Origin of the sequence: Embleya sp. NPDC008237 (assembly GCF_042956465.1) — a bacterium.
In the GTDB taxonomy this organism is placed as follows: Bacteria; Actinomycetota; Actinomycetes; order Streptomycetales; family Streptomycetaceae; genus Embleya.
This window is the reverse complement of sequence record NZ_JBIBGL010000028.1, coordinates 1-57671: the sequence shown is the minus strand read 5'-3', so window position 1 is coordinate 57671 and position 57671 is coordinate 1. Positions and strand designations below refer to the sequence as shown.

Sequence of the window (57671 nt, the reverse complement as noted above, 5' to 3'; positions counted from 1 at the left end):
CCTCCCGTCTCGAGGGCGTCCGGAGGAAAGGATTCCGTTTGGTGTGTTTCCGGGGTGGGGGCGGGTGTCGGGGTGGTTGGCTTCAACAAGCTGTTGACGGTGGGGATTCGGGGCGCCTAGCGTGCCGGCCATCGTCGGATCGGGGTATCCGCTCGGGTGCGGCGTTCGGCTCCGGACGGTCCGGCCGCCGAGTGAGGAGGTTCCCGGGATGTCGTCGGTGCCAGGACTCGACAGGCTCAACCACGCGTCCGACGACGAGGCGATCCGGCTGCTCGGTGGGGTCTGTGCGAGTGGTGCCTGGATCGGTGCGGTGCTCGCGGCGCGGCCCTACGGCGATCCGGACGAGTTGTACGCGAGTTCCGACGAGGCGGTCGCGGCGCTCACCGCCGAGGATCTCCGGGAGGCGATCGACGGCCACGCCGTGATCGGCCGCGCGCGTCCCGACGATCCGCGGTCCGCGCGCGAACAGTCGGGGGTCCACCGGGCGGGTGACGCGGTGTTGGCCGACCTGCGGGCCGGGAACATCGCGTACGAGAACCGGTTCGGCCGGGTCTTCCTGATCTGCGCGAGTGGTCGCAGCGCCGCGGAGATGCTCGCCGAGCTGCGGCACCGACTCGACAACGACCCGGCGTCCGAGTGGGAGGTCACCCGCGAGGAGCTGCGGAAGATCAACCGCCTGCGCCTGGAAGGGCTGATCTCCGCATGATCTCCACCCACATCCTGGACACCAGCGAGGGCCGACCGGCAACCGAGGTGCCGGTCGAGTTGTCCCGGCGCACGGCCGACGGAACGTGGATCGTGCTCGGCACGTCCGCCACGAACGCCGACGGCCGCTGTCCGGACCTGCCGCCGCTGGGGGTCGGGCCGGACGCCGGGCCGGTGGACGTCCGGCTGGTCTTCGACGTCGCCGCGTACCGCCGCGCCCGCGGCGAGACGCCGTTCTTCCCGGAAGTCCGGGTGGTCTTCACCGCCGACCCCGAAACGAACTACCACGTACCGCTCTTGCTCAACCCCTACGGATACTCCGTCTATCGAGGGAGCTGACAGGCCGCCGATCGACCCTACGGTTCGATCGAGGGCACGGTGCACCGCAAGGGTGTCACCCCGCGAATCCCGGTGGACTGAACGCCGGCCGCTCGGGCATCCGCCCCGGAGGCTTCTCCATCCGCCGTCCCGCCTCCGAGCCCGCACGCACGCCCGCAGGACCGGACGGCGATACGTTCGCACATCGGACCGCTGCCGCAAAGGAACCGCCCATGTCTGTAGGGAACTCCGAGGCGAACTCCGTAGGGAACCCCGACGCGGGTTCCGTGGGCGACTCCGAAGCGCACTCCGCGCGGAATTCCGCAGGCGGCTCCCCCGCGACCTCCCCGGGCGCCGGCACCGTCGACCCCGCCGCCCCCCGGCGCGTCGTCATCGAGAACTGCGCGATCGCAACCGTGGACGCGCGGGACACCGAGTACGCCTTCGGCCACATCGTGGTCGCGGGCAACCGCATCGAGTCGGTCGGCGCCGGGGCCGCCCCCGCCGGCCTGGAAACCGTCGTCCGCCGGATCGACGGGACGGGCCACCTGGTCACACCGGGCCTGGTCAACACGCACCACCACTTCTACCAGTGGATCACCCGCGGCCTCGCCCAGGAGTGCAACCTCTTCGACTGGCTCGTGACGCTGTACCCCACCTGGGCGAAGATCGACGACGAGATGTGTTACGCCGCCGCGCAGGGCTCGGCCGCCGCGCTGCTGCGCTCGGGTTGCACCACCTCCACGGATCACGCGTACGTCTTCCCCAAGGACGGCGGCGACATCCTGGGGGCGGAGATCCGCGCGCTGGCCGAACTGGGCATGCGTTTCCAACCCACTCGCGGCTCGATGGACCTGGGCCGATCGCAGGGCGGGCTGCCGCCGGACGCGTGCGTCGAGGACACCGACGCGGCACTCGCCGCGACCGCCGAGGCGATCGACACGTGGCACGACGCGTCCTTCGACTCGATGGTGCGGATCACCGCCGCACCCTGCTCGCCGTTCTCGGCCACTCCGCAACTGCTGCGCGGAGCGGCCGAGTTGGCCCGCGCAAAGGGCGTGCGACTGCACACCCACGGCTCGGAGACGGTGGAGGAGGATGCCTTTTGCCGGGAGAAGTTCGGCATGGGCCCCACCGACTACCTGGAGAGCGTGGGCTGGCTGGGCGAGGACGTGTGGATGGCGCACTGCGTACACATGAACGACTCGGACATCACCAAGTTCGCCGCCACCGGCACCGGCGTGGCGCACTGCCCGTCCTCCAACGCCCGGCTGGCCGCGGGCATCGCGCGCGTGCCGGAGATGGTGGCCGCCGGCGTACCGGTCGGCCTGGGCGTGGACGGCGCCGCCTCCAACGAGTCGGGCGAACTGGGTACGGAACTGCGCAACGCGCTGCTGATCGCCCGGCTGCGCGGCGGCCCGGCGGCGATGACGGCCCGTCAGTCGTTGCGGCTGGGCACGATGGGCGGTGCGAAGGTGCTCGGTCGCGAGCACGAGATCGGCTCGCTGGAGCCCGGCAAGCTCGCCGACCTGGCGATGTGGCGGGTGGACGGCGTCCTGCACTCGGGCATCGTCGATCCGGTCGCCGCGCTGGTCCTGGGCGCGGCGGCACCGCTGACCCTGCTGTTGGTGAACGGTCGCGAGGTGGTCGAACAGGGCCGGCTCTCCCGGATCGACGAGGAGGAAATCGCCCGCAACGTGGCCCACGCGGCGGCTCGCCTGCGCGCCGAGTGAGCCGCCGGCGCAGCTCGGCGTTCGCCGATCCCCTTGCGCGGGGTCGTCAGTCGTTCGCCGTCGCGGCCCTGGCGACCAGGACCAGCGGTACGGTCGCGCACTGCGTGGCGGAGGCCACCGTCATGGTGCGCACGCCGGTCCGCGCGGCGATGTCGACCAGGCGCGCGGCGTCGCACAGATACGGCCGGGCGTGCGGCACGTCCCGGGCGCAGGTGGCCGCGTCGACGAACGCGGGCAGCCACGGCAGCCCGTCCTGCCCCTGGATGAAGACCACCGACTCGGTGTCGTCGATCGGGACGACCACGCCGCCGGCCACGATCTCCGCGAGCAGATCGGCGGGGTCGGTCTCGGTCTCGTCGGCGCGGTCGAGGATGGCGGCCAGGGCCGGGTTCGCGGCAGTCATGCCATGATCATATGGGCCCCGATTGTCGGGATTGGGCGCCGCCGATCGAAAGCGCGCCCGGCGTCGGGGCGAGGGGGCGGCCCACCCCGGGCCGGTCCTGGGGTCGGCCCGCTCCCTCGCCCCGACCCGCACCGGGCGCAAGCCAGGCCCGGCGGGCCGAACCGCCGCTAAGCCTCGCGCCCCAGTGTCCGCAGGTAGGCGCGCCAGCCACCGAACTCGGTGATCTCCCGGTGCCGGCCCGACTGCGATTCGCCGCGCCGCAGGATCATCGAGAAGCAGGCCGAGCCGTCCTCCAGTTCGATGATCCCGAACTCCAGCTCGGCCGGCTCGGTGGGCAACAGGCTGTCGCGCAGCACCTCGTCCGGAACCTCGTACACCTCACCCTCGATCTGCGCCTCGCTCGCCGGATCGGGCAGCAGACCCGGGCAGCGGTCGTCGATGGAGAAGAAGCGATAGCCGGGCGCGGTACGGGTCTTGGCGACCAGCGGCGCGCCCTCCAGGTGGTGGTGGAAGGGACCGCCCTCCATCGCCTGGCCGTTGAGGAACATCCGTGCCATGTGCTGCCTCCTGTTCGATGCCCTCGCGCGCGAGGTGTCGGCGGGTGTGCACGCATGCGCGCGCTCGGCGCCAACACGATCGCCGCACCCGGGCGGGGGTCGAATGCCACGTCACTCGCGGCCGAAGCGCCGTGCGCATGTGCGGAACGACCGGGCCCGCCCGACCCGCATGTGCCACACGACCGCCGGGGCGGGACCGGCCGTTCCTCGTCTCCGGGGACTGCGAACGGCTCCACTCAGTCGAGGAGTTCGCAACCCGGCAGGGTGAGGAAGTCGACGAACTCCTCGGCCAGAGCGACCTCGAGGAACAGGTCGCGCGCGTCCGCCCAGCGGCCCGCCTCGAACCGGTCTTCGCCGATCTCCCCGCGCAGTGCGCCCAGTTCCTCGACGACCAGGCGCCGGACCAGGTCCGCGGTCACCTTCTCGCCGGTGTCCGAGAGCACCACGCCGTTGTTGATCCACTGCCATACCTGGGACCGGGAGATCTCCGCGGTCGCCACGTCCTCCATCAGGCCGAAGACGGCGACCGCGCCGTATCCGCGCAACCACGCCTCCAGGTAGCGCAGTCCGACCCCGACCGCCGCGTGCAGTCCGGCGCCGGTCGGCGACCCGTCCGCGGACGCCACGTCCAGCAGCTGATCCGCCGTCACCTCGACGTCGTCCCGGGTGCGTTCGATCTGGTTCGGCCGATCGCCGAGCACCGCGTCGAAGGCCTCGCGACAGACCGGCACCAGGTCCGGGTGGGCCACCCACGAGCCGTCGAAGCCGTCGCCGGCCTCGCGGTCCTTGTCGTCGCGCACCTTGGTCAGCGCCGCCGCGTTGGCCGCCGCGTCGCGCCGGGAGGGGATCACCGCCGCCATCCCGCCGATCGCGTGCGCGCCGCGCCGATGGCAGGTGCGCACGAGCAGTTCGGTGTACGCACGCATGAACGGCGCGGTCATGGTGACCGCGTTGCGGTCCGGCAGCACGAACGCTCCGCCCGCGTCGCGGAAGTTCTTCACGATGCTGAACAGGTAGTCCCAGCGGCCCGCGTTCAGGCCCGAGGCGTGCTCGCGCAGTTCGTACAGGATCTCGTCCATCTCGAACGCGGCCGTGACCGTCTCGATCAGCACGGTGGCCCGGATCGTGCCGTGCGGGATGTCCAGCAGCTCCTGCGCGTGCCGGAACACGTCGTTCCACAACCGGGCTTCGAGGTGGCTCTCGATCTTCGGCAGGTAGAAGTACGGGCCCAGGCCCCGGTCGAGCAGCCGGGCCGCGTTGTGGAAGAAGTACAGGCCGAAGTCGACCAGCGCACCGGCGGCCGGCGCCCCGTCCACCAGGACGTGCCGTTCGTCGAGGTGCCAGCCGCGCGGGCGCATCACCACGGTGGCCAATTCGTCGTCCGGGCGCAGCCGGTAGGTCTTGCCCTCGGCGGTGGAGAAGTCGATCCGCCGTTCGTAGGCGTCGATCAGGTTGAGCTGATGCGCGACCACGTTGTGCCAGGTGGGCGCCGAGGCGTCCTCGAAGTCGGCGAGCCAGATCCGGGCGCCCGAGTTGAGCGCGTTGATCGTCATCTTGCGATCCGCCGGGCCGGTGATCTCCACCCGCCGGTCGCGCAGTGCGGGCGGCGCCTCGGCGACGCGCCAGTCGGCGGCGCGCACCTCGGCGGTCTCCGGCAGGAAGTCGAGCCGGCCGGTGCGGGCGATCTCCTCGCGTCGGGCCCGGCGCAGGTCGAGCAACGCGTCACGACGGCCGCCGAACCTGCGCTGCAGGCTCGCCACGAAACCCAGCGCCTCGGTGGTGAGCACCTCGTCCGCGCGCGGCACGGAGCCACCGGTCGCCGTGCCGTGCTTGACCACGATGGTCGGTGCACTCATGCGTTGGCTCTCCTTCGCCGTCGACGCTCTTTTGTAGAATGGACATTAGTTTCCACAAAACGGAAGTTCAACGACGTGTTGGAATATTCTCGACGGAGGTCGTGCCGTGGCCGCACGCGACTCGGGTAGCAACGGCACGAGCGGTGGCGTCCAGTCCCTGGAACGCGCGTTCGACCTCCTCGAACTGCTCGCCGACGCCGGCGGGGTGCTGACGCTCAGCGAACTCGCCGCGCGTTCAGGATTGCCCATGCCCACCATCCACCGCCTGGTACGCACGCTCGTGTCGCTGGGTTATCTGCGCCAGGACGCCTCCCGCCGGTACACCCTCGGCCCGCGGCTGATCCGGCTGGGCGAGACGGCCGGCCGGCTGCTCGGCAGCTGGGCCCGGCCGTACCTGGCCGAACTGATGGAGATCACCGGCGAGACCGCCAATCTCGCGGTGCTGGAGGCGGGCGAGGTGGTCTACGTCGGCCAGGTGCCCAGCCGGCACTCGATGCGGATGTTCACCGAGGTCGGCCGACGGGTGCAGCCGCACTGCACCGCGGTGGGCAAGGTCCTGCTCGCCCAGTTGCCCGAGCCGGACGCCGCCCGCGTGCTCGGCGGCCGACCCCTGGCCTCGCACACCGAGCACACGGTCACCGATCCGGCCGAACTGCTCGCCCTTCTCCCGCGGATCAGGGCGCAGGGCTATGCCATCGACGACCAGGAGCAGGAACTCGGCGTGCGCTGCGTCGCGGTCGTGGTCCCGGGAGCACCCACCGCGACCGCGCTGTCCGTGTCCGGCCCCGAGGGCCGGATCCGAGCGATGGAAGAAGAGTGGATGACCACCAGAATGCAGGAGATCGCCGCCCGCCTGGGCGCACACCTGGGCGGCACCGAACCGGCGCCGCAGCCGACGCCCACGAACTGATCCCCAGGCCCGATCCGTACCCGGCCCGCTTCCGGCGGCGCGTTCGGGCGAACCCACCACACCAGGCCGCGCCTTCGGGCGAACCCGCCACACCAGGCCGCGCCTTCGCGTACCCACCACACCGCGCGACACGCCCGCCCCGCCCGGCCCTCGCGGCCACCCCGGCAGCGCCCGCAGGCGGCTCAACCGCTAGCGTCCAGCGGCGGCTCGGGCTCCCCGGCCGGGTCCAACCCCAGCACCGCACCGGCCACCGCGGCAAGCGTCGCGGCCACGCCGGCGGTGTCCCGTAGGTGTCGGGTGCGCGCCACGTCGTTGATCGCGGTCAGCGCGGCGTGCACCCGGATCCGGGCCGGCGCCGTACCGTACTGCGGGCGCACCGCGCACAGCAGGTGCGCCCACTCCATGAGGTAGTCCGCCTGCGCCTGCCGGGCCCGGTGCCGCGCCGACATCGGCAGGTGCGACACCTCGGTGAGCAGCAACGAGACCAGGTCGCTGTGCTCGGCCGCGAACCGGATGTACGCCTCCAGCAGGGCGCGCAGCGCGGCCTCGGGATCCGCGGCGCCCGCGAGCGCCCCCGTCATGTCCATCGTCAACCACTCGATGCCCCGGGTCACCGCGGCCGAGAGCAGGTCGCCCTTGCTTTCGAAGTGGTTGTACACGCTCGGGCCCGCGATCCCGGCCGCCGCGCCGATGTCCTCGATGGCCACACCGGCATACCCCTGCTCGGCGAACATCCGTACGGCCGCGGTCAGCAGCGCCTCGCGTCGGGAGCGCAGCGCGATCCCGGCCGGCGGCCGCGCGCGGGCGTTCGGCACCAGTTCGGCGGGCGGAGCCGCGACCGCCGCCCGGCCCAGCTCCACGAGCAGCCGCACGTACTCCGGACGGGGAAGTTCGATCCGATGGAAGGACGGGCTGAGCAGCACCCCCAGCCCGCACCACGCGAGCAACTCGGCCTGTTCCGGCGACAACCGCGGGCGGGCGTCCCGAATCAGTCCGGCGACCACGGCGGTCACCGCGCGGATCTCGCGCCGGACCTCGGCCCGCTCCGCCGCCGGTAACAATCGGCCCTCGCGCTGCCACAACACGCCGACCTCGCGATGGTCGAGGGTGACCGCAACCACCGCGCGCAGCACCGTGTCCGGATCCTCGACCGCGCTGCGGGCCAGCGCCTCGCGCACCGGTGCGACCCCGTCGAGCACGACCTGCATGAGCAGGTGCTGCTTGCTCCGGAAGTGCCGGTACAGCGCGGAGGGGCCCATGCCCACCGCCTCGGCGATGTCGCTCATGCCCACGTCGGCGTACCCGCGGCGGTGGAACAGCTCGGCCGCCGCCGCCAGGATCAGCGCGCGCCGATTACGCGGTCGGGTCCCCCGGGCGGGCGGCACGCGTCCACCGACCTTGCGCACCGCAGCCGCCATCGCCTACTTCCTTCCGGGATCCGCCCCGGCGCCATTGTTTCAGCCGACCGCGCGGCCCACTGCCCGCACGCGCATCGGGCCGCCTGCCCCAGCGCGGGCCGCCACGAACCCGGTGTCCGTCCCGCGCGTCGGTCGGCGACACCGCGGACGCACCCGGCGGACCGGCGGGCGCTCGGTTACTACCCTGGGTGGCATGACGACCTCACTGATCACCGGTGCCACCTCGGGCCTCGGCGCCGCGTTCGCCCGACGGCTCGCCCACGAGGGGCACGCCCTCGTCCTGGTCGCGCGCGACCGGGAACGGCTGGCCGAATCCGCCCGCGACCTGCGCGAGGAGCACGGCGTGTCGGTGGAGGTGCTGGCCGCGGACCTGTCCCTGGACGAGGGAATCGCGGCGGTCGAGGCCCGACTCGCCGATCGCGCCGCGCCAGTGGACGTGCTGGTCAACAACGCGGGCTTCGGCAACCGGGGTTCCTTCCTGGACGCGTCCACGGCCGACGAGGTGCGCATGCTCAAGGTGCATTGCGAGGCGGTGCTGCGGCTGACCGGTGCGGCGAGTGCGGCGATGCGCGAGCGCGGCCGCGGCTGGGTGATCAACGTGGCGTCCGTCGCGGCCTTCCTGCCGCGCGGCACCTACGGCGCGAGCAAGGCGTGGGTGGTCTCCTTCACCGAGGGTGCGGCCCGCGAACTCAACGGCAGCGGCGTGCGGTTGATGGCGCTGTGTCCGGGATTCGTGCGCACCGAGTTCCACCTGCGAGCCGGGATGGGCACGTCCAACATCCCCAACTGGATGTGGCTGGACGCCGATCGGGTGGTCGCCGCCGCGATCCGCGACCTGGCGGTGGGCCGCACGGTCAGCGTGCCGGACCTGCGCTACAAGGCGGTGGTCGGGCTCGCCAAGCTCACCCCGCGTGGCCTGTTCGGCAGCGTGTCCACCAGGACCGGCCGGGTGTACGGGCCGACCCGCCCGTAGTTCCCGGCCCGACACGCCACAGGCCCCGCCGACACGAAGTCGACGGGGCCTGCGGGCGCGTACCGGGCGGGGCGGTGGGATCGTCACGCCCCTCCCCCGGGCATCCGCGAGGTTCGGGGACGGCGGCCCGGGCCGATCGCCCGGGCCGCCGTCCGGGAAGCCGGGCCGTCAGCGGCGCGGACGGCTCTTCGGCCGCTCGCTCTTGCCGCGGCGGGCGGCCTTGGGGGATTCGAGGGTGTCCGTCGCCTCCGCTGCCGGTGCCGGTGCGGAGTCTGCACGCTCGGCTTCGACGAACAGCGAGTTCTTGTTCTGCAGGTGGGGTTTCGACTTCTGCTTGGCCATGGCCGTTTCCTCCTACGGAGAACCGATGGTCGGTCGTCAACCACTCTCACATCGATCATCACGGTGCGCATGTCGAGGGCAACGCATCGTAATGATCAAATGCGAATGGCAGCCCGAAATTGCTTCTACGATGCGTGGATGCTCCTTGACCCGTCCGGGCGCCCAGCCCGGCCCCGATACCGCCGTGCCAAGCGACGGATCGTCGGCTCCCTGGCCGGCCTGGGCATCGCGATCGGCTGCGTGCAATATCTGGCGCCCACGTACCTGGGCGACGACTCGAAGTCGTCCCTGTCCAGCGCCACTCTCCCGGCCACCAAGCCGCCGCAGGCCGCCGCCGCACATCCGCCCGCGGACACTCTCGACAGCCGCCGGGGCAGCTCCGCCATCGACGGCCGCAGCTACATCCGCGCCCCCGGCGCCCGCCCGATGGTGTTCGGGCACCGGGGCGCGCCGCATCTGGCCCCGGAGAACACGCTGCCCTCGGACGAGGCGGCCCGCCGCTCCGGCGCGGACTGGATCGAAAACGACGTACAGCCCAGCGTCGACGGCGTCCCGCACATCATGCACGACGTCACGGTGGATCGAACCACCAACGGCAAGGGCCGCCTTCGCGACCTGACGAGTGCTCATCTGGCCACGCTGGACGCCGGGAAGTGGTTCAAGCCGTCCTTCGCCGGCACCCGCGTGATGACCCTGCGCGAGCAGCTCGCCGACCTGCGCACGCACGGCGGCCGGCTGCTCCTGGAGATCAAGACCCCGCAGACCCGAGAGGAGATCTCCCGGATCGTGCAGGAGGTGCGCCTGGCCGGCATGTCCGGCCGGGTGTTCGTACAGAGTTTCGACCAGGAGTCGCTGCGGATCACCCGCGATCTCGCCCCCGAGCTGCCGCTCGGACTGCTCCGGGATCGCCTCGACGCCGATCCGGTCGCGTTGGCCAGGGAGCTGCGCCTCGCCTCCTACAACCCTTCCTACCAGGGCCTGCGGCAACGCCCGCAGCTGGTGGCCCAGTTGCACGCGGCCGGGATCGCGGTGCTGGCCTGGACGCCGGACGACCCCAAGGAGTGGGCCGCACTCGACGACGCCGGAGTGGACGGAATCATCACGAACCGCACCGCCGACCTGGTCTCGTGGCTCACCGCACGGCACGGAAAGGCCGTCGGCAAACCCTGAGTCGGCGTGCCGCAAGGGGTGTCCCGCCGGACACGACCCGGGCCCGGGGGGGGGGGGGGGGGGGGCCCCCCCCCCCCCCCCCGGGCCCGGGGGGGGGGGGGGGGCGCCCCCCCCCCCCCCCGACCGCGGGCCTTCGTATTTCGGGGGTCCGGCCCGACTGTCCACGAACCGGCCACGGCAAACCCTTTACCTCGTAAGAGCAATGTGACATTTTACAGACGTGAGCGAACTCCGTCCCAGTGATGTCGTCGTCATCGGCGCGGGCGTCGTCGGCGCCGCGTGTGCCCACTACGCCGCGCGTGCCGGCCTGTCGGTCACCGTGCTCGATCGTGGTCCGGTCGCGGGCGGGACCACCGGAGCCGGCGAGGGAAACCTGCTGGTCTCCGACAAGAAGCCCGGGCCCGAGCTGGCACTGGCCCGGCTCTCGCTCCGCCTGTGGGCCGAACTCGCCGACGACGGACACGATTTCGAGTACGAACAAAAGGGCGGCCTGATCGTCGCCCGCACCGACGCCGAGGCGGGTGCGATGGCGGCCACGGCCGCCACGCAACGTGCCGTCGGGATCACCGCCGACGCCGTCGACGCCGCGGACCTGCCCTCCTACGAACCACACCTGGCCCCCGGCCTGACCGGCGGAACGCACTATCCGCAGGACGCCCAGGTGCAGCCCGCACTGGCCGCCGCCGCGCTGCTGCGCTCGGGGGTGCGGCTGCACACCGGGGTCACCGTCACCGGCTTCCGGCGCGGGCCCGACGAACGGGTGCTCGGCGTGCGCACCTCGCACGGCGAATTCGCCGCCGGCGCGGTGGTGAACGCGGCCGGCACCTGGTCCGGCTCGATCGCCGCGCTCGCCGGCGTGTCCCTGCCGATCCTCCCCCGCCGCGGCTTCGTGCTGGTCACCGAGCCGCTGCCGGCGATGGTGCGGCACAAGGTGTATGCCGCGACCTACGCCGGGGACGTCGCCGGCGACGAGGCGGACCTGGCCTCGTCCGCCGTGGTCGAAGGCACCCCGGCGGGCACGATCCTGATCGGCGCGAGCCGCGAACGGGTCGGCTTCGACCGCTCGTTCCCGGTCCCGGTGCTGCGCCGACTGGCCGCGCAGGCGATCGAGCTGTTCCCGTTCCTGGCCGGCGTCTCGGTGCTGCGTGCCTATCGGGGGTTCCGGCCGTACTGCCCGGACCACCTGCCGGTGATCGGCCCGGACCCGCGCGTGCCCGGCCTGTGGCACGCCTGCGGCCACGAGGGCGCCGGGGTGGGCCTGGCGCCCGCCACCGGACACCTCGTCGCTCGGGGTCTCACCGGCAAGGACCCCGAATTCGACCCCTCTCCATTCGCCCCGACCCGCTTCGCGGAGGTGTCCTCGTGACCGGCGCATCCGAACCCACCCCGATCCGCCCACCCGGCACGGAACACTTCCGGATCGGCGTGGACGGCCGACGCATCCCGGTGGAGGCCGGACAGACCGTCGGCGCCGCGATGCTCGCCGCCGGGATCCGGTCCTGGCGCACCACCCGGTTCGCCGGCAAGCCGCGCGGGCTGTTCTGCGGCATCGGGGTGTGCTTCGACTGTCTGGTCACGGTGAACGGCACCCCGTCCCTGCGCGCCTGCCTGCTCGCCGCCCGTCCCGACGACGAGGTGAGCACCACATGACGTACGACCTGATCGTCGTCGGCGCCGGGCCCGCCGGCCTCACCGCCGCCGTCACCGCCGCCGGCTTCGGCCTGCGGGTCGCCGTCCTGGACGCCGGCTCCCGCGCGGGCGGCCAGTACCACCGACACCGCGCCGGCCGACCGCCGGCCTGGCCGCCGCTCGCCCGCCTGCACACCGTCGAGCACCTGGCCGAACATCGCGTCTGGGCGGTCGAACACGCGGCCGACGGGTTCGTCGTACACGCCGTCACCGGCGAGCGGGACGGCACTCCGGTGACCGTGACCGGCCGCCGGCTGCTCCTGGCCACCGGCGCCTACGACCGGCAACTGCCTTTCCCCGGCTGGGATCTGCCCGGCGTGCTCACCGCCGGCGGCGCGCAGGCCCTGATCAAGGGCAACGGCGTGGCGCCCGGTCGACGCGCGGTGGTGGCCGGCACCGGCCCGTTCCTGCTGCCGGTCGCCGTCGCCCTGGCCGACGCCGGCGTCGAGGTGAGCGCCGTGCTGGAGGCGTCCCGACCCACGCCGCGGGCCGCCGCGCTCGCGCCGCACAGCCCCGCGCGTGTGGTCGAGGCGGCCGGTTACGCGGTCGCCCTGGCCCGCCGGCGCATCCCGTACCGGACCGGACGGGCCGTGATCGCCGCACACGGCGACCACACCGGCCTGACCTCGGTCACCGTGGCCCGCCTCGACGCCGACTGGCGAGTCCGCCCCGGGACGTCGACCGAACTGCCCTGCGACACCCTCGCGGTCGGCTACGGGTTCACCCCGCAACTGGAACTCGCCGGCCAACTCGGCTGCGCGAGCACCCCGGACGGATTCGTCGCGGTCGACACCCGGCAGGCGACGAACATCCCCGGCCTGTCCGCCGCCGGCGAGAGCACCGGCATCGGCGGAGTGCATCTGGCCGCGGTCGAAGGCGAGTTGGCGGGGTATGCGATCGCCGGGCGGACGCCGCCGCGCGCGCTGCTGCGCCGGCGGGCCGCGCTCACCCGGTTCGCCGCCGGGTTGCGCGCGCTCTACCCCGTCCGGCCCGGGTGGCTGTCCTGGTCGGACGCCGACACGCTGATCTGCCGCTGCGAGGAGGTGCCGCGGGGTCGGATCGAGGACGCGGCCCGCCTCGGCGCCGACGACGTGCGCTCGGTCAAGCTGCTCAGCCGCGCCGGAATGGGCTGGTGCCAGGGCCGGATGTGCGCCGAGGCCACCGCGTGCGTGTTGTCCGACGTGCTGGAACGACCGGTCGCCGCGCCACCGCCCACCCGTCCGATCGGTGTGCCCATCCGTCTCGGAGACCTAGCCCAAGGAGCCTCATGAGCCCGCAACCCGCCTCCTCGTCACCGGCCGACCCGGACCGCCCCGCCGACCGGCAGCCGTGGCACGGCGTCGTGGTGGCCACCGCGCTGCCGCTGCGCGAGGACCTGTCCGTGGACTTCGACGCGTACGCCGAACACGTGCGCTGGCTCGTGGATTCGGGCTGCGACGGGGTCTGCCCGAACGGCTCGCTGGGCGAGTACCAGTCGCTCACGCCCCAGGAGCGGGCCCAAGTGGTCAGCGTCGCGGTCGAGGCGGTGGGCGGGGACCGGGTGCTGCCCGGCGTCGCGGCGTACGGCGCGGCGGAGTCGCTGCGCTGGACCGAGCAGGCCGCCGAGGCAGGTGCCCGGGCGGTGATGCTGCTCCCGCCCAACAGCTATCGCGCGGACACCCGCACGGTGCTCGACCACTACCGCACGGTGGCCCGCGCCGGCCTGCCGATCGTCGCGTACAACAACCCGTTCGACACGAAGGTCGACCTGACCCCGCGACTGCTGGCGGACCTGTACGAGGAGGGCCTCGTGGTCGGCGTCAAGGAGTTCACCGGCGATGTGCGCCGTGCCTACGAGGTGGCCGAACTCGCCCCCGGCCTGGACGTGTTGATCGGCAGCGACGACGTCGCGCTGGAGTTCGGGCTGGCCGGCGCGGTCGGCTGGATCGCCGGCTACGCGAACGTCTTCCCGCAGGCGAGCGTCGAGTTGTATCGCGCGGCGATCGGCGGCGACGTCCGCGCCGTGTTGCCGCTGTACCGGTTGTTGCACCCGCTGCTTCGGCTGGATTCGCGCACCGAGTTCGTGCAGTCGATCAAGCTGTCGATGGACCTGGCCGGGCGTCGCGGCGGCCCGTGCCGCGCGCCGCGGCTCCCGCTGCTGCCCGAACAGGAGGCGTCGGTGCGCGAGTTCACCGAGAAGGCGCTCGCGGAGGGACTGGCCTGATGCGCTCACGACACGTTTTCCACGCGGTCGACTCACACACCGAGGGCATGCCGACCCGGGTGATCACCGGCGGCGTCGGTGTGCTCCCCGGCGCCACGATGGCCGAGCGGCGTGTGCACTTCATGGCCCATCGGGACCACCTCCGCACGCTGTTGATGCACGAGCCGCGCGGACACGGCGCGATGAGCGGCGCGATCCTGCAACCGCCGACCCGCCCGGACGCGGACTACGGCGTGCTGTTCATCGAGGTGTCGGGCTGTCTGCCGATGTGCGGGCACGGCACCATCGGGGTCGCCACCGTGCTGGTCGAGACCGGCATGGTCGAGGTGGTCGAACCGGTCACCACGGTCCGGCTGGACACACCCGCCGGGCTGGTGATCGCCGAGGTCGAGGTGCGCGACGGCGCGGCGCGCTCGGTCACCCTGCGCAACGTGCCCTCGTACGCACACACCCTGGACGCGACCGTGGACGTGCCCGGGCTCGGCGCGGTCGGTTACGACATGGCCTACGGCGGCAACTTCTACGCGATCCTGCCGATCGAAAAGGTCGGCCTGCCGTTCGACCGGGCCGAGTCCGGGCGCATCCTGGAGACCGGTCTGGCGATCATGGCGGCGATCAACGAGCAGGCCCGGCCGGTGCATCCGGAGGATCCCGCGATCGCGGGCTGCCACCACGTGCAGTTCCTCGCCCCAGGCTCGGACGCCACGCTCTCGCGCAACGCGATGGCGATCCACCCGGGTTGGTTCGACCGCTCGCCGTGCGGCACCGGTACCAGCGCGCGGATGGCCCAGTTGGCCGCGCGCGGCGAACTGGCGATCGCACAGCCGTTCGTCAACGAGTCGTTCATCGGGACCCGCTTCCACGGGCGGATCGTGGAGCACACCGAAGTGGGCGGGAATCCGGCCGTGGTCCCGCTGATCACCGGTCGGGCCTGGATCACCGCCACCGCGCAGTATCTGCTCGATCCCGAGGATCCCTTCCCGGCCGGGTTCCGCCTGTGACGACGGCCGAACGAGGGTCGCGAACCGGGCGGCGCAGTCGCCCGGATACACTCACGCTCCGTGGTCGTTCGTTCGCACAGTCCCGATCCGGTCCCCAGGGTGACTGACCGTCAGTAACATGGCGGGAGGAGGCACCATGGACACGGGACACGGAGCGCTCGCGCTGCCGTCCTTCGACGATCGACCGATCCTGCGGGACCGGGTGGCACGAGAGTTGCGCGCGGCGTTGATCGCGGGCGAGATGCGGCCGGGTGTGGTCTATTCCGCGCCCGCGCTGGCCGCGCAGTTCGGTGTGTCGCCGACACCGGTCCGCGAGGCGATGCTCGACCTCGCCAACGAGGGACTGGTCGAGGCCGTCCGCAACAAGGGATTTCGGGTCACCGAGCTCTCCGACCGCGAGTTGGACGAGTTCACCGAGGTCCGCGCACTGATCGAGGTTCCGGTGGTGGCCCGCCTCGCGGGCGTGGTCACCGATGCCCAACTGGCCACGCTGCGCCCGGTCGCCGAGGAGATCGTCGCGGCGGCCGAGGCGGGCGACCTGATCAGGTACGTGGAGGCGGATCGCCGCTTCCACCTGTCGTTGCTCGCGCTGGCGGGCAACGAACACCTGGTCCGGGTGGTCGGCGATCTGCGCAAACGCTCACGCCTGTACGGTCTGTCCCGGCTCGCGCAGAACGGCCGGCTCGCCGCCTCCGCCGCCGAGCACCTCGAACTCCTGGACGCGCTCGCCACCGGCGATCCCGCCCGGGCCGAGGACGTGATGGCCCGGCACATCGGCCACGTTCGCAACCTGTGGGCGAATCCGGACCAGCCGAGCTGATCCGACACCGGTGGCCCGGGTCCGCGGGACTCGGGGCGCCGGTTCGGTGGTCGTTCGACCCGCCGCCCCGGGCCGGTCACGGCGTCGGCCGGCCGGGACCGCCCCGGGTGGTGACAGGTCAGACCCTGCCGGCCGCCATGTCCATCAGGCGGTCCAGGATCGCGCCGCCGGAGGCGTTGGAGCCGTCGTGCTCCCATTCGTTGGTGACCCACGCCCGCACGCCGGCCACCCTGCGCGCGGTGTCCAGCGACAGGTCGGCGTCCACGTACATGTCGTCGAAGAAGACCGCCGCCGCGACCGGGACCCGGTTCGTGCGCAGCCGCTCGACGTCGTACAGGACCGGCCAGTCGTCGTGGCGCGCGAGCAGGTCGGCCGCCTCGCGGAAGGGCCGCAGCGCGGCGATCTCCTCGAACATCCAGGGGTACATCATCTCGCCGGTGAACAGCAGCGGATCGGCGCTCTCGGCGAACTCCGGGAGCCCCGCGCGCACCTTCTCCGCAGCCCAACCCGTGGCGACCTTGCCCTGCCCGTAGATCGGCTCCTGGAGCACGGCCCACAGGGGCTGGTCGGTGAGCGCGGTGGCGTGCATCGCGGCGGCGCGGAAGGTGTCCGAGACCCGGTCGCCGTCCCAGGCCTCGTCCAGCATCCAGTGCACCCGCTCGAAGCCGTCGCCCATGCCGAACACCTGACCGAGGAACTGCAGCCGGCGCGGGGTGAGTCGATCGCCGTCGGGCAGCCGCACGTCGTTGTCGGCCAGGTGGTCGGCCAGCCGCCGCACCAGGTCCACGTCGTCCGGATACCGCGCGTAGTACTCGGCGTTCTTGGCCCGCACCCGGGGATACGTGCGGTGGTAGACGTCCTCCGCCGTGCAGTCCAGGCCGATCAACCCGCCGGTGACGTAACAGGACTTCAGTCCCTCGGGCGCCCGGGAGAGGTAGGCGAGCGTGATGAAGCCGCCGTAGCTCTGCCCGAGCGTCTCCCACGGCTCGTCGCCGCACAACCGCCGACGGATGAACTCGGCGTCGGCGACGATCGAGTCGGCGCGCATGTACCGCAGCAGCGTGGCGAGTTCCTCGGGCGGGGTGCGGGCCGCCAGGCTCGGCGTGATCGGCGTGCTGCGACCGGTGCCGCGCTGGTCGAGGAGCAGGACGCGGTGGGTGCGCAGCGCGCGCTGGAGCCAGCCGACGGCGCGATTGGGCCGCCCGGACTTGCCGCCCGGGCCGCCCTGGAGGAAGCACAACCACGGCCGTTGCCGGTCCGCCGCGGTGGGGTCGACCACCTCGCGGGCGAAGACCTCGATGGTCGGTCCGTCCGGACGGGAGTGATCGAGCGGAACGGTGAACGTGTGGTCGGTGAGGGCCATCCCCGGTATCCGGGTGATGCGGGTCATGCGGATTCTCCCCAAGCTCGTGTCTGTGTCCGGCACGCGGTTCGCCGTACGTGGTGGGCTGCCTCGCGAAACGGCGCGGGTCGCGTACCTCTTTGTGTCGTGTGACATTTCACCGGAGAAACGGGTTCCTTGTCTCGCTTCCCTGCCAGGCAATATCCGCCGTACCGCAAGGGGTTCCGCCCGTGGGCGGTCGGCGGAGGTCGGCGCGGCGCGGAAGCGGTCGACACGGCACAGGAAGCGGTCTGCACGCCAGGGAAGCGGTTGGCACGGCACAGGAACAGGTCTGCCCCGATGCCCGAGGGTCGACTCTTTCGGCTCTTCCGTACGGCCGACAGGTGCGAAATGGTCGGGTACTGCGATTCCGCTCGGCGAAAGGTGTGCAGTCGTGGTCGATGGTGCCGACGTTGCCGGTCCCTACTCCGCCTTCCAGGACTCGATCTACCTCGATGGCCTGCTGACCGGGGAGACTCCGGCCTACCCCACGGACGCCACCGCCCTGGAGGCGGCCGCCGGCGAACGGCTCGATCCGGGGCCGCGTGGCTACGTACTGGGCGGCGCCGGCGGCGGGGCGACGATGCGGGCGAACCGGGCGGCGTTCGAGCGGCGCCGGATCGTGCCGCGCATGTTGCGCGACGTGGGTACGCGCGACCTGTCCTGCTCCGTACTGGGCACCGAGTCACCCGCGCCGGTGCTGCTCGGACCGGTCGGCGTGCAGTCCATCGTGCATCCCGAGGGCGAGTTGGCGACCGCGCGAGCCGCGTCCGCGTTGGGGCTGCCGATGGTGTCGAGCACGGCGTCGTCCCATTCGCTGGAGGAGATCGCCGCCGCCTCCGGATCGGGACCGCGCTGGTTCCAGCTCTACTGGCCGCGCGACGACGACGTGACAATCAGCCTGCTCGCCCGGGCCCGGGCTTCGGGGTACACCGTGCTCGTGGTCACCCTGGACACCTGGTTCCTGGGCTGGCGGCCGAACGATCTGGATCGCGCGTACCTGCCCTTCCTGCGCCAGGTCGGCATCGCGAACTACCTGAGCGATCCCGCCTTCCTGGCCGGGCTGAGCAAACCGATCGCCGAGGACCCGACGGCGGCGATCGCGCATTGGGCGGGGATGTTCTCCGATCCGACCAAGACCTGGGGCGACCTGGCGTTCCTGCGCGAGAACTGGGTCGGGCCGATCGTGCTCAAGGGCATCCTGCATCCGGACGACGCGCGCCGGGCCCGCGACGCCGGTCTGGACGGGATCGTGGTGAGCAACCACGGCGGTCGCCAACTCGACGGCGCGGTGGCTGCGTTGGACGCGCTGCCGGCCGTGGTGGAGGCGGTCGGCGAGAACCTGACGGTGCTCTTCGACAGCGGTGTACGCACCGGGACGGACGTGCTCAAGGCACTGGCCCTCGGCGCCCGGGCGGTCCTGCTGGGCCGACCGTACGTCTACGGGCTGGCGCTGGGCGGCGAGGCGGGCGTCCGGCACGTATTGCGGTGCCTGCTGGCCGAGTTCGACCTGTCGATGGCGCTGTCCGGACACGCTCGCCCGGACGAGTTGCATCCCTCGGTGCTGACGTCGGACTGATCGGGCCGTGCGAGAGGCCGAATGCCTGCTCGAAATGGCCCTATTTATCGCCTGAATTCCGATACTCTCCGCCCATGATCACGTCCGGAACGAGAGGACCCGCCTCGTGAGCGATCCCGCGCGCCCCGCGGCCCCGCACGCCATCCTGAGGCGGATGACCTCGCGCGACATCACCGAGGCACATCGCACTTCCACCCCGCTGGAGTTGTTCTTCGACCTGACGTTCGTCGTTGCGGTGGCCCAAGCCGGCAGCCGACTGGTGCACTCGCTGGCCGCGGGGCACCCCGGGCACGGACTCGCGGGCTACCTGCTCGTGTTCTTCGCGATCTGGTGGGCGTGGGTCAACTTCACGTGGTTCGCCTCCGCGTACGACTGCGACGACCCGCTGTACCGGGTCGCGACGCTCGTCCAGATCACCGGTGTCCTGGTGCTGGCCGCCGGGGTGCCGCGCGCGTTCGAGAACAGCGACTACGCGGTCGCCATCGTCGGCTACCTGATCATGCGACTCGCACTGACCTTCCAGTGGCTGCGGGCGGCCCACGACGAGACCGACCCCGAGGCCCGGCGCACCGCGCTGCGCTACGCGGCCGGGCTGGTGCTGGTGCAACTCGGCTGGGTGCTGCTGCTGCTCCTGCCGGACGCCGCGTGGACATGGGGGTTCCTGCTGCTGGTGGTCGCCGAACTCGCGGTACCGGCGATCGCCGAGCGCAACCACCCCACGACGTGGCATCCGCATCACATCGCCGAGCGGTACGGGCTGTTCACCATCATCATGCTGGGCGAGAGCATCTCCGCCGCGACCGTCGCGATCCAGACCGCGCTCGACGACGAGGCGGCGCTGGACGAACTGCTGCCGATCGCCGCAGGCGGGCTGTTGATCGTGTTCGCCGCGTACTGGATCTACTTCGCGGTGCCGATCCACGACTACCTCGCCTCCGACCGGCGGGCCTTCCTGTGGGGGTACGGCCACTACGTGGTCTTCGGTTCGGCGGCGGCCATCGGAGCGGGACTGGAGGTCGCCGTCGAGCAGGCCGTGGGCGAGGCGCACATCTCCCGGACGGCCGCGTCGGCGAGCGTGACGATCCCGGCGGCGCTGTTCCTGCTGAGCACGTTCGCGCTGCATTCCCGGCACCACAAGATCGGGCCGGCCCAGAAGTCGGTGCTGCCGATCGCCGGTGTGTTGATCCTGCTGTGCACCTTCCTGGGCGCGGCGGCGGTACCCGTCGCGGGTGTGGTGGCGGCGCTGACGGTCGCGGTGGGCACGGTGTTGTCGGCCCGGCAGGGCGAGGGGGACGTACGACGGGGTGATCGGCAGGCGGTGGCGGGCGGGTGAGTGAGTGAGTGAGTGAGTGTTGCGGGGCTTTGGGTTGCAGGGCGCTTTTTGCGGTGCTGGGCGTTGCGTTGTGGGATGGAGCGTGGCGTTGCGGGGTGGGGCGGGTGGGACGGGATGGGGTGAGGCGCGGCGGCGTGGATGTTTCCCGGCTGGGCTAACCCGCCGTCAGGCGCCGGGCCGGGCCTTGGGGCTCGGGTGGGAGTAGGGGTCCGCCCTGCCATTGCTGGAATATCAGCATGGTGTGCACCTGGGTCACCTCCGTACGCGCCGTGAAGCCGTCCACCACCAGCCGCTGCAAGCCGGTCGCGTCGGCGACCGCGACATGCACGAGGAAGTCGTCGGGTCCGGCCAGGTGGTAGAGCGCCCGGGTCTCCGGCAACTTGAGCACGTGCCCGACGAACGGATTGAGCACGACGCGGTGGTGCGGTCGCACCCGAACCGCGAGCATGGCCTGTAGCGGCCGGCCCAGCGCCGCCGCGTCGACCTCCACCGTCGCACCCTTCACCACCCCGGCCGAGCGCAACCGGGCGACCCGATCCAGGCACGTCGAGGGCGCGATCCCGACCTCGGCGGCGAGCGCCTTGTTGCTGATCCGGGCATCGTTCTGAAGCGCCCGGAGAATCCCGAGATCGATCGGATCGAGGGCGATGGATTGGCTCATTCGGCGATGATAGTTCGGCCGGTGAGCGCATTCTCCGGGGATCGTCGGAGCATGGCGGGTATGGATGACCTCCGAGTGGATCTTGACGGGCGTGCCGGGTCGACTGCCTTGGACGGCGTGGGCAGTGCGGGTGGTTCGGGTGGCGTGGGTGGTTCGGGTGCTGTGGGTGGTGTGAGTGCTGTGGGTGGTTCTGCCGGGGACGGCGTGAGCGGTTCGGGCGGGTCGGGGGGCGTGGGTGGTTCCGCGCGCTCGGGTGGCGGGCGGCACCTGTTCGAGACGCGGGCGGTGCATGCCGGTCGAGACGACCTCGCCGCCCTGGGTACGCACGCCGTGCCGATCGATCTGTCCACCACGTATCCGCTGCCGGACCTGCCGGCCGCGGCGCTCGCACTCGACGCGTACGCGGAGGGGGAACTCCCGGACGGCTCACCGATCTACGGCCGATTGACCAATCCGACGGTACGCCGCTTCGAGACCGCGCTCGCGGAGTTGGAGGGGTGCGCCGACGCGGTCGCGTTCGCCAGTGGCATGGCGGCGGTCACCGCGTGCCTGCTCGCCGCCGCCGCACGTGGCCGGCGGCACGTGGTGGCGGTACGGCCGCTGTACGGCACCACGGACCACCTGCTCACGAGCGGGCTGCTCGGCACCGAGGTCACCTGGGTCGACCCCGAGGGGGTGGCCGGGGCGTTGCGGCCGGACACGGGGCTGGTCATGGTCGAGACCCCGGCCAATCCGACGTTGGCCGAACTGGATCTGGCCGAACTTGCCGCCCGGGCCGGGGACGTACCGCTGCTGGTGGACAACACGTTCGCGACACCGGTGTTGCAGCAGCCGGCCAAGTCCGGCGCCCGGATGGTCCTGCACAGCGCGACCAAGTTCCTCGGCGGACACGGCGACGTGATGGGCGGCGTGGTGGCCTGCGACCGGGAGACGGCCCAGGTGCTGCGGCAAATCCGCTTCGCCACGGGGGCGTTGCTGCATCCGCTCGCGGGCTACCTGCTGCTGCGCGGCCTCGCGACGCTGCCGATCCGAGTCGCGAAGGCATCCGCGTCGGCGGCCACGCTCGCCCGGCGGCTGGCCGACCATCCGGCGGTCGAGCGAGTGCACTACCCGAGCATCGGCGGCGCCCTGGTGGCCTTCGAGCCGACGGGCGACCCGATGACGCTGGTCGGCGCCCTCCGCCTGATCACCCCTGCGGTCAGCCTCGGCGGCACCGACACGCTGATCCAGCATCCGGCCTCGCTGACCCACCGTGTGATCGACGACGCGGCACGCGACGAGGGCGCCATCGGCCCGAAGTTGCTACGCCTTTCGGTGGGACTGGAACACGAGGACGACCTGTGGGACGACCTGTCGACAGCCGTGGAGCACGCGGCGGGGCGCGGGGCAGGAGCGGAGTGCGCACGGGGTGCGGAAGGGGCACGGGGTGTTGCGTCGGTGCGTGATGGCGGGCCGGTACGTAGTGGCGAGTCGGCGCGTGATGGCGAGTCGGTGTGGGAGGTGGACTCGGTGCCGAGCGCCGGGTGGGGGCGGGGCGTCGGATCGGTGCAGGGCGCGGGGCGGGTGTAGGGCGGGTATAGGGCGCCGGGTCGGAACCGGGTGCAGGGGCCGGGAGCCGGGAGCCGGGTGGATGCAGGCCCTGGGTCGGTGTGGGGCCGGGCGGGCGCAGGGCGCGGGGCGAGGCGGGGCGCAGAGCCGGGTGCCGCTGACGGGCGGACGGGGCGGCCGGGCAGGTTGCTTGGGTCGGGAGGGTCCCGTGGATCGGACCAGCAGGCATGCACGCCGAGGACGGGTCGCGGGAGGCGGGCAGCTCGCAAAGGTCGAACCCGGCCGGGCGGCGATCTCTTCCGCCGGGCGGGTTGCGACAGTCACGCGGATCGCGTGAGTCGGACCGGCAGACCGGGCGGCTCGGCGGGTTGCGTGGGCCGGGCACGTCGCGTGGGCCGCACCGGCGGACCGGCTGGGCGGCCTGACGGGCGGACCGGGCGGCCGGGCCGGGCGGCCGGGCCGTGTGGGTCGGGCAGCCGGGCCCGGGCGGTCGCGTGCGTCGGGCTCGTCGCGTGGGTCGGGCGGACCCGATGGCCGGACGACCGGGGGCCGGGGGGCCGGGGGGCCGGGGACCGGGGACCGGGGACCGAGGGGTTGGGGACCGAGGGGTTGGGGACCGAGGGGTTGGGGACCGAGGGGTTGGGGACCGAGGGGTTGGGGACCGAGGGGTTGGGGACCGAGGGTCCAAGGTCCGAGGGCCGTAAACCAAGGGTCCAAGGTCCGGAGGCCGGAGTCCGAGGGTCCAAGGTCCGAAGGCCGGCGTCCGAGGGTCAGCGGTAGAGGAGGCCCGAGAGGCGGAGGGCGAGGTTGCGGCGTACGGCGGGGAGTCGGGTGATCGTGCGCAGGATCGTGTTGCGCAGCGGGCGCAGTGCCGGGGTGATGGTGGCGATGCGGGTCATCCGGTCGGCGAGCTTCACGATTTGCTCGGCGATCGGGCGGCGGGCGGCGCCGTACGCGTCGAGTGCCGAGGTGGGGCCGCCGTCCAGAACCGTACCGAGGGCCTCGGCCAGCGTCACGGCATCGAGGATGCCCGCGTTCATGCCCTGGCCGCCGGCCGGGCTGTGCACGTGCGCGGCGTCGCCGGCCAGCAGGATGCGCCCGGCGCGATAGGTGTCGGCGAGCCGGTGGTGGACCCGGAAACGCGAGCCCCAGACGACCTCCTCGACCACGATGCGGCCCGCCGACGGGCCGCGTTCGTCCACGAGTTCCTGGACGAACGCGAGTGACGGCTCGGGTGGCGCCTCGGCCACCGGCGCGACGATCCGGTGCCGCCCACCCGGCAGCGGGGCGACGACGGCGAGACCGGCGGGCGCGAAGTACAGGATCACCTCGTCGGCCGAGACGGCGCCGTCGAGCCGCACGTCGGCGAGTACGAACGACTCACCGTAGGTGCCGCCCTGGAAGCCGATGCCGGCCTGCTCGCGAACGGTGCTGTGCATGCCGTCGGCGCCCACCACCCAGGCGGCGCGGATGCGTTCGCCGTGTTCGAAGGTCGCGGTCACGCCGTCGGCGTCCTGGTCGAGGCTGGTGACGGTGTACGGGCGCAGCACGGTGCCGCCGAGTTCGGTGAGCCGGGCGAGAAGGGCCGCCTCGGTGGTGGCCTGGGAGACCATCAGCGAGTACGGGTATGCGGTGGGCAGGCCGTCGAAGTCGATCCGGACGACCACCCGGTCCCGGTCGCGGATGGTGAACGTCGGCGATTGCACGCCCTGTTCGACGAGCGGCGCGGCCACACCGAGCGGCGCGAGCACCTCCAGGGTGCGGGCGTGTACGACGGCGGCCCGCGAGGTGTGGTCGGCGACCGCGTGTGCGTCGACGACGGTGACGTCGCGGCCCTGGGCGGTGAGGGCGAGCGCGAGGGTGAGCCCGGCGGGGCCGGCACCGACGATCAGAACGTCGGTGGCGGCGGGGAGTTGCGGGGTCATGGCGAGCTCCTTGGGTGCGGCTGGGTGTGGCGACGTCGAGTGGGGCGGGGGTCGAGCCACGGTAGTCAACATCTGTTGGCCAACGCTTGTTGACTTAACCATGACCCACTCGGCCGATTAAGTCAACAGACGTTGGCCTACAATCGTTGACATGAGCACTTCGCGAAGGTCGTCGACCGAGACCAAAGCCGTGATCCTGGCCGCCGCGCGGGAACGATTCGGTGCCGACGGCTACGAACGCGCGACGATTCGGGCGATCGCCTCGGACGCCGCGATCGATCCGGCGATGGTCATGCGCTACTTCGGCAACAAGGAGAAGCTCTTCGCCGCTGCCGCCGATGTCGACCTGCGGCTCCCCGCTCTCGATTCGGTCCCCCGCTCGCAACTCGGAGCAGTGCTCTCGGCCCACTTCCTGGACCGCTGGGAGGACGACGAAGCGATGATGATCCTGCTGCGCACCGGCGTCACCAACGAGGAGGCCGCCGAACGGATGCGCGCGGTCTTCGCGGAACAACTCGCCCCACTGGTGGCCCGCGTCTGCCCGACCCCGACCGAAGCCCCCCGCCGAGCCGGCCTGGCCGCCACCCAAGTGCTCGGCCTGGCCCTGTGCCGATACGTCCTCCGCCTCCCACCGATCGTGGCCATGACCCACCCGGAGCTGGTCGCCTGGCTCGGTCCCCAACTGCAACGCTGCCTCACCGGGGACCTCGGCGCGCGGGAGAACACGATCGGGTGATCGGCGGTGGCGTGATCCGTGGTGGGGGTTCGGTGACGGGGTGATCGGGTGCTTTCCGGATGGCGCGACCCGATGGCCTCGCGTCCCTGATGCCCTCGTGACTCTGCGGCCACGTGTTCCCGTGTTCATGTGCCTGCGAGGTTGCGGGGCTGCCTGGTCGCGCGGCTGCCCGACCGTCCGATCGGCTCCCGGCGCGCCCACCGTGCGCACCGGGAGCCACAGCGCGCAATGGCGCACTTCGGTGCCGCCGGTGAGGAATACTCCCCGCCCCGGCCTTAAGCCCTGAGCCCACGCGCGGCGCGCGGCGCGCGGCGCGCGCGGGCAATTGCGCTCCCCGCACGAGCACACCAGCGCCCCGCCGCAGCCGGGCCGAAACGCCAACCGAGCCCAAGCCTCCGCAGAGCCGGAACGAAGCCTCCACAAGACCGGAGCGAAGCCCCGCTCGCCGCCTCGGAGTCCGCGCCGAAATTGGGGGACTACCCCCGGTGGTGGCCCAGTTCGACCGGGTAGCGTCCCGAGCAGGTCCGAACCGGCCGAGCCGAGCGGTGTTTCGCGCCGCCTCCGGAGGTGACGCGTCATGCCCGTGCATGCAGTCCGACCGAACCACCCGGCCCGCCGTCCGCCTCGCGCCCCGGCCCCCGAACAGGTCCGCGATCCGGTCAGCGATCCGGTCAGCGATCCGTCCGCCGATCCGTCCCGGTACGCATCCGCCCGATCCACTCCCGTCCGGCGCACGCCGAGCCGGCGCACCTCCGGTCGTCCCGGAGCCGCCCGGATCGTTCCCGGCCGATTCCTGATCGCCTGGCTCCTGCCAGGCCGGCTCCTGCCCCGTCGACTCCGGCCCGGTCGCGTCCCGGCCCCTCGCATCCCGGGCGGTCGGCTCGCTCGCGGCACGCTCGTTCCCGGCCGACGTGCCTCCAACCGATCCGCTCCAGTCCGGCCGCCGCTGCGCCGGGCCGCGGTCGGGCCGGTTCTGTCGTTGGTGGCTGTGCTGCTGGTCCTGGCGTCCTGTACCTCCGCGACCTCCACGCCGCGCCCCGCAGCCGCGCCCACCGGCACTGCGCCCACCGACACCGCGTCGACCACCACCGCTCCGGACGGCCGCAGCGACCCGGGGGCGGCGAGCGACCCACCGACCTCGTGCAGCGACCCGCTCGCCAGCCTGCGTCCCGGGTCGGGGCCGCCACGCGCCGCCGACTATACGAGCGACGGCTCGCTCGCGCAGATCCTGCGACGGGGCTTCCTGACCATCGGTATCGACCAGAGCACCTACCCCTTCAGCTACGCCGACGTGGCCGACCACAATCGGCTCAAGGGCTTCGACATCGACCTCGTCCGGGAAATCGCCACCGACCTCTTCGGCAGCGCGGACGCAAGCCGGCTGCACTTCCGCGTCCTGCCCAACAACATCCGCGAACAGGCCGTCGCGAACGGCGACGTGGACATCGTCGCGAAGTCGGTCACGGTGAACTGCCGCCGCCGGGCGGTGGTCGACTTCAGCTCGGTCTACTACGAGTCCGGACAGCGCGTACTCGTCGTCCGCGACAGCCCCGCCGCAGCCGCCGACCACGCCAAGGGCCTCATCGGCCTGCCCGCCGCGACCCGCGTCTGCACGGTCGGCAACACCACCGCCGCGGAGACGGTGCGCGCGACGAAGAGCCTGGTCCCCGTCACCGGTGAGACCTGGGCGGACTGCCTCGTCCGCATCCAACAGGGCCAGGCGGACGCCTCGGTGGGCGACGACACCATCATGGCCGGCCTCCAGGCCCAGGACCGCTTCGTGCAGCTGGTCGGCCCCAAACTCACCCGCGAACCGTACGGCCTGGAAATCGCCAAGACCAACCCCGACTTGGTCCGCTTCGTCAATGCCTCGCTGGAGCGCATCCGCCGGGACGGGACGTGGCTGCGGCTGTACGAGAGGTATGTGGCCCGCTACATCCCGGAACCCGGACCGGTGACCGCCCCGGATGCGGTGTACCGGGACTGAGCGTGAAGACGGCGCAACCGAACCGCTGCACGGGCGACCGAACCGCTGCACGGCTCCGGACGGTGCGCGCACCGTCATCGGCGCCGGGCTCGGCCCGTCCCCGTCGAGTCCGTGCCCGACCACCGACGGGTGATTGCGACCACGGCTGCGGGCCGCAACTACGGTCACGGCCATGGCCACGCAGCGGCCGAGGCCTCGGTCTCGGTCTCGGTCTCGGTCTCGGCAGGGTCTACATAGAGGACAGGTCGTCCCCTGGCACAACCAACCCCGACTCGTAGGCGATAACGACCAGTTGCGGTCGATCTCGCGCACCGAGCTTGCTCATGATGCGACTCACGTGCGTCTTCGCAGTCAGCGGACTCAGCCCGAGAAGGGTGCCGATCTCCGCATTGGTCAATCCCCGCCCGACCAGCGTGAGCACCTCGCGTTCACGCGCGGACAGCTCCGCCACCAGCACCGATTCCGGCTCACCCGCCGTCCGCCCGGCCGGCATCCGGAGTACGCGCGAGATCAGCCGCGCCGTCGGCCCCGGTGAAAGCAGCGCCTCACCCGCCCCGATCGTCCGGATCGCGGCCAGGAGTTCGGCCGGGCGCGTGTCCTTGACCAGGAACCCGCCGGCACCCGCGCGCAACGCGGCCACCACGTTCTCGTCGTCCTCATAGGTGGTCAGTACCAAGACTCGGACTCCGGGCAATTCCGGATCGGCCGCAATCAACCGGGTGGCCTCGATGCCGTCCAGGATCGGCATGCGAATGTCCATCAGCACGACGTCCGGCCGGGTGGCGCGGGTGAGTTCGAGCGCTGTCTGCCCGTCGGCGGCCTCACCGACCACCTCCATGTCCGGCGCCGAACCCACCAACATCGCGAACGCCGACCGCACCAGGTGCTGGTCGTCGGCGAGCACCACCCGCAGCGTTCCGGCCGTCACACGCTCCCCCACTCGCCCCGCATCATCCGCAACCTCTCCCCGTCACCGCACACTTCACCGGGCAGCGTGCCCGTCGACCAACCGCGCCGCACACTTCACCGACCCGCCACCCGCAGCCCGCAGCCCCGCAGCCCGCAGCCCGTCGAACCGACGACCGCAAGGACCGCATGGACCGCACAACACACCGCACCGGCCCGCCCACCCCTCGACCAACGAGTGTGCCGACAGCCCCTCACCCCACACACAGTGTCACCCGGTCCCCGCCCGCTCGCCCATCGGCAACACCGCCTCGACCCGGAAGCCGCCCTCCGCCCCGGGCCCGGCAACCAACGTCCCACCCACACTGCGCGCCCGCTCGGCCATCCCCACAATGCCGAACCCGACATCCTTTCCGGCCTCGTCCGCAGCCCCATCCGCCTCCCGGGCTCCGCCCGCGGCCTCGATCCCGCGCCCGTCGTCGCGCACGGACACCCGCAATTCCGCGTCCACCACCGACAGTTCGATCCGCACCGCCCGAGCCCGGGAGTGCTTCACCGCGTTCGTCAACGCCTCCTGCACGATCCGGTACACCGCCACGCCCACCTCGGGCGCGGGCGGCGGTCCGTCGTGGCCGGTCAGGCTGACCTCGATGCCGGCGGAGCGGGCCGCGCTCGCCAGCGGCACCAGGCCGTCGAGCCCGGCCAGACCCGGCACCGCCTCGTACGACGCGGCCTCCTCGGCGTCGCGCAACACCGACAATGTGGCCCGGAGTTCGTGCCGGGCGTCCCGACACGTCTCGGCGATCGTGTCCAACGCGCCGACCATGACCGCACGTTCCGCCGGCGGCTCCTGAGCCGCGAGGTGCGCGGCCACCCCCGCCTGCACGCCGATCAACGTGATGCTGTGCGCGAGCAGGTCGTGCAGGTCGCGCGCGATCCGCAGGCGCTCCTCGGCGACCCGCCGTCTGGCCACCTCGTCCCGGGTACGCTCCGCGCGCTCGGCCCGGTCGATGATGGCGCTCACGTACGCGTGATGGCTGCGCCACGCCTGCCCCGCGACCAACGCCGCGAGCACCCAGCCGGCCATCCCGCAGCGGTCCCGCCAGTTCGGCGCGTCCTCACCGCCAACGGTCATCGCCACCATCACCACGACCAACGCCGCGAATCCGAGCGCGATCGCCTCCTCGCGCCGGATGTACGCCGCGCAGGTCCCCAGCGCGACCAGCGCCAACACGGCGGCGCTCTCGTGCAGATACTCCCGGTTGTGATACGGCACCGTCAGGATGAACGTCAGCAACAGCACCGTGCCCGGCCTGGACCGCCGCCACGCCAACGGAATCGCCGCAGCCAGCAAGAGCGTGGCGCCGATCGCATCCAACGCCCGCTGCCCCGGCCACATCCACGCGGACCCGATCGCGCCCGCCGCCAGGACGAGAGCGAGCCGGGCGTCCGCGAGGGACGCCCCACCCCATGTCGATCGCTTCGTCACACCGCCATCTTCCGGGACGACGCGGGCGGTTCCACCGGGCGGGTCCCCGCCGTGCCCCGCGCGGACCGCCGCGACAACGGGCCCGGCCACCAGATCCGCCGGTCCAGGGCCACGCTCGCGGCGGTGACCAGGAACGTCCGGACCAGGAACGTGTCGATCAACACGCCCACGGCGACCACGAGTCCGAGTTCCACCAGCGAGACCAGCGGCAGCAGCATCAGCACCGAGAAGGTGGCGGCGAGCACGAACCCGGCGGACGCGATCACCCCGCCGGTGGTCTCCAGAGCTGCCGGCGCGGCGTTCCTGACCGATGCCCCACGCAGCGCCATCTCCCGCACCCGGTGCATCAGGAAGATGCCGTAGTCCACCCCGAGCGCCACCAGGAACACGAAGGTCAGCAACGGCGTTTGGGCATCCACACCCGCGTATCCGAAGCCGTGCTCGAAGATCAGCCCTCCGATCCCGAGCGAGGCGGCCCACACCAATCCGACGGCGACGACCAGGATCAGCGGCGCGACCAGACTGCGCAACAACACGATCAGCACGAGCAGTACGGCAAGAAGTACGAGCGGAACGACCACCCGACGATCGCGGGCCGTGGTGTGCGAGGTGTCCATCTGTTGTGCGGTGGGACCGCCGACCCGCGCGTCGGGCACCGCCCGCAACCGCTCGATGGTGGCATGTTCCCCGTTCGACTCCGGCCGATCCTTCGCGAAGGCCAGAATTTCCGTCCACCCGCCCGCGGTTCGTGCCTGGCGGGCGTGATCGACGCCCTCCGTCGCGGATACCGCCGCGAGCACGGCCGGGGCCCGCCCGGTGCGCGCGAGCACCGAGATGGGCGCACCCGACTGCTCCGGGAAGGCCGCGCTCAGCATCTCCTGCGCGGCGATCGACTCGGGCTTGGCAGTGAAACCATCGCTCTGCCGCAGCGGACCCGGCAGCGCAAACGCGGTCAACGCACCCGCCCCGAGCAGCACGACTCCCGCCACGAGCACCGCAATCGGCCGCCGGGACACCCGGGCCCCGATCCGCGCGTACGCCCCGCGACCCCGCTTGGGCTCGCTGCCGAAGGCGGGCACGAAGGGCCAGAACACCCGCCGCCCGAGCAACACCAGTACGGCCGGCAACAACGTCGTCATCACCGCGAGCGCACACACCACGCCGACCGCACCGACCGGTCCCATCCCGCGACTGCTGTTCAGATCGGCGGCGGTCAGGCACAGCAGCCCGACCACGACGGTTCCACACGAGGCCACAACGGCCGGCCCACACCCGCGCAGCGCGGCGATCATCGCATCGAACGGCCGGATGTGTACCCGTAGTTCCTCCCGGTACCGGGCCACCAGCAGCAGCGCGTAGTCGGTCCCCGCGCCGAACACCAGCACCGTCAGCACACCCGAACTCTGTCCGGTGACGGTGATCCCGAACGCCTTCACCAGCCCGTACACCGCCGCCGACGCAACCGCCACCGCGACACCGGCACACGCAAGCGGCACAACCCACAGGTACGGACTCCGGTAGGTCAACATCAACAACACCGCAACCACGAGCACACTGGCCAGCATCAGCGTGCCATCGATCGACCCGAACACCTCCTGCATGTCCGCCGTGATGCCACCGGGCCCACCCAACCGAACGGTGAGTCCCTCCGGATGGCGATCGAGCACCTTGCGGATGTCGGGCACGATCTCGTCCGGCTCGGCGCCGCGCCGATCGATGGACAACGCATAACGCAACGTCGCGTGATCGACCGATTCCTCCGCCACCGGCCACGGCCCGGCCACAAGCAGATGCCGACCGGCCACCTCCGCCACCTGCCCGGCCGCCAGTTCCCGGTCGGCAGCGGTCAATCCGCCGTCCCGGTGGTACACGAGCTGGACATCCATCGCGTCGCCACCGGGCAACCGGGCCTGAACCTTGGCAACTTGGGTCGACTCGGCGTTGGCCGGCAGGTAGTCGACGGCTTCGTTGCGCTGCACGTCACCGAGCTTGGAGGCGAACATCCCGGCCACCAGGACGACAAGTATCCAACCGACGACAACGGCCCACGGCACCGCCCACAACCGCCCCCGCCGCGGTCGTGACGCGGCTTCTTCCGTCTCGTCCGTTTCCTTCGAGAGTGTCTCCATGCCCCAAGGCTCTCGGCTGAACACCCGTCAATCGTCCGGCCGACGACCGATGTCCGGGTTACTCCGCGTGACGTCCGAGGGCGAGGATTGATCCCACGGGAGTAACGCTCGGGAGTAGGGGGCTCGGCGACGGGGCGGGGTTGGTAGGTCGGGGCCCGGGGTGTGGCGTGCGTAAGTCGGGGCTGCTGAGGGTGTGGTGTTGGTGGGTTGGGGCTGGGGCGTGCCGTTGGCGGGTCGGACTGGGGTGTGCCGTTGGCGGGTCGGGGCTGGGGCGTGCCGTTGGTGGGTCGGGACTGGGGGCGCGGGCCTGTAGGCCAGAGCCGGGGGCATCGCCGACACCGGCACAGTGTGCGTGGTCGAGTCCGAGGGCAACGGGCGGATGTGCCTGACCCTGACCGAGACGCTGATCACCGTGCTCGGCGTGGAGAAGCCACTGCCCGCGTGGGGCGACCTGGAGGCTTCTTGGGAAGGCCGGGCCGGGGGCCGGGGCCGGCAAGCTCGGGCTTGCCGGGCTTGCCGGGCTTGGGGGCCGGGACCAGGGCCGGGGCCGGGACCGGCACGCCCAAGCTTGGACGGCCGCGCCGCGTGCGGCGCTCCCTGGGTGTGGGATTGGTGGTCGAGCCAGGCGTATCCACCCCGGCCCCCAACGTGCCTTCGTCACGCTCGCCCGCACCACGTGAGCGCTCCCCTTCGGCGACCGGCACCCCCGTGAGCGCCGGTCGCCGGGGGCCACCGAGGTGGGACGAGGACTGGAGCGCCTCGACTGCCTTGACCGCAGGATCGAGACGCCCACTCTCCTCACTCGAAAACCTATGCGAGACGCGGAGAAGCGGAATCAGTCATGGATAGGTAGTCGCCGATTCGCCCGGGTCGGCCACGCCTCGCTGCCCCACACCCCACGACTCGGCATGCCGCGGGCCGGATCGCGCCTCGGCCCCGACGCCGCAGCGAAACGGGACAGGACAGAGCAACGGGGAACCGGGATGGAACAGGAGCGAACAGGAGGGAACGACCGTCAGCAGCCCGCCTGAAACCGCTTCTGCCCGGGCCGCTTGAAGCGGTGATGCGGCCGGCGAGCCTGGAACGTGATGTCCAACTCGGGCCGCCGCAACGAGTCGTCGGGAGGCAACTCATGGGTCAGCGTGCCGACCAGCCGCAAGTACCCCTTGGACACGTCGTATTCGCGCAGTCCGCGGCCGGCGGCACCCGCGAACTCGACCGACGCGGCCGCAAAGACGTCCCGACTGCCGATCAGGAACGCGGTTCGCGCATACGTCAGCGGCCGCAACCATTCCCGCGAATCGTGGTGCCCGCTCTGCCTGAGCCAAGCGGCGGCATCTCGCTCGGTACGGGCCTCGTGAGTCTCCACGGTGAGCGGTGTACCGGCGGTCAACTGCCGCCTGATCCGCGGCCAGGCGGTCGGCCGCAGCCCGAGCGAATGATGCATCAGCACCAGGTCGACCCGACCACCGCAGGAATCGACGAACCCCTCTTCGGCCAGGGGCACACCGTCCCGAAGCGGAACATGCACGACGGTATGCCGTGAGTAAGCCGCAAACGAGAACAACGCGGCCAGCCTGGAAAGCCCGTCGTGGTCCCCGACCACGACGCCGTACTCCCCCAGCGGGTCGGACATCGCGGTATGCCGCAACGGCAACCACGGTTGCACCACGCGATACTCGACCACCCCGCCCCGCGGCCGAAACCGACGCAACCTCAACCGCATACCCGCCGCCCACCCGTCCCCGTCCCGAACCCACCACTCAGCCGAGCCATACCAACCGTCCCACCAACCCGAAGCGGGGGTCGTCCCTGACGGTTGTCCACCCCCAGCCCAACGCCCGGCTCACGGCGCCGCCCACCACGCCCCAACGCCCGCCACCGCGCCGCAACCGCTAGTCCGACGCAATCCGAACTCGACCCGGCCCGGTCCATCCCGGCCCGCACAACGCGGCCTAACCGCACCTGAGTTCGCCCAGTCTCCGCCCGGCGCAGCCCCACGCAATTCGCAGACGCGGCCCGGCCCGGCCTGGCTCGGTCGGCTCGGTCTGCTCGGCCCAGCAACTGCCCACCGCCGCCCGAGCGCTACCCGACCCTCGATCACCCACCGCCGAACCAAGCCGGCATATCGAAGTGGAACGAATCCCCCGGCGTCATCGTCCGAAGGTCCTCCTCCAGCGCACGCAGCCGTTCCACGCCCAACGTCTGCGCCCACTTGGCCCGCACGTCCTCGAAGATCGCAGCCGACCTCGCCAGCGAGTCCACCCCGCGCGCGGTAAGCCGAACCACCTTGCGTCGCGCGTCGTTCGGATCCGCACCACGTTCGACGTAGCCCAGCCGCTCCAAGCCGTCGATCGTCTTGCCCGCCGCCTGCTTCGAGACGCCCAACAGGCGACCGAGCTCCACCGCGGTGGTGCCGTACGGACCAATGGCCTGAAACACGAAGCCGTGCATGGGGCGCAGGTCGGGATGGCCCTGCCGAGCGAGCTCCGCATGAACCTCGTCGATGAGTACCCGAAAGGCCATCAGCAGCCGCAACGGCAGCTCGAAGCCCGGCGGGTCCTGGCCGGGCCCGTCGTCGTTCGGTCCGACCGCAGACGAATTTCTTGACATGGATAGACAACCTGATTCACTATTTAGACAATGATGTTGTCGAGTTTTTGGCAAGTCTAGGAGATCACCACATGCCTGTCATCCGCAGCGCCGACACCCGCATCACCACGACCCCCAACGGCGTCATGACCACCTACGCATCCCCCACCCAGGGCGGCACCAGCGCAGCCCTGTGGCGAGTGGACATGACCCCGGCACACTCCACCCCGTACCACGCCTTCGAAGCCGAACAAATCTGGACCATCCTCACCGGCAGCCTCACCGCCGACCTCAACGGCGAAAAGCTCACCGCAACCACCGGCGACACCGTCATCTTCCCCGCCGACCTCCCCCGCCAAGTCCACGCGCACGCCGAAACAGGCTTCACCGCCATCGTCACCGCCCCCGCCGGAGCCCGCGCATACAACCCCAACGCCATAACCCCGCCCGACACCTGCGACATGGCCCCCAAGGAAGCCGAACGCATCCTCCCGCCCTGGACGATCTGACCCACCCGTCCACCCCACGCCGCTCCCCACAAGCCCACCACCCACCCGCACCCCGCCCATCCGACCCGCACCCGCCCATCCGACCAAACTCACGTCCCCCACGACCAGTTCGCACCACCGCCACCGACCACAACCCACCAGCCGCCCAATCAACAAACGCCGCAGGCGCCCCGCTCCTCGCCACCCACCCGTTAGACGCCCAAAAAACGCGGCCACCTTCGGGCCCAGCCACCCCACCCCGCCACCCCACCCCGCCATGCAAGCGCCCACCCACTCACCTGAACCGCCTCCCACGGCAGGCCAATCCACGCTCGATCCAACTCAGCCCAGCGGGAACAGACGTGCGACGAGGGAAGGCCCAGATGCAGCCGACGAGCGGACCGGGCGGGTTGGCCGGGCCCGTCGGGCGGGCGGGGGCCGGTTGGGTGGGCGGGACGGGCCCAGTGGGGCGGTTTGCGCGGGCCGGGCAGCCTGGCCTGGGCGGGCGGGGGCCGGTTGGGCGGGCGGGACGGGCCCAGTGGGGCGGCTGCGCGGGCCGGGCAGCCTGGCCTGGGCGGGCGGGGGCCGGTTGGGCGGGCGGGACGGGCCCAGTGGGGCGGCTGCGCGGGCCGGGCGGCCTGGCCTGGGCGGGCGGGGGCCGGTTGGGCGGGCGGGACGGGCCCAGTGGGGCGGCTGCGCGGGCCGAGCGGCCTGGCCTGGGCGGGCGGGGTGGACCGGTTGGGCGGGCGGGACGGGCCCAGTGGGGCGGCTGCGCGGGCCGAGCGGCCTGGCCTGGGCGGGCGGGGTGGACCGGTTGGGCGGGCGGGACGTGGCGAGTTGGATGCGGGCGGGCGGATGCTCACGCTGACCCACCCGCGTTCGACGAAGGCACGAGCGCCCCCGCGGGCCGGCCCACCGACCCACCTCGCCCCGTCCCGCTCTCACCGCAACGGCGATTCCACCCGGGTCACCGCGAGCGTACGCCGCGCCAACTCCGCCAGCGCACACCAGTCTTGACCTGGTAGTCCGGTCCTGACCCGGGTCGCCGCCATCGACGGCCAACCCGCCTCCGCGCCGTGCAGGATGCCGGCGATCGAGCCCGCCACCGGCGCCGTCGTGTGGATGTCCCACCCTCCGCGCACGGCCAGGCCGATCTGCCGACACGGGTCGCCGTCGCCCCACAACAGCCCCGCCGCGACCAGGCAGGCGTTGCCCAGCGCGTCCCGCCGGGAGCCGGTCCCGTACCGCTGATGCACTTCGGCAGCCGCCTGCTCCCAGGTCCGACCACGGGTATGGGCGACCAGTACCCCCTGAATCGCCCGCGACAACCGCGAGTCGACCGGCACATGCCGTAACGAGACGCCGACCGCCTGCGCCGCATCCCGTGCCGTGAACGCCGCCGCCGCAAGCGCCGCGCTCCACATCGCCGCGTACAGCCCCTCCCCCATGTGCGACACAACCGCGTCCTTGCGCGCCAACCGAGCCGCGCGCCTGGGATCACCCGGTGCCACGTAGCCGTACAAATCAGCTCGCGCCATCGCCTCGTCGGTCCCGCCGTGGGCAGTTGCGTGCGATGCCGTCGCCGGCGGCAGCGCGCCACGCAACAGAGCCTGGTATGCGGCCTGTTCGGCCGTGCGCTGACGCAGGAACGGCAGGGTCAGCAGCCACAAGGCCCCCACCTGCGCGCTGCTGAAGCCCGGTCCGTACAGCTCCAACACCCGCAAACTCAGTACCGAGCGATCCATCGCATCGCTGCGGTCCTCCACCCGGGCGGCATCCGGCACTCCCGACCCATCCGGAATGCGGGCCGCCTCGTAGGCGCCCAGGCAACGACCTATCCAGCCCCCGTGAATGCGATCCAGCAACGCCGCCGCGGGCGGCGGCGGGTCGATCGCACCGGCCGGCGGAAGTCCGTCATCCACAAGCCGATCGACGACGTCGCCACGATCGCCGCTTCCCGAGCCGCCCCGGCCAACGCCGTCCCGATTCACGCCATCCCGAGCGGGAACATCGCGAGCCAACGCGTCGCGGGCCAAGGCATCGCGGGCCGAACGACCTCGAGTCGGGCGACGCTCCCGGATCGGACCGTCTGCCGACAAGCCGTCTCGCACCGAATCATCTCGCCCTGGGCGCCCAGTTCGCCCGGTCCGCCCGGCGCGTTCGCGCCCAAGGTCATCACCCGCGTGCTCTCGACTCTGAGCCCGGCCCAACTCGTCCCGCCCCCAACGGCCTTGCCCAAGCCGATCTTCAACAGGGCGCCGTTCGTCAGGGCGTGCTTCATCAAGGCGCGCTTCGTCAGAGCTCCGTGCATCAGGAAGCCGTTCGTCAAGACGATCTCGGCCCAGACGGCCTCGCTCCAGGTACGCCTTGCCCAAAAGGTCTCGCTCCAGCCCCTCGCGGCCCCGACCGTCTCGGCCTCGACCATCCTCCGCCCGCTGACCTCGGACCTGGTCATTCCGGTCGCCATCCCCGCCCGTTGGGCCACCATCCCCCACGAGTTCGGGGCCCTCACCGCCGCCGACCGAATCATCTTCCGTCGGGCCATCCGGCGGCCCCAGACCACTTCGCCGCCCATCGACCGTTGCCGGGTCGGCACCATCGCCCGTGCCGATGCCCGCATCGCCCGCAACGCCCGCAACGCCCGCAACATCTTGCGCCCGACGATCGCGCTGCCGATCACCTCGATCGGCATCACCCGAAGCCGGCACCCGATCGCCGGCCAAATCATCGTGCCCGAGCGGGCTTTGCGCACGACTTTCCCCACCCGGACGATCACCCCGCCCCGAGGCGCACCCCGGGCCGCCACCGGACCGGTCGTCGCTCGCCCGATCGTGGCCGGCGACACCGCCCTCACTGAGATCATCTCTTGCCGCAGCACCTTTGCCCGGATGTTCCGAGTCGCCGTGCCCGCCCTCGTCGCCCTCGCCACCGGCACCGGCACCGGCACGCCCACGGTCGACTCGCCTTCGGCGCCCCGAACTCGAGTTGTCCGATTCCCGACCGTCCCGAGCCGCCTCCACCACGTGCGTCACCGCCCCTTCGCCGACCGACTCCGCCCCTGAACCGACATCCACCCCGCCACCTGCGCCCGGCCCGTACCCGGCATCCGCCCCGCCGCCCGCATCCGGACCAGCCGACCCGACCGGGCCGCCCGACTCGACCGGCCGCCCACCCAGCCGAGCCACGCCATCCGACCCAGCCGGCCCGCCAACCGCACCCCCGTCGGCCCCGTCGCCCCCGACCACCCAAGCCGCCGCGCCGCCCTCCGCAGCCCGCGTCGCCGACCCGCCCCAGCTACCCCGCCGGATACGATCCTGCTCCCGACCCCGATCACGCGCCGGCCCCTCGACCTGCACCGGAACCCGCACCTGCGACGCCGACACCTGGGTCCGTGTCTGCGCCTGCAACTGCCCCTCCCGCTGCGCCTGTCCTGGGACGCGCCCGTCCTGCGCCTTCTGCGAATCGTGCCGCACGTAGTCCTCCCGACCGGGTGGGCAGGCCGGCACCGGCCGGTGGGCGACGCTGCCCGGGACGTCGGCGGATTCGACACCCGGAACCCGATCGCGACTCCGGGTGACGAGGACTCCGGGTGACGAAGCCCGCTCGTACCGCATCATGCTCCGGCCGGTTCGAGAAAGGCCAGACGCCCGAGACAGTCGATTCGACCGAAATGTGACGCCCTATCACATGCCCTGCGCAGGCTACGGAACCGCCCCGGTCCGGGCCATTGGCAAGCCTTGACGAAGTTCAGACACAACCCGCTGAAATTCGTCACGACCCAGGGGGTTCGCTGGCGCCGCGAATCGCGTACCTTATCGGCCATGACCTCGGCTCGCGCCTATGACGGCGGCATCTACTCGCCGTATTCGGAGACCCCGATCTACGACCGGCTCGTGGCCGAACGGGGTCGTCCGGAGATCGGCCCCTTCAACCTCCCCGTGCCGGACTTCGCCATGCACCCGCTCTTCGGCGAGCGACCGGCGCTCCCGGCCCTTCCGGCCCTGCCGTCCTCGTACTCGTCGCCCGCCCCGGCGTACGGGTCCAGCTACGGCTCGTCCGCCCCGGGCTACGGCTACAACGCGCCTGCCCCGATGCAGTCGCTGCCCGCCCCGCTTCCGGTTCCGGCGCAGTACGGCGCGGGCTCCCCGCAGCACGGCGGCCAGTACAACAACGCGCCCATGTCCGGGTATGCGTCGATGGCCCCGGCCGCGCCGCAGGCACCCCAGCAGGCCGTGCACCAGGTGCCGCAGCCCGGCGCCGGGCAGTACGCCGCGCAGTACGTACAGCCGCCCCAGGTGCCGACACCGCGCGTGCCGAACATGGGCGAGCCGGGCCAGTTCCCGCCTCGCTACTGAGCTCGCCACCGACCTCGCTCCCTCCCCCGTACGGCACGCATCACGCCGTGCGCACGGGTCCCATCGCGAGCCGTACCACCCGCACACCGTGCGGCACCGTCCCCGGCGGGGTGGCGTCGTACCGATCCCCCGTCGGCTTCCCCGAGCCGGCGTGAAACAGTGAAGACATGCACCACCTCGCCTCCTTGCACGTGTATCCGATCAAGTCCGCACGCGGTATCGACCTCTCCGAGGCCGTAGTCGAACCGTGGGGCCTTGCCGGCGACCGGCGTTGGATGCTCGTGGACGAGGCCGGACGGTTCCTCAGCCAGCGCAAGCAGCCGCGGCTGGCGACCGTGACGGTACGTCAAGAGGCAGGCGGCCGACTGGCCGTGTCCACGCCTTCGATGGACGACCTGCGGATCGAACCGACTGCCGAGGTCCGGCTCGTCCCGGTGACGGTCTGGAACGACGAATTCGAGGCCGCCCTGGGCCCGGACGACGCGCACTCCTGGTTCGCGAAGTTGCTGGGCTGCGACGTCCGACTGGTACATCTCGACGACCCGACCCGACGAACGCCCGATCAACGGTACGCGGATGCGTCCGATCGGGTGAGTTTCGCGGACGGATTTCCGCTGTTGCTGACGACGACGGGTTCACTCGAATCGTTGAACGCCGTAATGGATTCCGCGCTGCCGATGAACCGGTTCCGCCCCAACGTCGTCATCGACGAGCCCGAGGGGTGGGCCGAGGACCGCTGGCGCCGAGTCCGTATCGGCGACGTCATCTTCCGCGTCGTCAAGCCGTGTTCGCGCTGCGTGATCACCACGACCGACCAACGCACCGGCGAACGAGGCCCCGAGCCACTGCGAGCCCTCGGAAAGCACCGCCGGTTCGGCAAGAAGCTGATCTTCGGCCAAAACCTGATCCCCGAACTCCCCCCGACCGGCACGGGCATCCTCCGGGTAGGCGACCCCTTCGAGGTCCTCGAAACCGCCTGATCGCCGACGGCACCCGATCGGCAACCGCGCCCAATCGGCGCGACACCACCGATCGGCCGACGCCACCAACCCAGCCGATTCCTGGCCCGGTTCCGCCGTCGCGTCATGCAACAGGCCGAATTCCGCCGCCGTCCGACCCAGCAGACGCCCGAAGGCATCGATGAGATCGGGCCATGCCCCGGACGAAACGCGGCATAACCGTACGTTGTGCTGAGGCGCTCCGTCGTGTCACGAAGCCGCCGACAGGGGCGGGCCGTTCGACGCTCTCGGGCCGCCACAACCCTACGACGGGCCGAACAGCGGCGTCGCGCCCATCTCCGGGGGTGGCCCTCTCGGGGACGCCGAACGGAAGGCCGTACCGCCGACAGGTGAGCCCGCACCCGAAGCCGCCCGCGCCACGGGGCCGTTCGTCGAGGTCGGGACGGGCCCTTCGACAAGGTCGGACCGGGCCGGCACACCGCAGGTACGCCCTACGCCCTACGCCCAGCGCGGTGAACTGCGGCGGGCCAATCCCCTGCGCCGCCGCTCACCCCACACCCCTGCACCCGGCACTCGGCCGCGCGGCGCGTACCGGGCCCTGCATCGCGACGGTACCCGCGTGCGGCTCTGTCGTCGGACCAGATAGACCTGCGGCGGGTCAACAGGCCGTGGGCGTCCCGGACGCGGGCCGGTAGGCGGCCGGCGGACCGGTGCCCAGGCCGGCGGGAATGCGGATGCCACGCGCGCTCCGGGTCCGCGAGAAGGCGGCCGGCACGCACACTGCGGACGACGAGAGTGCGGGCCGAGAAACGGGAGGCAATGGCGTCGCAAGAGATCGAGTGGGCACCTCACCCGAGCATCGGATCGCAGCCATCAGTAGACGGCAGTCGGCCCACCGGACCGGCCGACGGCCGAACGGGCGGCTGCCGAACAAACGGTGGACCGCCAAACAAGCGGCAGTGGGATTCGGTACTCGACCTGACGAAGTGACATCGGGCCAGGCATTGGCCGCCCGACCGGCAATTGGGCTTGAGTACGCAGACACCCGTCCGACGTAACGACATTAACCCGCCTACCGGGGCACACCCCGACAATCGCGGGCCCGTAAATCCGCATGCCCACCGCCCACCGCCCACGTTCGGCGTCAGCGTCAGCGTCAGCGTCAGCGTACGGTTGCCCATTGATCTCGTGTCCGTACGCCACAAGAGCGGGCCGGGCGGGCCGCTTGGCGCAGGGGGCGTCACTCACGTGGGTGATACGCCCCGCGCGCCCCGATCCGGTACCACTCGGCGACCGGCACGCTGATGCCCCCACTACCTCGGACCGTCCGGCACGTTCCTGCCGGGTGAGGGGCAACGACACCATGGCTACCGTCACCTTCGACCGGGCCACGCGCCGATACGCCAAGGGCGACAAGCCCGCCGTCAACGAGCTCTCGCTCGAAATCGGCGACGGGGAATTCCTCGTCCTGGTCGGCCCGTCCGGCTCCGGCAAGAGCACTGCTCTGCGCATGCTCGCCGGCCTGGAGGACGTGAATTCCGGCGCGATCCACATCGGTGACCGCGACGTCACGAACCTCGAACCCAAAGAACGCGACATCGCGATGGTGTTCCAGAACTACGCGCTCTATCCGCACATGACGGTGGCCGAGAACATGGCCTTCGCGCTCAAGATCGCACACCAATCGAAGGAAGAGATCACCCGTCGAGTCATCGAGGCAGCGAAGATTCTCGACCTGACCGAGTATCTCGACCGCAAACCGAAGGCCCTCTCCGGTGGCCAGCGCCAGCGCGTCGCGATGGGTCGTGCGATCGTCCGCGAACCCCGGGTATTCCTGATGGACGAGCCGCTGTCCAACCTCGACGCCAAGCTCCGAGTTCAAACTCGCATCCAAATCGCCGGACTGCAAAGGCGCTTGGGGACGACGACCGTCTACGTGACGCACGATCAGGTCGAGGCGATGACCATGGGCGATCGCGTCGCCGTACTCAAGGACGGCATCCTCCAGCAGGTCGCCACTCCGCGCCAGATGTACGAGCGGCCGATCAACGTATTCGTCGCCGGCTTCATCGGCTCGCCCTCGATGAACCTGATCGACACGGACCTGACCGAGGACGGCATCCGCTTCGGCGACGTCCTGGTCCCGCTCACCCGCGAGGCGCACGAGACCGCCCGAGCGGAGAACGCGGACCGGATCACGGTGGGCGTCCGCCCCGAGCATCTGGAAGTTGCGTCCGGGACGGAGGCGCGCGGACTGGCCATCACGGTGGACGTGGTCGAGGAACTCGGCTCCGACGCCTACGTGTACGGCACCGCCACCCAGGTCGGGGATACCCCCACCACCCTGGTCGTCCGCGTCCCCGGCGACCGTGTGCCACGCAAGGGCGACACCCTGTACCTCACCCCACGCCCCGACGAGATTCACAAGTTCTCGACGTCCACCGGCGAACGCCTGGCCGACTGACGACCCGGCAGGCTCTCGGTACGGCGCCTGCGCTCCCCAGCGCCCGAGCGCCCGAGCGCCCACATCCTCATCCACCCGCCGAGACAACGTCGCAGCACCGATGCCTACACCCGTAGCCCCGGCAGCTTGCCAAACCGAGAGCACTGCTCTCGCACGAACTTTGGTCCGGCGCGGCACCAACCCAACCCGAATCCGAACCCGACCCAATCTCAAACCGGACGGACTGCCTCAGCCCGACTCGCCGGGGCCGCCGGGACCACCCGGCCTTCCAGGCCTGTTCCGAAACCGCCCCAGGCCGATCCACCCCAACGAGAGCACCGCTCTCCCTCACTTCACGACACCACAACCAATCAACCAATCAACCAACCGCCAGGCAACGCCCCACCGCGGCGCTCCCGGACGACGAGAGCACTGCTCTCGGGTTTCTCCCCCAGCTATCAAAATCCGACCCAAATTCGAGAGCAGTGCTCTCGCTTTCGGCCGTAGGTTGCGCCCAAGGCCGTCCCTGCCCGCGAGAGCACTGCTCTCCGCATCCGACTTCGCCGTGATGCTCGCCATACCCGGCACACCCGCAGCCCCCGCCGCCGCAGCCATCACGCACAACAAGCGCCACCGGACCGAGGCCGTCCGGTGTCACCACGGCATTGCGAATTGCCACCGCCCACACACCCGGCCCTACACGTCACTACTCGCGAGCCCCTCGCCCTCCCGCTCCGTACCCGAGCACCACCCGCACCACCGCACCATCCGCGCCCGCCTCGCCCGCCTCGCCCGCCTCGCCCGCCTCGCCCGCCTCGCCCGCCTCGCCCGGCTCGCCCGGCAAGCGTCCCCGCCTGCCCGCGCCGCGCTGCCCCACCTGCAACCACCGCCGCAATCGTGCGATTGACTGGGATGCGAGAACGGAGCACAGGGGGTTCAGACACCGATGAAAGCAGCCAACGAAACGCCTCGGGTCCCGGACGCCGCATGGCTGGAAGCCCGATTCGGCAGCGGCTCGCTCTGGCGGCCGCACGAGGCCGACCTTCCCGCAGAACTGACCGACCGCGAAACTCGCAACTTCCTCACCACGACCGGCTTTCCCGCTGTCGCGATCGACCTCGTCGAGTTCGACTCCACGCACCTACGGGACGCCGACGAGCCATACCTGTTCGACGCCGACGAACTCTACGGTCGCCGCTATCCGGACGACGACTCGCCGCCCGAGAACTTCTGCTTCACGATAGGCATCCACTTCGACCAACAATTGATGCTCGACATCGACCTCGGTGAGATCAACCACTATGATCCGTCCGGCTGGGACCACGGCGACGGCGACAAAGGCATCGCCACCTCCTCGCTGCCGACGCTCGCCGTACTCCTGGGCCTGGTCGTCGAACGACGCGACGCCCTCGAAACCGACGACGACGAGATCCGCCACGCGGCAATATCCGAACTCCGCGTCCACATGGCCGCAATCGAACCCGAGGTGCGAAACTCCCCCTTCTGGGAAAGCGTGTTCGACCACCTCTCGGCCTGACCTCCCCGGCGATCACCCGCCGAGTCGTGCCCGGCGTGGACACCCGAAGAAGGCATCGGCGTCGACAAGGAGTCGCGCGCAATCGTGTACACGCCGTGATGATGAAGGCTGACAACGGCTTGACGCGAGCGACATGGGACAACGCCCTGGCGGGGCGCACATCCGTCCGTCCCCGAGGCCAAGGTCCGGACGCCGCATCGCCAATAACCAAAGCCCAATGGAGCCTTCGACCAGTCGGCTGCCCACCGAGTGCACGGATTCGAGCATCGCGCGGCGAACGGCGCACCTGCACAACGCCGAACCCCGCACCATCTCCGCAGCCGGGCAGCCGGGCAGCCGGGCAGCCGCGTAACCGTGCAACCGGCCCGATCAGGGCGCCGGGAGCCGCGGCCCCGCAACGAGGCCGGCCACGTCCGACCACGGCAACCGGTCGGCGATCGCCCAATCGGCGGGTGGGAAACGGAACTCGGCATCCTGCCCACTCCCCGGGCCGGCCACTCAGGACAATCGCACCGGCCGGCTCTCCCCCGCCCCAACGCACAGTCGGCTGCCCCATCGGCGCACGACAAGCCGAGTCCCACCCATGCCCAACAGCCGCCGGTGGGCAACGACCAGGCGCGGCGTCGGCGCGCCAAGGAGCGACACCATCCCGAGCCCGCCGCAGGGACTCGTACCGAACCGAATGGGAGGTCTGCCGCCCTCCAAGCCTCGGCCGAAGCCGCGTCCGAGCGGTCGCTTCAGGCGGTCTCGGACGCGGCGTCAGGGGTCCGGCTCAGTTCATCGCCTCCCGCATCGCCTGCTGAAGGTGGGTGGTTCGCCGACGGGTCGGGTCGGCGGCCACCGCAGCGGCAAGGGCCGGGCCGGCCGCGTGGACGATCGAGACATGCTGTGCGCCTCGGGTGATCAGCGTGTACACGAGGGCTCGGGTGTAGGCGTCGGCGCCTTCGGACGGGAGTACGACCACCGCTCCCGGGCGGCGGACGCCCAGCGATTGACGGGCCGTCAGGGCCCAGCCGTGGCGCAACTCGGTCCGGTGGATCGCTTCGGGAGCAGCGACGCCGAACGCCACCACAACTCGGCCATCCGAGAGCACATCGCGAACAACGCCTCGAACCACACCGCTACTTGGGTCGGGCGTAGTCCGAATGACGCAGTCGCCGACGTCGATCGCTCCGACTGCGCCCTGGTCCTGACGAGCCGAACTCCCGGCCCCGGGACCTGGTTCGGGGCTCGGATTGAGCCTTGCCTTGAGCACCGCGTTCAGCGCGGTCGCGCCGGCGGGGCCGGTTGCGAGCGGAGCGACCACGAGTACGTCCCGCGCCGCGATGCCGATCGCACGCGGAATCGAGTCGCAGACCAACTGCGCACACCGGTGGGCGGCCTCCTCTCCGGTGCGGACCGGGATCAGTACCGCGCGGCGCTCCGGGTCCTGGATCGGAGGCAGGCGACCATCGCGAATCCCGTCGGCAAGTACCTCCAGCGGACCTTCGGGGACGGTCGGAGCAACCAGGGCGCGGATCGTACCGGTCGCCGCGAGATCGGTGAACACCCGTCCCGGCCCGGTCGATTCGAGCCCCGCCGGATCGCCGGCGAGGAGAAGCCTGGCGCCGTCGGGTACCGCTTCGAAGATCGCGGCGGCGGCGGTGACGTCGAGGAGCGTTGCGTCGGTGACCACGAGGAGGTCGAGTTCGAGGGTGCCGTCCGGACCGCGCTCCATCGCGGCGAGTTCCCGGAGTCCGATCGTGCCCGCGCCCAGGCGGTCTCGGCCGTCGATGGTCGGTGCGACGACGGCTACCCGCAGGCCGGCCTCCCGAGCGTGCGCGGCGACGTTCAGGACTGCGGTCGGGGGTTCCTCGCCGGGGCCTGCGGCGTACAGCAGAACTCCGTTCGTGCCCAGCGCCCGGTCGAGCTTGGTATCGCCGATCTCCGGCCATGGCTCGACCGTCGACAGCAGCCGGACGACCGCTTCGGCGATGGCCTCCTCGGCGAGGGCGTAGTCGTCCAGGGCGAGCAGGACACCACCGACGGCCGCAAGTTCGTCGGGTTCTTCGAAGTCGTCCTCGAAGTCGTCGTCGAGATCCGCCTCGAAGTCGTGGTCGGATTGGCCGAGTTCGTCGACGTCGTCGATGCTCTCGCCCGGTCCGGGCGGGGCAGCGGCGAAGGCCATCACGCGGCCCTCGGCGAGTATGGCCCGAAGCGCCGTGTCCGGGTCGCGCACCTCGAAATGCGCGAGCGCGGCTCGCGCGGCGTCGGCCTCGATCGCGGTATCGCCCTGCCGGGCGGCTCGTCGCAGCAACCACAACACGATGGCGCGCACACGACGGGGGTCGTCCGCGGCCCAGCGGGCGCCGAGGGCTCCGCGGGCGAGCAGGTCGGCCTGTTGGGGGGCGATTCCCGGTACTGCGAGTAGGGCCCAGGGGTCTGCCGCCAACAGTTCTGCGGCCTCACTGCCCAGGGCGGTGGCCACCTGAGGGGCCATGCGCTCGGGGGCACCTGCGGCGGTCAGGAGCCGGGCGACCTCCGCGACCACGTCGGCGAAGGGTCGCCGGGCCTGGTCGGTCGGGGTGGCCGGCGCCGCTGCGGGCGGCGTGGCGTCGGCCGGCGAGGGTCCCATACCGGGGCCCACCCAACCGCCGCCGGCAGCCCCACCGTCGCCCTGCGGCGAACTCCGCCGGGCGGCACCGCCGTCCGAGGCTGGGCCGGCATGCGCTTGCGCCCGCGCCGCTGGTTGCCACCGCTCTCCATCGAGAGCACCGCTCTCCTCACCCGAGCCGGCCCCACCACCGAGATGACGCCCACTGACAAGAGCACCGCTCTCGCGATCCCGATGCGAGGACGCACCCGCGTCGATCGAATCGGCGCGAGCACCGCTCTCGGCACTCGATGCCGTCGACACAACCGCGGTACCCCGGTCCGCGAGAGCACTGCTCTCGACATCCCGCTGCTGCGAAGACACACCCACGACGCTCGAACCGGCGCGAGCACTGCTCTCGCCTACCGAACCTTCCGACATCGACCGACCGCCTGCCGACACACCGAGAGCACCGCTCTCGGCACTCGATGCCATTGACGTAACCGCGGTACCCCGGTCGGCGAGAGCACTGCTCTCGGCACTCGACCCCGTCGACACAACCGCGCTACCCCGGTCGGCGAGAGCAGTGCTCTCGCGATCCCGTTGCGGCGCGCTGCCGCTAGTCACCGGACCAGCGAGAGCACTGCTCTCGGCACCCCGACTCGGCATCGCCTCGGGTTCGGCGTCGTCGGCCGCGGCCGACGTTGGGTTGATGGCCTCCCGAGCATCGAGAGCAGTGCTCTCGATGTCCGGATTCGGCATTCCGGGCGATTGGGCGTCGCCCGCCGAGGTCGCGGCTGGGCCGGCGACGTCCGCAGTGGCGAGAGCACTGCTCTCGGCATGCGCGCTTGGCACCGCCGCCGACGCATCATCTGCTCCCGTGGCCGACGCCCGGCCTGCTTCGCCCGACCTGGCGAGAGCAGTGCTCTCGGTGTCCGGGCTCTGCGGCGCGATGGACCCATCGTCGGCGGTGGTAGATGACGTTGAGGGCGTCGGATCCTGACCACGGAGAGCAGTGCTCTCGGCTTTCGGGGCCGGCGTCGCCTCCGATGCCTCATCCGCACTGGCGACCGGCATCGGACTCGCGACCTTCGAAACGGCGAGAGCAGTGCTCTCGGGGTCCGGATTTGGTGCCGTCGCCGAATCTGCCTCGTCGATCGTTGCCGATGGCGGGGTCGCATCACCCGACCCGGCGAGAGCGGTGCTCTCGGCGCTCGGGTGCGAGGTTGCGAACGACGCGGCTTCGGCGGGTGCGGACGTGGACGGCGTCGGGCTCGCATCGCCCGGGGTGGCGAGAGCGGTGCTCTCGTTGCTCGGAGTCGGGGCGGCGAACGTCCCGGTAGCGGGCGGAGACGTAGACGGCGTCGGGCCGGTGTCACCGGACGTGGCGAGAGCGGTGCTCTCGTTGTCCGAGCTGGGTGGGAGTTCGATGTCGCGTACCGAGCGGGAAGCGAGAGCGGTGCTCTCCTCGTCGGGCTCCGACGAGTTGGTGACCGAGGGCTCTGGCTCCAGGCCAGTCTCCACGCTGGTGGCGGCTTCGGCGGCAAGGGCTGCCGCCTTTGCGGCCTCGGCAGCCTCGGCGGCCTCGGCGGCCTCGGCAGCCAGTGCGGTACGTCGGCGGGCACGCTCGGCGCCGTCCGACTGAGGGGTGTCGATATGGGCCACGCCGCCGACGACTGTTGGCGCTTCGCCGCGCGCCAATCTTGCGAGTTGGTCACGCAGGAGGGCCACCGGGTCGGGCTTCGTTCGGCTATCGGAGGTACCGGTCGAGCCTGCCTGCGCGATCGAGGAGGCGGGCTCGACGGTCTTCGGTGTCGCCGGGGCCGCGGACCGGCCCTCGCGATCCTTCGGCCCGTCCTCGACTCGGGCCTCGGCCGGCGCCCCGAGACGACTCTCGCGGTTCTTGCGACCGGCGTCGGTTCCGGTCTTGGCCGCAGCCCCGGATCGGCCGTCGCGATCCGTGTGGTCCTCGTGCGCAACGCCGACGCCGACGCCGACGCCAACATCGGCATCGGCGTCGGCCGGCGCCCCGAGATGACCCTTACCGTCCTCGTGACTGCCGCCCATCCCGGCCTCGGCCGCAGCCCCGGAACCGCCTACGCGATCCGTGTGGTCCTCGCGACCACCGTCCATTCCGGCGTCGGCGCCGGAACGATCCTCGCGGTCCTTGTGGCCCTTGCGGTCCTTGCGGTACCTGCGCCCGACGTCAGCGTCGGCCGGCGCGCCGAAACGGCCCTCGCCGTCCTCGCGACCGACCTCGACTTGCCCCCTGCCTGACACTCCGGAACGGTCCGCATCGTCCTTGCCCTCGGGCTTGACTCGGCCCTCGATCGGCGTCCCGAAACGGCCCTCGCCGTCCTCACGTCCGGGCTCGACTCGATCCTCGGCTGACACACCGGATTGGCCCTGCCGGTCCCCGGGCCCGGGCTCGACTCGATCCTCGGTAGGGGCCTCGGACTGGGACGCGAGTCGATCCTCAGCCACGCTCTCCGCGCCGCCCGCCAAGTCGTCGCCGTTCATGCCCACACCATCCGCTCCACCTGCACCGCCCGTACCGTCCGCTCCCGTACCGTCCGCACCACTCACGTCACCCACACTGTTCGCACCACCCACACTGCCCGTACCACTCGTATCACCCGCGCTGCTTCGCACTTCTCGCCCCGCTCACCCCGCCTGCACCCTTCACCCCGCTCGCTGCGTCCACTCCACTCGCGCCGCCGGCATCAGCCACACCACCACCTGCTCCACCGGCATCACGTACTCCATCCGCGCCGCAGCGTGCGACTTCAGCCGGGTCGACCTGCCCACCACGCCCCACCAGGGTCGCCCCACTCGCCGACCTGCGGCCGCGACGCCACGCCGCGCCGTACTCACTCCGGCTCACTCGCCCCACCTGCGCCGCGAACCCGCCGCCCCCAAGGTCTACCGACTCGCCGACCCGCCCGCGACGCGGCGCCCAGGCCGGACCACTCACCGCGCCGCGCCCGCCTCCTCGAAACCGCCTCTCGACCAGAGCCGACCCACGCCCGCGCCGGCTCAGTCGCTCCGCCTGCCGCGAACCCGCCTCCCGACCAGCTCGCCGGCTCGGAACGCCACGTCGCGCCCAGGCCGGACCACCACCGCGCTGCGCCGGCTCCACGAAACCGCCTCCCTTACATTGCCGACCCACGCCCACACCGGCTCACTCGCCCGCCTGCGACGCGAGCCCGCCGCCCACCCAGGTCGACCGCCTCGCGGCCGCCCGCGACGCCGCGCTCAGGCCGGACCACTCACCACGCCGCCCCCGGCTCCGCGAAACCGCCGCCCCATCAGCCCCGACCCACGCCCGCGACGCCACGCCCACGCCGGCTCACTTTGCCCGCCAGCCGGGAACCGGCCGCCCCACCAGGGTCAACCGACTCGCCGACCCGCCCGAGACACCGCGCCGCGCCGCCCCGGCTCCGCGAAACCGCCGCCCCATCAGCCCCGACCCACACCCGCGACGCCACGCCACGCCACGCCCACACTGGCTCACTCGCCCCGCAAGCCGGGAACCGGCCGCCCCACCACGGTCGACCGACTCGCCGACCCGCCTAAGCCGACCCACTCACCGCGCCGCCCCGGCTCCGCGAAACCGCCGCCCCATCAGTGCCGGTCCCCGCCCGCGACGCCACGCCCACACGGGCTCACTCGCCCCGCCAGCGCCGCGAACCCGCCGCCCACCCACGGTCGACCGACTAGCCGACCCGCCCAAGACGCGCCGCGCTCAGGTCGGCCCACTCACCACGCCGCGCCCGGCTCCACGAAACCGCCGCCCCATCAGCCCCGACCCACGCCCGCGACGCCACGCCCATACCGGCTCACTCGCCCACCACGGTCGACCGACTCTCCGACCTGCCGATCCGCTCGGACGCCGCGCCCGGCTCCACGAATCCGCCTCCCGACCACGGCCGCCGACACCTCCACGCCACGCCCCGCTCCCACCCCCGCCGGGCCACTCGCCTCGCCTGCGCCACGAACCCGCCGCCCGCCCAAAGTTGGCCTCCGCGCCCGTCCCGCCGCAGCCCCACCCCGGGTTGATGAGGATCTGTGAAAACGGCCAGGCCTGCTGTTCGTTCCCCACTGGCTTGAACGCTCAGCAAGGTACGGGAGCCGCCCGACGATTGAGGGCCGGGGCCGTGCCGGCCGGTCAAGGGCGCCTTCGGTGTCGCTGACGCGATGGCTACGCCACCCTGGACCGTCCGACCCGACCCCTGGAAGCGCGGGTTATCGGGCGGCTCCCACGGGTCCGGTGTCCGACCCCAGGTCAGGGGCCTGTGGCGGGTGGGGAATCGAGGTGAGCAACTCTGTCCCGACCCCGAGTAGGGGGTGGGGAGATTCAAAGAGCTTCATCAGGGTCGACCCGGCGGGCGGTACGAGGCGAGCGGTGGGCCGAGTCGGGCCGAGGGTGGTGAGGTGCCGGCCCGTTCGCCCGTCCGACCCACCAAGCCCCACCAGGCCGACCGACCCGGCTCGCCTCCGCCCGGCTCGGCCCCACGCGCCGGCCCGTCCGACCCACCAAGCCCCGCAAGGACCATCCGACTCGGCTCGGCCCCACCCGACTCGGCCCGGCTCACCAGGCCCGCCGGCCCACCCGGCCCGGCCCCCGGCCCACCCGCCTCGCGCCACCTGGCTCCGACCGGCCCGGCCCAGTCCGCCACTGCCACCAGGCCTCGGCGCCCCCGGCTGGCCGGGGGCGGATCCCGGCCCGCCGGACCCCCCGCCGCCCAACCCCCCGGTGCTTCGCCCCGACCCACGCGCCGGTCCTAAGCCTGGCTCCAAGTGTGGTCCGGGTAGCCCGTCATCGGTTGGGAGACGTCTTCGAGGGCGGAGCGGATTTCGGTGGGGAGGACAACGGTTTCGGCGGCGAGGGAGGCGCGAAGTTGGGTGGCGTTGCGGGCGCCCACGATGGGGGCGACCACGCCGGGGCGATCGCGGACCCAGGCGAGGGCGACTTCGATGGGGGCGGCGCCGAGGCCGTCGGCGGCGGTGGCGAGGGCGTCGACGATGCGGCGGGAGTGCTCGTCCAGGTAGGGGGCGACGAAGGGGCCCATGTGGGCGGAGGCGCCTCGGGAGTCGGCGGGCATGGCGTGGCGGTACTTGCCGGTCAGGACGCCTCGGCCGAGTGGAGACCACGGGAGCAGGCCGACGCCCAGGTCGAGGGCGGCGGGCAGTACCTCGCGTTCGATGCCGCGTTGGAGCAGGGAGTACTCCATCTGGGTGCTGGCCACGACGACCCGACCGGGGGCGGCGGATTGCCACGTGGCGGCCTTGGCGAGTTGCCAGCCGCAGAAGTTGGAGACGCCGACGTAGCGGGCCCGGCCGCTCGTGACGGCGAGGTCGAGCGCGTGCAGGGTCTCTTCCAGGGGCGTCGACGGGTCGTAGGCGTGTAGTTGCCACAGGTCGACGTGGTCGGTGCCGAGGCGGGCCAGCGAGTGGTCGAGGGCCTGGAGCAGGTGTCCGCGCGAGCCGTCGAAGCGGCGTTCGCTGTACGGGACGCTCGCGGCCTTGGTCGCGATGACCAGTTCCGAGCGGGGGATGTACCCGTCCAGGAGTCGGCCGATCATGTACTCGGCCTCGCCGTCCGCATACACGTCGGCGGTGTCCACGAGGTTGCCGCCGGCGTCCAGATATGCCTTCATCTGGTCGGCCGCGTCGTGCTCGTCCGTGTCTCGTCCCCACGTCATGGTGCCCAGGCCCATGCGGGAGACCCGCAGGCCGGTGCGGCCGAGATGTCGCTGCTCCATGGCACCGGAGACTAGCCGTTCCCTCCCCCGTGCCGGCGGTGGCGGGGCCGTTCGGCGGTATGGCGTCCGAGCAGGTTACCGGCGGGTAGGACACACGGTATGGTCGGCCGAGGCAACCTGCTCGACGCACCCGGATCGTTCGCCCATCCGGGCACCACGAACGCCACCGGACCCGGACACCACGCCGACACCACGCCGGCTCACCCGACGAACCCCGCCAAGCACGAAATCGCACGACGTACGACGACGACACCTCCGCGGCACCACAACCCGGCACCCGACACCCGGCAACTGCGGCGGCACCGCAACCCCACGGCACCGCAACACCACCGCAGCACCCGTAGCGCACGCACAACACCGCACCACACCGCACCACATCACCCACCACCAGTCGAACCGCCTCGAATCGGTTCGAACCACGTCCAACAAGCAGGGGGTCCGCGAATATGCGACTCGGTATCAACCTCGGTTACTTCGGTGCCGGCAACGACGCCGACAACCTGGCGGTGGCGCAGGAGGCCGACCGTCTCGGCTATGCCGTCTGCTGGGCCGCGGAGGCCTACGGATCGGACGCGGCCACGGTGCTGTCCTGGGTCGCCGCGCAGACCACGCGGATCGACGTCGGCTCGGCGATCTTCCAGATCCCGGCCCGGACGCCCACGATGACCGCGATGACCGCCGCGACGCTGGACGTGCTCTCCGGCGGCCGGTTCCGGCTCGGTCTGGGCGTGTCCGGACCGCAGGTGTCCGAGGGCTGGTACGGGGTCAAGTTCGACAAGCCGCTCGCGCGCACCCGCGAGTACGTCGAGGTGATTCGCAAGGCGATGCGCCGCGAGCGGGTCGACCACCAGGGCGCCAACTGGACGCTGCCGCTGCCCGGCGGTCCGGGCAAGCCGCTCAAGCTCACCGTGCACCCGGTGCGTGAGCACATCCCGCTGTACATCGCGGCGGTGGGCCCGAAGAACCTCGAACTGACCGGCGAGATCGCCGACGGCTGGCTGGGCGTCTTCTACGCCCCGGAGCACGCCGAGGAATCGCTCAAGCACATCCGCGCGGGCCGGGAGAAGGCCGGTTCGGCGATGGCCGACTTCGACGTCGTCCCCACCGTCCCGCTCGTGGTCGGCGACGACCCGCGGCAGGCGGCCGACCAGGTGCGCGGCTACGCGGCGTTGTACGTGGGCGGGATGGGCAGCAGGGACCAGAACTTCTACAACCGGCTCGCGGTCCGGATGGGCTACGAGGCCGAAGCCAAGGAGATCCAGGACAAGTTCCTGGCCAAGGACTATGCGGGTGCGGGCGCGGCCGTCCCGTACGACTTCATCGACAAGACCAGCCTGCTCGGCGGCAAGGAACGCATCGCCGAGCGCATGCAGGCATACGCCGACACGGGTGTGACGACGCTGACGATCGCTCCGAACGGCACCACCCTGGACGAGCGGGTCGCCGCACTCCGGATCGCCGCCGAGGCCCTGGACCTGTCCGGCACGGGGTCCTAGCAGGTCCGCCGGCCCAAGGCCCGACCCGACCCCGACCCACCCGGGCCCGACCCACCCCGGCCCGACCCACCCGGCCCGGCTCGACCATCGCAGCCGGGCCGGAGCCGTCGACGGCGGCGATGACCGCAACAGCATCATCAAAAAAACAACGGCAACAGCGGCAGCAGCACCAACAGCCACAGCCACAGCCACAGACCCACGCTCCGAGCCCGAACCGTGGCCGACCCGTCAGCGCGGTCCCGGCACCCGTGCCGCGATCACCTCGGCGAATTCGAGGAGGCGGCGGATCTGGCCCGGTCCGCCGTCCTCCAGGGACTTGCTGAACCGGTACGCCTCCTGCCGGAAGCGCCCGGTGGACGCACCGTCCTCACCGCGCACGGTGGCCACCTCCTGGAGGGTCGGCGTGGCCAGGAACACGAACGCGCCGCGTAGTTGGCGTCGTCCGTCGTGGTCGGTGCCGACCAGAGTCCGTATCCCGACGTGCGACACCGAACCCAGCGGAATCACCTGCACGGAGGAATCCAACACCGTGCCGCCGGGCGCGGACGGGTCCGTCATGTCCTCGCTGTGCCACAACACGAGCCGTCGGTCGTCGCAGACCGCGGCCTCCTGCCACACCGAGGTGCCGTTCGCGTTGATGTCCACGACGCGTTCGAGGGTGAATCCGCGTACCGGGCGCCGACCGAGCACCGAGCCCAGCGCCTCCAGGGCCACGTCCGGATGCAGCAGGTAGGACCGGACCGCGTCCTCCAACTGGGTATGCGAGGACCAGTCGGCCCCGGCGGCTCCGGCCCCCGGAACCTGGGCCGGGCGCGTACCCGATGTGCGCTGCCTGCCCGACTTGCCGAACATCCCCACCTGCTTCCGCCGCGTCTGTACAAGCAGAAGCCTACGAGAGTCCGGCGTGGGCGGTGCCGGCGTCCACCGCTTGATCGATCACGGATCGAAATCAGGCCGCGGCGGGGGAGTCCAGTGCATCCCCGCCACGGCCGGTACATGGGTCAACGACCGCACCCCCCGAAGGACGCGCCGAAGGCACGTCGCGGCACACGCCAAGGCACGCCGAGTGGCGCGCCGAACGACAGGCCGAAAGAACACACCGAAGCCCACAACGAAGGCCACGCCGCACACCACAACGCAGGCCACACCCCACACCACGCCGCAGGCCACACCGCGTGCCACACCGCACGCCACATCGAAGAACAGGTCCGAAGCCCGCGGACCGGCGCTACAACCACCCGCTCCTGCGGAACATGCGACGCAGCACGATGCACGAACACACCATCAGGGCGACCGCTCCCGGATAGCCCCACACCGATCGCAGTTCGGGCATGTGCTCGAAGTTCATGCCGTACACCCCGGCGATCATCGTCGGCACCGCGAAGATCGCCGCCCACGCGGAGATCTTGCGCATGTCCTCGTTCTGCCGGACACCCACCTGCGCCAGGTGCGCGCCGAGCACGTCGGACAACAGGCGGTCGAAGGACTCGATCTGTTCGGTGACCCTGGTCACATGGTCGGCCACGTCGCGGAAGAAGGGCCGGGTCTCGGCGGGCACGAAGGCGACGTCCGCCGTGGCCAGCTTGCGTATCGGCTCGATCAGCGGCAGCGCGGCGCGGCGGCACTCCAGGACCTCGCGCTTGAGCAGGTAGATCCGCTCGGCGTCGTTCTCCCGGCTGGGTGAGAAGACCCGTGCCTCCAGTTCCTCGAGGTCGGTCTCCAATTCGCCCGCGATCGCGAGGTAGGCGTCCACGACGGCGTCGGCGACGGCGTACATCACCGCGCCCGGGCCGTGCTTGAGCAGCTCGGGCTGCTTCTCGACCCGACGCCGGACGGATTTCAGCTCCGCGCCCGGCCCATGACGGACCGTCACCACGAACGAGTCGCCGACGAACATCATCAGCTCGCCGGTCTCCACCGAGGAGGTCTCGTCGTAGTAGTGCAGGGTCTTGAGGACGAGAAAGACGGAGTCGTCGTACGTCTCCAGCTTGGGTCGCTGATGCGCGTGCAGCGCGTCCTCGACGGCGAGCGGATGCAGCCCGAACTCGCTGGTGACCAGATCGAACTCGCTCGGCGTCGGCTCGTGCAGCCCGATCCACAGGAACGAGTCGCCGACCCGCCGGGCCTGGTCCAACGCATCCGAGAAGTCGGCGGGACCCTGGGTCCGGTGGCCGTTGGTATAAATGGCGCAGTCGACGATCACCGGGCCATTTTGCCGGCTGCCCGTCGACAGGACAGCCGAGCTCGCCGGTGCACACGCGTGGGCGCACCTTCGAAGGCCCGCACACCGAGGCACGCCGGCACGGGCGCGGCGGGCACACGCGCGGGGACGACGGTACGAGCAAGCCGGCGTCGCGAGCACGGCGAGTCGAGCCGCCCCCGGCCCGCGGCACCGCCCCGACCCGGAACACCGCCCGCGGCACCGCGCCGAAGCACGCCCGACCCGCGCCGCCCGCCCCCGACCGGCGGCCGCCCGTCCCGGGCCGACGCATAGGCTTACACCCATGACGACGGTGCTCTTTGTTCGGCACGGACGGACCACGGCCAACTCCACCGGAGTGCTCGCCGGTTGGACGCCGGGGGTGTTCCTGGACGAGCGCGGCGAGGAACAGGCCTCGGCGCTCGGCAAGCGTATTGCCGAGGTACCGCTCGCGGCCGTGGTGACCAGTCCGCTGGAGCGGTGTCGGCAGACCTCGGAGGCGGTGTTGGCGGCCCGGCTCGGCACCAAGTTCGCGCTGGACGCCGGTGCGCAGGTGGACGAGCGGGTCGGCGAGTGCCGGTACGGCGACTGGACCGGGCAGGAGCTGAAGAAGCTTGCCGCGGAACCGCTGTGGAAGACCGTGCAGAACCACCCGAGCGCGGTCACCTTCCCCGGCCCCGGCGGCGAGGCGCTGCGCACCACCCAGGCCCGGGCCGTGGACGCGGTGCGGGAATGGAACGAGCGGATCGCCGCCGAGCACGGGCCGGACGCGATGTACCTGGTCTGCTCGCACGGCGACGTGATCAAGGCCCTGGTCGCGGACGCGCTCGGAATGCACCTGGACCTGTTCCAGCGGATCCAGGTCGACCCGTGCTCGCTCACGGTGATCACGTACGGCGAGCAGCGGCCGAGCGTCGGCCGGCTCAACGACACGGGCGGATCGGTGGCCGGTCTGTTGCCGCCGCCCGACGGGCGCCACGCGTCGGGGTCCGGTGACGCGGTGGTGGGCGGTGGAGCCGGCGCGCCGTAGGGTGCTTGGGAGGGCGTACTCCCCCCGCACGCCCTCGCCGGCCCCGACCGGCGGGAACACCCGGACAAGATCGAACCCGGCAGGAACGGGCAGGATCACCCGGGAATACCGCCCCGGACCCGGCGGATACAACCGTGCGGGACCCACCTCGGGTCCACGCCCGATCCACGCCCGCCGCACCACCGGCCCGACCGACCCGCCCGACCACCCGACCGACGTCCCGACCGCCCGACGGACCACCCCCGAGTCCATCGAGCACCACCCGCCCCACCGACAAACCACCGACAGACCACCGAGAAAAGCACCGACAAAGCACCGCCTGCACCGCCACCGCCGGCAGCATCACCGCCGGCCACCGGCACCGCCACCCACCCCCGTCCCGCTCTCGACAGAAACACGGAGCAGCTCGTGCCCCGCCAGGTCTTCCTGTACGACCCCCCGGAGCGGTTCGTCGCCGGCACC

47 protein-coding genes and 1 pseudogene are annotated in these 57671 nt (G+C 71.7%); 28 read left to right on the top strand and 20 right to left on the bottom strand.

Annotated features, from left to right (window positions below):
* Positions 1-208: 208 nt before the first annotated feature.
* The 3 genes from uraD to ACFZBU_RS43985 all read left to right on the top strand — a co-directional run bounded on the left by uraD (position 209) and on the right by ACFZBU_RS43985 (position 2756).
* Positions 209-706, top strand: a complete 498-nt coding sequence (gene uraD, locus ACFZBU_RS43995; RefSeq protein ID WP_391589429.1) for a 2-oxo-4-hydroxy-4-carboxy-5-ureidoimidazoline decarboxylase — start codon at positions 209-211, stop codon at positions 704-706.
* Complete coding sequence (uraH, locus tag ACFZBU_RS43990; RefSeq protein WP_391589428.1) at positions 703-1044, top strand: hydroxyisourate hydrolase; 342 nt, start codon at positions 703-705, stop codon at positions 1042-1044. The genes uraD and uraH overlap by 4 nt, the downstream gene beginning before the upstream one ends.
* Before the next feature lie 212 nt (positions 1045-1256).
* The gene (locus tag ACFZBU_RS43985) at positions 1257-2756 is read left to right on the top strand and encodes an 8-oxoguanine deaminase (protein ID WP_391589427.1); all 1500 of its coding nucleotides are present in this window, start codon (positions 1257-1259) and stop codon (positions 2754-2756) included.
* A 46-nt stretch (positions 2757-2802) separates the two neighbouring features.
* On the opposite strand, the gene ACFZBU_RS43980 is transcribed toward ACFZBU_RS43985, so the two are convergent.
* The 3 genes from ACFZBU_RS43980 to aceB all read right to left on the bottom strand — a co-directional run bounded on the left by ACFZBU_RS43980 (position 2803) and on the right by aceB (position 5572).
* On the bottom strand, positions 2803-3159 hold the full coding sequence (locus tag ACFZBU_RS43980) for an SseB family protein (RefSeq protein ID WP_391589426.1): 357 nt from the start codon (positions 3157-3159) through the stop codon (positions 2803-2805).
* Between the two features lie 167 nt (positions 3160-3326).
* A complete protein-coding gene (locus tag ACFZBU_RS43975; protein ID WP_391589425.1) occupies positions 3327-3716 on the bottom strand; it encodes a gamma-glutamylcyclotransferase in 390 nt (129 codons plus the stop codon).
* Positions 3717-3952: 236 nt separating this feature from the next.
* On the bottom strand, positions 3953-5572 hold the full coding sequence (gene aceB / locus ACFZBU_RS43970) for a malate synthase A (protein ID WP_391589424.1): 1620 nt from the start codon (positions 5570-5572) through the stop codon (positions 3953-3955).
* Positions 5573-5678: 106 nt separating this feature from the next.
* Between aceB and ACFZBU_RS43965 the strand changes: the two genes are divergently transcribed.
* Positions 5679-6482, top strand: a complete 804-nt coding sequence (locus ACFZBU_RS43965; RefSeq protein WP_391589423.1) for an IclR family transcriptional regulator — start codon at positions 5679-5681, stop codon at positions 6480-6482.
* Between the two features lie 182 nt (positions 6483-6664).
* Here ACFZBU_RS43965 and ACFZBU_RS43960 read toward each other — a convergent pair whose 3' ends face one another.
* A complete protein-coding gene (locus ACFZBU_RS43960; protein ID WP_391589422.1) occupies positions 6665-7900 on the bottom strand; it encodes a TetR/AcrR family transcriptional regulator in 1236 nt (411 codons plus the stop codon).
* A gap of 193 nt (positions 7901-8093) precedes the next feature.
* Here ACFZBU_RS43960 and ACFZBU_RS43955 point away from each other — a divergent pair, with 193 nt between their 5' ends.
* A complete protein-coding gene (locus tag ACFZBU_RS43955; protein ID WP_391589421.1) occupies positions 8094-8873 on the top strand; it encodes an SDR family NAD(P)-dependent oxidoreductase in 780 nt (259 codons plus the stop codon).
* Between the two features lie 168 nt (positions 8874-9041).
* Here ACFZBU_RS43955 and ACFZBU_RS43950 read toward each other — a convergent pair whose 3' ends face one another.
* Positions 9042-9215: a hypothetical protein gene (locus ACFZBU_RS43950; RefSeq protein WP_391589420.1), complete on the bottom strand. Its 174-nt coding sequence runs from the start codon at positions 9213-9215 to the stop codon at positions 9042-9044.
* A 138-nt stretch (positions 9216-9353) separates the two neighbouring features.
* On the opposite strand from ACFZBU_RS43950, the gene ACFZBU_RS43945 reads away from it, so the two are divergent.
* The 7 genes from ACFZBU_RS43945 (at position 9354) to ACFZBU_RS43915 (ending at position 16098) form a co-directional block, all read left to right on the top strand.
* Positions 9354-10385 (top strand): glycerophosphodiester phosphodiesterase, encoded by a 1032-nt coding sequence (locus tag ACFZBU_RS43945; protein ID WP_391589419.1) that lies wholly within the window; start codon positions 9354-9356, stop codon positions 10383-10385.
* 220 nt (positions 10386-10605) lie between these two features.
* Complete coding sequence (locus ACFZBU_RS43940; RefSeq protein ID WP_391589418.1) at positions 10606-11751, top strand: NAD(P)/FAD-dependent oxidoreductase; 1146 nt, start codon at positions 10606-10608, stop codon at positions 11749-11751.
* Complete coding sequence (locus ACFZBU_RS43935) at positions 11748-12035, top strand: (2Fe-2S)-binding protein (protein WP_391589417.1); 288 nt, start codon at positions 11748-11750, stop codon at positions 12033-12035. Before ACFZBU_RS43940 ends, ACFZBU_RS43935 begins: the two co-directional genes overlap by 4 nt.
* A complete protein-coding gene (locus ACFZBU_RS43930; protein ID WP_391589416.1) occupies positions 12032-13345 on the top strand; it encodes an FAD-dependent oxidoreductase in 1314 nt (437 codons plus the stop codon). Before ACFZBU_RS43935 ends, ACFZBU_RS43930 begins: the two co-directional genes overlap by 4 nt.
* Entirely contained in the window at positions 13342-14277 is a 936-nt protein-coding gene (locus tag ACFZBU_RS43925; protein ID WP_391589415.1) for a dihydrodipicolinate synthase family protein, read from the top strand. The genes ACFZBU_RS43930 and ACFZBU_RS43925 overlap by 4 nt, the downstream gene beginning before the upstream one ends.
* Entirely contained in the window at positions 14277-15278 is a 1002-nt protein-coding gene (locus ACFZBU_RS43920; RefSeq protein WP_391589414.1) for a proline racemase family protein, read from the top strand. Before ACFZBU_RS43925 ends, ACFZBU_RS43920 begins: the two co-directional genes overlap by 1 nt.
* Positions 15279-15414: 136 nt before the next feature.
* On the top strand, positions 15415-16098 hold the full coding sequence (locus ACFZBU_RS43915) for a GntR family transcriptional regulator (protein ID WP_391589413.1): 684 nt from the start codon (positions 15415-15417) through the stop codon (positions 16096-16098).
* Positions 16099-16216: 118 nt separating this feature from the next.
* Here ACFZBU_RS43915 and ACFZBU_RS43910 read toward each other — a convergent pair whose 3' ends face one another.
* On the bottom strand, positions 16217-17488 hold the full coding sequence (locus ACFZBU_RS43910; RefSeq protein ID WP_391589412.1) for an alpha/beta fold hydrolase: 1272 nt from the start codon (positions 17486-17488) through the stop codon (positions 16217-16219).
* Positions 17489-17873: 385 nt separating this feature from the next.
* Between ACFZBU_RS43910 and ACFZBU_RS43905 the strand changes: the two genes are divergently transcribed.
* A complete protein-coding gene (locus tag ACFZBU_RS43905) occupies positions 17874-19058 on the top strand; it encodes a lactate 2-monooxygenase (RefSeq protein WP_391589411.1) in 1185 nt (394 codons plus the stop codon).
* Between the two features lie 154 nt (positions 19059-19212).
* Complete coding sequence (locus ACFZBU_RS43900) at positions 19213-20391, top strand: low temperature requirement protein A (RefSeq protein ID WP_391589467.1); 1179 nt, start codon at positions 19213-19215, stop codon at positions 20389-20391.
* A 154-nt stretch (positions 20392-20545) separates the two neighbouring features.
* Here ACFZBU_RS43900 and ACFZBU_RS43895 read toward each other — a convergent pair whose 3' ends face one another.
* The gene (locus ACFZBU_RS43895) at positions 20546-21052 is read right to left on the bottom strand and encodes an Lrp/AsnC family transcriptional regulator (RefSeq protein WP_020551189.1); all 507 of its coding nucleotides are present in this window, start codon (positions 21050-21052) and stop codon (positions 20546-20548) included.
* A 231-nt stretch (positions 21053-21283) separates the two neighbouring features.
* Here ACFZBU_RS43895 and ACFZBU_RS43890 point away from each other — a divergent pair, with 231 nt between their 5' ends.
* The gene (locus tag ACFZBU_RS43890; RefSeq protein WP_391589410.1) at positions 21284-22621 is read left to right on the top strand and encodes a trans-sulfuration enzyme family protein; all 1338 of its coding nucleotides are present in this window, start codon (positions 21284-21286) and stop codon (positions 22619-22621) included.
* Between the two features lie 749 nt (positions 22622-23370).
* Here ACFZBU_RS43890 and ACFZBU_RS43885 read toward each other — a convergent pair.
* Positions 23371-24525 carry an FAD-dependent oxidoreductase gene (locus ACFZBU_RS43885; RefSeq protein ID WP_391589409.1) on the bottom strand — a complete coding sequence of 385 codons (1155 nt, stop codon included), beginning with the start codon at positions 24523-24525 and terminating at the stop codon, positions 23371-23373.
* A gap of 151 nt (positions 24526-24676) precedes the next feature.
* On the opposite strand from ACFZBU_RS43885, the gene ACFZBU_RS43880 reads away from it, so the two are divergent.
* Together ACFZBU_RS43880 and ACFZBU_RS43875 are read left to right on the top strand one after the other, a co-directional pair.
* Positions 24677-25261, top strand: coding sequence for a TetR family transcriptional regulator (locus tag ACFZBU_RS43880; RefSeq protein ID WP_391589408.1), 585 nt, complete (start codon positions 24677-24679; stop codon positions 25259-25261).
* A gap of 982 nt (positions 25262-26243) precedes the next feature.
* A complete protein-coding gene (locus ACFZBU_RS43875; RefSeq protein ID WP_391589407.1) occupies positions 26244-27248 on the top strand; it encodes a transporter substrate-binding domain-containing protein in 1005 nt (334 codons plus the stop codon).
* 229 nt (positions 27249-27477) lie between these two features.
* Here ACFZBU_RS43875 and ACFZBU_RS43870 read toward each other — a convergent pair whose 3' ends face one another.
* The 3 genes from ACFZBU_RS43870 to ACFZBU_RS43860 all read right to left on the bottom strand — a co-directional run bounded on the left by ACFZBU_RS43870 (position 27478) and on the right by ACFZBU_RS43860 (position 31772).
* Positions 27478-28176 (bottom strand): response regulator, encoded by a 699-nt coding sequence (locus ACFZBU_RS43870; protein WP_391589406.1) that lies wholly within the window; start codon positions 28174-28176, stop codon positions 27478-27480.
* Between the two features lie 249 nt (positions 28177-28425).
* Entirely contained in the window at positions 28426-29643 is a 1218-nt protein-coding gene (locus tag ACFZBU_RS43865; protein ID WP_391589405.1) for a sensor histidine kinase, read from the bottom strand.
* Positions 29640-31772, bottom strand: coding sequence for an MMPL family transporter (locus ACFZBU_RS43860; protein WP_391589404.1), 2133 nt, complete (start codon positions 31770-31772; stop codon positions 29640-29642). Before ACFZBU_RS43860 ends, ACFZBU_RS43865 begins: the two co-directional genes overlap by 4 nt.
* A 325-nt stretch (positions 31773-32097) precedes the next feature.
* Between ACFZBU_RS43860 and ACFZBU_RS43855 the strand changes: the two are divergent.
* Positions 32098-32484 (top strand): annotated as a pseudogene (locus tag ACFZBU_RS43855) (LUD domain-containing protein); the annotation flags it as partial.
* A gap of 303 nt (positions 32485-32787) precedes the next feature.
* Here ACFZBU_RS43855 and ACFZBU_RS43850 read toward each other — a convergent pair.
* Both ACFZBU_RS43850 and ACFZBU_RS43845 read right to left on the bottom strand, forming a co-directional pair.
* A complete protein-coding gene (locus tag ACFZBU_RS43850) occupies positions 32788-33498 on the bottom strand; it encodes a hypothetical protein (protein WP_391589403.1) in 711 nt (236 codons plus the stop codon).
* Positions 33499-33872: 374 nt separating this feature from the next.
* Positions 33873-34385 carry a MarR family winged helix-turn-helix transcriptional regulator gene (locus tag ACFZBU_RS43845; protein WP_391589402.1) on the bottom strand — a complete coding sequence of 171 codons (513 nt, stop codon included), beginning with the start codon at positions 34383-34385 and terminating at the stop codon, positions 33873-33875.
* Positions 34386-34456: 71 nt separating this feature from the next.
* Between ACFZBU_RS43845 and ACFZBU_RS43840 the strand changes: the two genes are divergently transcribed.
* Complete coding sequence (locus ACFZBU_RS43840; RefSeq protein WP_391589401.1) at positions 34457-34873, top strand: cupin domain-containing protein; 417 nt, start codon at positions 34457-34459, stop codon at positions 34871-34873.
* A gap of 920 nt (positions 34874-35793) precedes the next feature.
* Here the strand turns inward: ACFZBU_RS43840 and ACFZBU_RS43835 are convergent.
* Positions 35794-36774: an ADP-ribosylglycohydrolase family protein gene (locus ACFZBU_RS43835; protein WP_391589400.1), complete on the bottom strand. Its 981-nt coding sequence runs from the start codon at positions 36772-36774 to the stop codon at positions 35794-35796.
* 261 nt (positions 36775-37035) lie between these two features.
* Between ACFZBU_RS43835 and ACFZBU_RS43830 the strand changes: the two genes are divergently transcribed.
* The 4 genes from ACFZBU_RS43830 to ACFZBU_RS43815 all read left to right on the top strand — a co-directional run bounded on the left by ACFZBU_RS43830 (position 37036) and on the right by ACFZBU_RS43815 (position 42630).
* On the top strand, positions 37036-37914 hold the full coding sequence (locus ACFZBU_RS43830; protein ID WP_391589399.1) for a hypothetical protein: 879 nt from the start codon (positions 37036-37038) through the stop codon (positions 37912-37914).
* A 759-nt stretch (positions 37915-38673) separates the two neighbouring features.
* Positions 38674-39207 (top strand): DUF6643 family protein, encoded by a 534-nt coding sequence (locus ACFZBU_RS43825; RefSeq protein ID WP_391589398.1) that lies wholly within the window; start codon positions 38674-38676, stop codon positions 39205-39207.
* A 167-nt stretch (positions 39208-39374) separates the two neighbouring features.
* Positions 39375-40187 carry an MOSC domain-containing protein gene (locus tag ACFZBU_RS43820; protein WP_391589397.1) on the top strand — a complete coding sequence of 271 codons (813 nt, stop codon included), beginning with the start codon at positions 39375-39377 and terminating at the stop codon, positions 40185-40187.
* Between the two features lie 1342 nt (positions 40188-41529).
* Positions 41530-42630: an ABC transporter ATP-binding protein gene (locus tag ACFZBU_RS43815; protein WP_391589396.1), complete on the top strand. Its 1101-nt coding sequence runs from the start codon at positions 41530-41532 to the stop codon at positions 42628-42630.
* 685 nt (positions 42631-43315) lie between these two features.
* On the opposite strand, the gene ACFZBU_RS43810 is transcribed toward ACFZBU_RS43815, so the two are convergent.
* Positions 43316-43453, bottom strand: a complete 138-nt coding sequence (locus ACFZBU_RS43810; RefSeq protein ID WP_391589395.1) for a hypothetical protein — start codon at positions 43451-43453, stop codon at positions 43316-43318.
* A gap of 102 nt (positions 43454-43555) precedes the next feature.
* Between ACFZBU_RS43810 and ACFZBU_RS43805 the strand changes: the two genes are divergently transcribed.
* Positions 43556-44146, top strand: a complete 591-nt coding sequence (locus ACFZBU_RS43805; RefSeq protein ID WP_391589394.1) for an SUKH-4 family immunity protein — start codon at positions 43556-43558, stop codon at positions 44144-44146.
* A 772-nt stretch (positions 44147-44918) separates the two neighbouring features.
* On the opposite strand, the gene ACFZBU_RS43800 is transcribed toward ACFZBU_RS43805, so the two are convergent.
* Positions 44919-46760 (bottom strand): helix-hairpin-helix domain-containing protein, encoded by a 1842-nt coding sequence (locus tag ACFZBU_RS43800; protein ID WP_391589393.1) that lies wholly within the window; start codon positions 46758-46760, stop codon positions 44919-44921.
* A 973-nt stretch (positions 46761-47733) separates the two neighbouring features.
* Between ACFZBU_RS43800 and ACFZBU_RS43795 the strand changes: the two genes are divergently transcribed.
* The gene (locus ACFZBU_RS43795) at positions 47734-48363 is read left to right on the top strand and encodes a hypothetical protein (RefSeq protein ID WP_391589392.1); all 630 of its coding nucleotides are present in this window, start codon (positions 47734-47736) and stop codon (positions 48361-48363) included.
* Between the two features lie 65 nt (positions 48364-48428).
* Positions 48429-48995, top strand: a complete 567-nt coding sequence (locus tag ACFZBU_RS43790) for a hypothetical protein (protein ID WP_391589391.1) — start codon at positions 48429-48431, stop codon at positions 48993-48995.
* 405 nt (positions 48996-49400) lie between these two features.
* Here the strand turns inward: ACFZBU_RS43790 and ACFZBU_RS43785 are convergent, their stop codons facing one another.
* A complete protein-coding gene (locus ACFZBU_RS43785) occupies positions 49401-49529 on the bottom strand; it encodes a hypothetical protein (protein WP_391589390.1) in 129 nt (42 codons plus the stop codon).
* Between the two features lie 1973 nt (positions 49530-51502).
* Positions 51503-52483, bottom strand: coding sequence for an aldo/keto reductase (locus ACFZBU_RS43780; protein ID WP_391589389.1), 981 nt, complete (start codon positions 52481-52483; stop codon positions 51503-51505).
* A gap of 446 nt (positions 52484-52929) precedes the next feature.
* On the opposite strand from ACFZBU_RS43780, the gene ACFZBU_RS43775 reads away from it, so the two are divergent.
* Positions 52930-53979: an LLM class F420-dependent oxidoreductase gene (locus ACFZBU_RS43775; protein WP_391589388.1), complete on the top strand. Its 1050-nt coding sequence runs from the start codon at positions 52930-52932 to the stop codon at positions 53977-53979.
* Positions 53980-54207: 228 nt separating this feature from the next.
* Here the strand turns inward: ACFZBU_RS43775 and ACFZBU_RS43770 are convergent, their stop codons facing one another.
* Together ACFZBU_RS43770 and corA are read right to left on the bottom strand one after the other, a co-directional pair.
* The gene (locus tag ACFZBU_RS43770; RefSeq protein ID WP_391589387.1) at positions 54208-54831 is read right to left on the bottom strand and encodes a hypothetical protein; all 624 of its coding nucleotides are present in this window, start codon (positions 54829-54831) and stop codon (positions 54208-54210) included.
* A 376-nt stretch (positions 54832-55207) separates the two neighbouring features.
* Complete coding sequence (corA, locus tag ACFZBU_RS43765; RefSeq protein WP_391589386.1) at positions 55208-56182, bottom strand: magnesium/cobalt transporter CorA; 975 nt, start codon at positions 56180-56182, stop codon at positions 55208-55210.
* 301 nt (positions 56183-56483) lie between these two features.
* On the opposite strand from corA, the gene ACFZBU_RS43760 reads away from it, so the two are divergent.
* Positions 56484-57209: a histidine phosphatase family protein gene (locus ACFZBU_RS43760; RefSeq protein ID WP_391589385.1), complete on the top strand. Its 726-nt coding sequence runs from the start codon at positions 56484-56486 to the stop codon at positions 57207-57209.
* The last annotated feature ends 462 nt before the right edge of the window (positions 57210-57671 follow it).

Coding starts and splice junctions, on each gene's coding strand:
- uraD (WP_391589429.1), top strand. CDS start 209: ATGTCGTCGGTGCCAGGACTCGACAGGCTCAACCACGCGTCCGACGAC.
- uraH (WP_391589428.1), top strand. CDS start 703: ATGATCTCCACCCACATCCTGGACACCAGCGAGGGCCGACCGGCAACC.
- ACFZBU_RS43985 (WP_391589427.1), top strand. CDS start 1,257: ATGTCTGTAGGGAACTCCGAGGCGAACTCCGTAGGGAACCCCGACGCG.
- ACFZBU_RS43980 (WP_391589426.1), bottom strand. CDS start 3,159: ATGACTGCCGCGAACCCGGCCCTGGCCGCCATCCTCGACCGCGCCGAC.
- ACFZBU_RS43975 (WP_391589425.1), bottom strand. CDS start 3,716: ATGGCACGGATGTTCCTCAACGGCCAGGCGATGGAGGGCGGTCCCTTC.
- aceB (WP_391589424.1), bottom strand. CDS start 5,572: ATGAGTGCACCGACCATCGTGGTCAAGCACGGCACGGCGACCGGTGGC.
- ACFZBU_RS43960 (WP_391589422.1), bottom strand. CDS start 7,900: ATGGCGGCTGCGGTGCGCAAGGTCGGTGGACGCGTGCCGCCCGCCCGG.
- ACFZBU_RS43955 (WP_391589421.1), top strand. CDS start 8,094: ATGACGACCTCACTGATCACCGGTGCCACCTCGGGCCTCGGCGCCGCG.
- ACFZBU_RS43950 (WP_391589420.1), bottom strand. CDS start 9,215: ATGGCCAAGCAGAAGTCGAAACCCCACCTGCAGAACAAGAACTCGCTG.
- ACFZBU_RS43945 (WP_391589419.1), top strand. CDS start 9,354: ATGCTCCTTGACCCGTCCGGGCGCCCAGCCCGGCCCCGATACCGCCGT.
- ACFZBU_RS43930 (WP_391589416.1), top strand. CDS start 12,032: ATGACGTACGACCTGATCGTCGTCGGCGCCGGGCCCGCCGGCCTCACC.
- ACFZBU_RS43925 (WP_391589415.1), top strand. CDS start 13,342: ATGAGCCCGCAACCCGCCTCCTCGTCACCGGCCGACCCGGACCGCCCC.
- ACFZBU_RS43920 (WP_391589414.1), top strand. CDS start 14,277: ATGCGCTCACGACACGTTTTCCACGCGGTCGACTCACACACCGAGGGC.
- ACFZBU_RS43915 (WP_391589413.1), top strand. CDS start 15,415: ATGGACACGGGACACGGAGCGCTCGCGCTGCCGTCCTTCGACGATCGA.
- ACFZBU_RS43910 (WP_391589412.1), bottom strand. CDS start 17,488: ATGACCCGCATCACCCGGATACCGGGGATGGCCCTCACCGACCACACG.
- ACFZBU_RS43900 (WP_391589467.1), top strand. CDS start 19,213: ATGACCTCGCGCGACATCACCGAGGCACATCGCACTTCCACCCCGCTG.
- ACFZBU_RS43895 (WP_020551189.1), bottom strand. CDS start 21,052: ATGAGCCAATCCATCGCCCTCGATCCGATCGATCTCGGGATTCTCCGG.
- ACFZBU_RS43885 (WP_391589409.1), bottom strand. CDS start 24,525: ATGACCCCGCAACTCCCCGCCGCCACCGACGTTCTGATCGTCGGTGCC.
- ACFZBU_RS43880 (WP_391589408.1), top strand. CDS start 24,677: ATGAGCACTTCGCGAAGGTCGTCGACCGAGACCAAAGCCGTGATCCTG.
- ACFZBU_RS43860 (WP_391589404.1), bottom strand. CDS start 31,772: ATGGAGACACTCTCGAAGGAAACGGACGAGACGGAAGAAGCCGCGTCA.
- ACFZBU_RS43850 (WP_391589403.1), bottom strand. CDS start 33,498: ATGCGGTTGAGGTTGCGTCGGTTTCGGCCGCGGGGCGGGGTGGTCGAG.
- ACFZBU_RS43845 (WP_391589402.1), bottom strand. CDS start 34,385: ATGTCAAGAAATTCGTCTGCGGTCGGACCGAACGACGACGGGCCCGGC.
- ACFZBU_RS43840 (WP_391589401.1), top strand. CDS start 34,457: ATGCCTGTCATCCGCAGCGCCGACACCCGCATCACCACGACCCCCAAC.
- ACFZBU_RS43825 (WP_391589398.1), top strand. CDS start 38,674: ATGACCTCGGCTCGCGCCTATGACGGCGGCATCTACTCGCCGTATTCG.
- ACFZBU_RS43820 (WP_391589397.1), top strand. CDS start 39,375: ATGCACCACCTCGCCTCCTTGCACGTGTATCCGATCAAGTCCGCACGC.
- ACFZBU_RS43815 (WP_391589396.1), top strand. CDS start 41,530: ATGGCTACCGTCACCTTCGACCGGGCCACGCGCCGATACGCCAAGGGC.
- ACFZBU_RS43805 (WP_391589394.1), top strand. CDS start 43,556: ATGAAAGCAGCCAACGAAACGCCTCGGGTCCCGGACGCCGCATGGCTG.
- ACFZBU_RS43800 (WP_391589393.1), bottom strand. CDS start 46,760: ATGGGACCCTCGCCGGCCGACGCCACGCCGCCCGCAGCGGCGCCGGCC.
- ACFZBU_RS43780 (WP_391589389.1), bottom strand. CDS start 52,483: ATGGAGCAGCGACATCTCGGCCGCACCGGCCTGCGGGTCTCCCGCATG.
- ACFZBU_RS43775 (WP_391589388.1), top strand. CDS start 52,930: ATGCGACTCGGTATCAACCTCGGTTACTTCGGTGCCGGCAACGACGCC.
- ACFZBU_RS43770 (WP_391589387.1), bottom strand. CDS start 54,831: ATGTTCGGCAAGTCGGGCAGGCAGCGCACATCGGGTACGCGCCCGGCC.
- ACFZBU_RS43760 (WP_391589385.1), top strand. CDS start 56,484: ATGACGACGGTGCTCTTTGTTCGGCACGGACGGACCACGGCCAACTCC.